General features: G+C 48.2%; 58 protein-coding genes (2 of these 58 only partly in view). 29 read left to right on the top strand and 29 right to left on the bottom strand.

All coding sequences use genetic code 11. From position 1 onward, the window contains the following. The 9 genes from nuoG to tpiA all read right to left on the bottom strand — a co-directional run. A protein-coding gene (gene nuoG / locus K4H25_RS07730) for an NADH-quinone oxidoreductase subunit NuoG (RefSeq protein WP_221022733.1) crosses the window boundary here: on the bottom strand, positions 1-799 show its 5' end (the start). Its footprint begins 1,526 nt before the window's first position; the window shows 799 of its 2,325 coding nt (coding positions 1-799); it begins with the start codon at positions 797-799; the stop codon falls past the left edge of the window. A 61-nt stretch (positions 800-860) separates the two neighbouring features. Further along, a complete protein-coding gene (gene nuoF / locus K4H25_RS07725) occupies positions 861-2,147 on the bottom strand; it encodes an NADH-quinone oxidoreductase subunit NuoF (protein WP_221022732.1) in 1,287 nt (428 codons plus the stop codon). Further along, positions 2,147-2,635, bottom strand: a complete 489-nt coding sequence (gene nuoE / locus K4H25_RS07720; RefSeq protein ID WP_221022731.1) for an NADH-quinone oxidoreductase subunit NuoE — start codon at positions 2,633-2,635, stop codon at positions 2,147-2,149. Before nuoE ends, nuoF begins: the two co-directional genes overlap by 1 nt. Beyond that, positions 2,635-3,891: an NADH-quinone oxidoreductase subunit D gene (locus K4H25_RS07715; protein WP_221022730.1), complete on the bottom strand. Its 1,257-nt coding sequence runs from the start codon at positions 3,889-3,891 to the stop codon at positions 2,635-2,637. The genes nuoE and K4H25_RS07715 overlap by 1 nt, the downstream gene beginning before the upstream one ends. Then, the gene (locus K4H25_RS07710) at positions 3,881-4,456 is read right to left on the bottom strand and encodes an NADH-quinone oxidoreductase subunit C (RefSeq protein WP_255588198.1); all 576 of its coding nucleotides are present in this window, start codon (positions 4,454-4,456) and stop codon (positions 3,881-3,883) included. Before K4H25_RS07710 ends, K4H25_RS07715 begins: the two co-directional genes overlap by 11 nt. 32 nt (positions 4,457-4,488) lie before the next feature. Beyond that, complete coding sequence (locus K4H25_RS07705) at positions 4,489-4,959, bottom strand: NuoB/complex I 20 kDa subunit family protein (RefSeq protein WP_173533763.1); 471 nt, start codon at positions 4,957-4,959, stop codon at positions 4,489-4,491. Between the two features lie 5 nt (positions 4,960-4,964). Further along, complete coding sequence (gene ndhC / locus K4H25_RS07700) at positions 4,965-5,333, bottom strand: NADH-quinone oxidoreductase subunit A (protein WP_221022728.1); 369 nt, start codon at positions 5,331-5,333, stop codon at positions 4,965-4,967. Positions 5,334-5,504: 171 nt separating this feature from the next. Continuing rightward, on the bottom strand, positions 5,505-5,822 hold the full coding sequence (secG, locus tag K4H25_RS07695; RefSeq protein WP_173533761.1) for a preprotein translocase subunit SecG: 318 nt from the start codon (positions 5,820-5,822) through the stop codon (positions 5,505-5,507). 36 nt (positions 5,823-5,858) lie between these two features. Further along, positions 5,859-6,569: a triose-phosphate isomerase gene (gene tpiA, locus K4H25_RS07690; RefSeq protein WP_173533760.1), complete on the bottom strand. Its 711-nt coding sequence runs from the start codon at positions 6,567-6,569 to the stop codon at positions 5,859-5,861. Between the two features lie 310 nt (positions 6,570-6,879). Here tpiA and pstS point away from each other — a divergent pair, with 310 nt between their 5' ends. The 5 genes from pstS (at position 6,880) to K4H25_RS07665 (ending at position 12,413) form a co-directional block, all read left to right on the top strand. Then, the gene (gene pstS, locus K4H25_RS07685; protein WP_255588149.1) at positions 6,880-7,920 is read left to right on the top strand and encodes a phosphate ABC transporter substrate-binding protein PstS; all 1,041 of its coding nucleotides are present in this window, start codon (positions 6,880-6,882) and stop codon (positions 7,918-7,920) included. Between the two features lie 110 nt (positions 7,921-8,030). Further along, complete coding sequence (gene pstC, locus K4H25_RS07680; protein ID WP_221022727.1) at positions 8,031-8,987, top strand: phosphate ABC transporter permease subunit PstC; 957 nt, start codon at positions 8,031-8,033, stop codon at positions 8,985-8,987. Between the two features lie 9 nt (positions 8,988-8,996). Continuing rightward, positions 8,997-9,848, top strand: a complete 852-nt coding sequence (gene pstA / locus K4H25_RS07675) for a phosphate ABC transporter permease PstA (protein ID WP_221022726.1) — start codon at positions 8,997-8,999, stop codon at positions 9,846-9,848. A 26-nt stretch (positions 9,849-9,874) separates the two neighbouring features. Then, a complete protein-coding gene (pstB, locus tag K4H25_RS07670; protein ID WP_221022725.1) occupies positions 9,875-10,642 on the top strand; it encodes a phosphate ABC transporter ATP-binding protein PstB in 768 nt (255 codons plus the stop codon). 190 nt (positions 10,643-10,832) lie between these two features. Beyond that, the gene (locus K4H25_RS07665; protein ID WP_221022724.1) at positions 10,833-12,413 is read left to right on the top strand and encodes a methyl-accepting chemotaxis protein; all 1,581 of its coding nucleotides are present in this window, start codon (positions 10,833-10,835) and stop codon (positions 12,411-12,413) included. On the opposite strand, the gene glmM is transcribed toward K4H25_RS07665, so the two are convergent. The 4 genes from glmM to K4H25_RS07645 form a co-directional block, all read right to left on the bottom strand. Continuing rightward, the gene (gene glmM, locus K4H25_RS07660) at positions 12,414-13,772 is read right to left on the bottom strand and encodes a phosphoglucosamine mutase (protein WP_221022723.1); all 1,359 of its coding nucleotides are present in this window, start codon (positions 13,770-13,772) and stop codon (positions 12,414-12,416) included. A gap of 26 nt (positions 13,773-13,798) precedes the next feature. Further along, on the bottom strand, positions 13,799-14,623 hold the full coding sequence (gene folP / locus K4H25_RS07655) for a dihydropteroate synthase (RefSeq protein ID WP_221022722.1): 825 nt from the start codon (positions 14,621-14,623) through the stop codon (positions 13,799-13,801). 71 nt (positions 14,624-14,694) lie between these two features. Then, complete coding sequence (gene ftsH, locus K4H25_RS07650) at positions 14,695-16,611, bottom strand: ATP-dependent zinc metalloprotease FtsH (RefSeq protein ID WP_173533752.1); 1,917 nt, start codon at positions 16,609-16,611, stop codon at positions 14,695-14,697. A gap of 53 nt (positions 16,612-16,664) precedes the next feature. Beyond that, positions 16,665-17,288, bottom strand: a complete 624-nt coding sequence (locus tag K4H25_RS07645; protein WP_173534696.1) for an RlmE family RNA methyltransferase — start codon at positions 17,286-17,288, stop codon at positions 16,665-16,667. Between the two features lie 41 nt (positions 17,289-17,329). On the opposite strand from K4H25_RS07645, the gene yhbY reads away from it, so the two are divergent. Further along, positions 17,330-17,650 carry a ribosome assembly RNA-binding protein YhbY gene (gene yhbY, locus K4H25_RS07640; RefSeq protein WP_221022721.1) on the top strand — a complete coding sequence of 107 codons (321 nt, stop codon included), beginning with the start codon at positions 17,330-17,332 and terminating at the stop codon, positions 17,648-17,650. A gap of 26 nt (positions 17,651-17,676) precedes the next feature. On the opposite strand, the gene K4H25_RS07635 is transcribed toward yhbY, so the two are convergent. From K4H25_RS07635 to K4H25_RS07615, 5 genes are all read right to left on the bottom strand, one after another. Then, positions 17,677-18,111: a DUF4149 domain-containing protein gene (locus tag K4H25_RS07635; RefSeq protein ID WP_221022720.1), complete on the bottom strand. Its 435-nt coding sequence runs from the start codon at positions 18,109-18,111 to the stop codon at positions 17,677-17,679. Between the two features lie 68 nt (positions 18,112-18,179). Then, positions 18,180-18,662 (bottom strand): transcription elongation factor GreA, encoded by a 483-nt coding sequence (gene greA, locus K4H25_RS07630; RefSeq protein WP_221022719.1) that lies wholly within the window; start codon positions 18,660-18,662, stop codon positions 18,180-18,182. A 99-nt stretch (positions 18,663-18,761) separates the two neighbouring features. Next, positions 18,762-21,983 (bottom strand): carbamoyl-phosphate synthase large subunit, encoded by a 3,222-nt coding sequence (gene carB, locus K4H25_RS07625; RefSeq protein ID WP_221022718.1) that lies wholly within the window; start codon positions 21,981-21,983, stop codon positions 18,762-18,764. A 126-nt stretch (positions 21,984-22,109) separates the two neighbouring features. Beyond that, positions 22,110-23,264 (bottom strand): glutamine-hydrolyzing carbamoyl-phosphate synthase small subunit, encoded by a 1,155-nt coding sequence (carA, locus tag K4H25_RS07620; RefSeq protein ID WP_255588148.1) that lies wholly within the window; start codon positions 23,262-23,264, stop codon positions 22,110-22,112. A gap of 158 nt (positions 23,265-23,422) precedes the next feature. Further along, the gene (locus K4H25_RS07615) at positions 23,423-23,908 is read right to left on the bottom strand and encodes a glutathione peroxidase (protein ID WP_221022716.1); all 486 of its coding nucleotides are present in this window, start codon (positions 23,906-23,908) and stop codon (positions 23,423-23,425) included. 82 nt (positions 23,909-23,990) lie between these two features. Between K4H25_RS07615 and K4H25_RS07610 the strand changes: the two genes are divergently transcribed. From K4H25_RS07610 to K4H25_RS07600, 3 genes are all read left to right on the top strand, one after another. Then, positions 23,991-24,998 carry an FIST N-terminal domain-containing protein gene (locus tag K4H25_RS07610; RefSeq protein ID WP_221022715.1) on the top strand — a complete coding sequence of 336 codons (1,008 nt, stop codon included), beginning with the start codon at positions 23,991-23,993 and terminating at the stop codon, positions 24,996-24,998. A 133-nt stretch (positions 24,999-25,131) separates the two neighbouring features. Beyond that, the gene (locus K4H25_RS07605; protein WP_221022714.1) at positions 25,132-25,566 is read left to right on the top strand and encodes a DUF1841 family protein; all 435 of its coding nucleotides are present in this window, start codon (positions 25,132-25,134) and stop codon (positions 25,564-25,566) included. A gap of 89 nt (positions 25,567-25,655) precedes the next feature. Continuing rightward, positions 25,656-26,285, top strand: a complete 630-nt coding sequence (locus K4H25_RS07600; protein WP_221022713.1) for a 3'-5' exonuclease — start codon at positions 25,656-25,658, stop codon at positions 26,283-26,285. Positions 26,286-26,352: 67 nt separating this feature from the next. Here the strand turns inward: K4H25_RS07600 and putP are convergent, their stop codons facing one another. The 3 genes from putP to K4H25_RS07585 form a co-directional block, all read right to left on the bottom strand. Further along, positions 26,353-27,846 carry a sodium/proline symporter PutP gene (putP, locus tag K4H25_RS07595; RefSeq protein WP_255588197.1) on the bottom strand — a complete coding sequence of 498 codons (1,494 nt, stop codon included), beginning with the start codon at positions 27,844-27,846 and terminating at the stop codon, positions 26,353-26,355. A 128-nt stretch (positions 27,847-27,974) separates the two neighbouring features. Continuing rightward, a complete protein-coding gene (locus K4H25_RS07590; protein WP_221022712.1) occupies positions 27,975-28,589 on the bottom strand; it encodes a DUF1294 domain-containing protein in 615 nt (204 codons plus the stop codon). A 140-nt stretch (positions 28,590-28,729) separates the two neighbouring features. Next, positions 28,730-28,945, bottom strand: a complete 216-nt coding sequence (locus K4H25_RS07585; protein WP_221022711.1) for a DUF1289 domain-containing protein — start codon at positions 28,943-28,945, stop codon at positions 28,730-28,732. Between the two features lie 149 nt (positions 28,946-29,094). On the opposite strand from K4H25_RS07585, the gene K4H25_RS07580 reads away from it, so the two are divergent. From K4H25_RS07580 to K4H25_RS07560, 5 genes are all read left to right on the top strand, one after another. Further along, entirely contained in the window at positions 29,095-29,943 is an 849-nt protein-coding gene (locus tag K4H25_RS07580; RefSeq protein WP_221022710.1) for a UDP-2,3-diacylglucosamine diphosphatase, read from the top strand. 30 nt (positions 29,944-29,973) lie between these two features. Further along, positions 29,974-31,032 (top strand): glycosyltransferase family 4 protein, encoded by a 1,059-nt coding sequence (locus K4H25_RS07575; RefSeq protein ID WP_221022709.1) that lies wholly within the window; start codon positions 29,974-29,976, stop codon positions 31,030-31,032. Then, positions 31,022-31,351 carry a hypothetical protein gene (locus K4H25_RS07570; RefSeq protein ID WP_221022708.1) on the top strand — a complete coding sequence of 110 codons (330 nt, stop codon included), beginning with the start codon at positions 31,022-31,024 and terminating at the stop codon, positions 31,349-31,351. The genes K4H25_RS07575 and K4H25_RS07570 overlap by 11 nt, the downstream gene beginning before the upstream one ends. Before the next feature lie 207 nt (positions 31,352-31,558). Next, positions 31,559-32,767, top strand: a complete 1,209-nt coding sequence (locus tag K4H25_RS07565) for a hypothetical protein (RefSeq protein WP_221022707.1) — start codon at positions 31,559-31,561, stop codon at positions 32,765-32,767. Next, complete coding sequence (locus K4H25_RS07560) at positions 32,754-34,517, top strand: ATP-binding protein (RefSeq protein ID WP_221022706.1); 1,764 nt, start codon at positions 32,754-32,756, stop codon at positions 34,515-34,517. The genes K4H25_RS07565 and K4H25_RS07560 overlap by 14 nt, the downstream gene beginning before the upstream one ends. 390 nt (positions 34,518-34,907) lie before the next feature. Here the strand turns inward: K4H25_RS07560 and K4H25_RS07555 are convergent, their stop codons facing one another. The 4 genes from K4H25_RS07555 to K4H25_RS07540 all read right to left on the bottom strand — a co-directional run bounded on the left by K4H25_RS07555 (position 34,908) and on the right by K4H25_RS07540 (position 40,069). After that, positions 34,908-35,333, bottom strand: a complete 426-nt coding sequence (locus tag K4H25_RS07555; RefSeq protein ID WP_173533739.1) for a DUF411 domain-containing protein — start codon at positions 35,331-35,333, stop codon at positions 34,908-34,910. A 157-nt stretch (positions 35,334-35,490) separates the two neighbouring features. Then, positions 35,491-36,993, bottom strand: coding sequence for a multicopper oxidase family protein (locus K4H25_RS07550; RefSeq protein WP_221022705.1), 1,503 nt, complete (start codon positions 36,991-36,993; stop codon positions 35,491-35,493). Positions 36,994-37,295: 302 nt separating this feature from the next. Next, on the bottom strand, positions 37,296-37,631 hold the full coding sequence (locus tag K4H25_RS07545; RefSeq protein WP_221022704.1) for a hypothetical protein: 336 nt from the start codon (positions 37,629-37,631) through the stop codon (positions 37,296-37,298). A gap of 92 nt (positions 37,632-37,723) precedes the next feature. Further along, positions 37,724-40,069 (bottom strand): extracellular solute-binding protein, encoded by a 2,346-nt coding sequence (locus tag K4H25_RS07540; RefSeq protein ID WP_221022703.1) that lies wholly within the window; start codon positions 40,067-40,069, stop codon positions 37,724-37,726. Positions 40,070-40,310: 241 nt separating this feature from the next. Between K4H25_RS07540 and K4H25_RS07535 the strand changes: the two genes are divergently transcribed. The 7 genes from K4H25_RS07535 to K4H25_RS07505 all read left to right on the top strand — a co-directional run bounded on the left by K4H25_RS07535 (position 40,311) and on the right by K4H25_RS07505 (position 46,113). After that, the gene (locus tag K4H25_RS07535) at positions 40,311-41,135 is read left to right on the top strand and encodes a M90 family metallopeptidase (RefSeq protein ID WP_221022702.1); all 825 of its coding nucleotides are present in this window, start codon (positions 40,311-40,313) and stop codon (positions 41,133-41,135) included. Continuing rightward, positions 41,132-41,911 carry a class I SAM-dependent methyltransferase gene (locus K4H25_RS07530; protein WP_221022701.1) on the top strand — a complete coding sequence of 260 codons (780 nt, stop codon included), beginning with the start codon at positions 41,132-41,134 and terminating at the stop codon, positions 41,909-41,911. The genes K4H25_RS07535 and K4H25_RS07530 overlap by 4 nt, the downstream gene beginning before the upstream one ends. Positions 41,912-42,174: 263 nt before the next feature. Next, a complete protein-coding gene (locus K4H25_RS07525; protein ID WP_221022700.1) occupies positions 42,175-42,621 on the top strand; it encodes a GNAT family N-acetyltransferase in 447 nt (148 codons plus the stop codon). A 25-nt stretch (positions 42,622-42,646) separates the two neighbouring features. After that, positions 42,647-43,090: a GFA family protein gene (locus tag K4H25_RS17120; protein WP_221022699.1), complete on the top strand. Its 444-nt coding sequence runs from the start codon at positions 42,647-42,649 to the stop codon at positions 43,088-43,090. A 52-nt stretch (positions 43,091-43,142) separates the two neighbouring features. Continuing rightward, positions 43,143-43,733 (top strand): TetR/AcrR family transcriptional regulator, encoded by a 591-nt coding sequence (locus tag K4H25_RS07515; protein WP_221022698.1) that lies wholly within the window; start codon positions 43,143-43,145, stop codon positions 43,731-43,733. A gap of 138 nt (positions 43,734-43,871) precedes the next feature. After that, the gene (locus K4H25_RS07510; RefSeq protein WP_221022697.1) at positions 43,872-45,029 is read left to right on the top strand and encodes an iron-containing alcohol dehydrogenase; all 1,158 of its coding nucleotides are present in this window, start codon (positions 43,872-43,874) and stop codon (positions 45,027-45,029) included. 64 nt (positions 45,030-45,093) lie between these two features. After that, the gene (locus K4H25_RS07505) at positions 45,094-46,113 is read left to right on the top strand and encodes an NADP-dependent oxidoreductase (RefSeq protein ID WP_221022696.1); all 1,020 of its coding nucleotides are present in this window, start codon (positions 45,094-45,096) and stop codon (positions 46,111-46,113) included. Positions 46,114-46,298: 185 nt separating this feature from the next. On the opposite strand, the gene K4H25_RS07500 is transcribed toward K4H25_RS07505, so the two are convergent. Continuing rightward, positions 46,299-47,924 carry a methyl-accepting chemotaxis protein gene (locus tag K4H25_RS07500; protein ID WP_221022695.1) on the bottom strand — a complete coding sequence of 542 codons (1,626 nt, stop codon included), beginning with the start codon at positions 47,922-47,924 and terminating at the stop codon, positions 46,299-46,301. A 190-nt stretch (positions 47,925-48,114) separates the two neighbouring features. On the opposite strand from K4H25_RS07500, the gene K4H25_RS07495 reads away from it, so the two are divergent. The 7 genes from K4H25_RS07495 (at position 48,115) to ppk2 (ending at position 55,589) form a co-directional block, all read left to right on the top strand. Next, the gene (locus K4H25_RS07495; protein ID WP_221022694.1) at positions 48,115-48,267 is read left to right on the top strand and encodes a hypothetical protein; all 153 of its coding nucleotides are present in this window, start codon (positions 48,115-48,117) and stop codon (positions 48,265-48,267) included. Between the two features lie 233 nt (positions 48,268-48,500). After that, entirely contained in the window at positions 48,501-49,061 is a 561-nt protein-coding gene (locus K4H25_RS07490; RefSeq protein WP_221022693.1) for an isochorismatase family protein, read from the top strand. A gap of 160 nt (positions 49,062-49,221) precedes the next feature. Then, positions 49,222-50,130, top strand: coding sequence for an EamA family transporter (locus K4H25_RS07485; RefSeq protein ID WP_221022692.1), 909 nt, complete (start codon positions 49,222-49,224; stop codon positions 50,128-50,130). Between the two features lie 169 nt (positions 50,131-50,299). After that, positions 50,300-51,241 (top strand): GlxA family transcriptional regulator, encoded by a 942-nt coding sequence (locus K4H25_RS07480; protein WP_221022691.1) that lies wholly within the window; start codon positions 50,300-50,302, stop codon positions 51,239-51,241. A 327-nt stretch (positions 51,242-51,568) separates the two neighbouring features. After that, on the top strand, positions 51,569-52,807 hold the full coding sequence (locus K4H25_RS07475; protein WP_255588145.1) for a dicarboxylate/amino acid:cation symporter: 1,239 nt from the start codon (positions 51,569-51,571) through the stop codon (positions 52,805-52,807). A gap of 209 nt (positions 52,808-53,016) precedes the next feature. After that, positions 53,017-54,762 carry a SulP family inorganic anion transporter gene (locus K4H25_RS07470; protein WP_221022690.1) on the top strand — a complete coding sequence of 582 codons (1,746 nt, stop codon included), beginning with the start codon at positions 53,017-53,019 and terminating at the stop codon, positions 54,760-54,762. Continuing rightward, the gene (gene ppk2 / locus K4H25_RS07465) at positions 54,759-55,589 is read left to right on the top strand and encodes a polyphosphate kinase 2 (RefSeq protein WP_221022689.1); all 831 of its coding nucleotides are present in this window, start codon (positions 54,759-54,761) and stop codon (positions 55,587-55,589) included. Before K4H25_RS07470 ends, ppk2 begins: the two co-directional genes overlap by 4 nt. 111 nt (positions 55,590-55,700) lie before the next feature. Here the strand turns inward: ppk2 and K4H25_RS07460 are convergent, their stop codons facing one another. The 3 genes from K4H25_RS07460 to K4H25_RS07450 form a co-directional block, all read right to left on the bottom strand. Next, positions 55,701-55,910, bottom strand: coding sequence for a hypothetical protein (locus tag K4H25_RS07460; RefSeq protein WP_221022688.1), 210 nt, complete (start codon positions 55,908-55,910; stop codon positions 55,701-55,703). Between the two features lie 367 nt (positions 55,911-56,277). Next, complete coding sequence (locus K4H25_RS07455) at positions 56,278-56,736, bottom strand: LEA/WHy family protein (RefSeq protein WP_221022687.1); 459 nt, start codon at positions 56,734-56,736, stop codon at positions 56,278-56,280. Further along, positions 56,733-57,155 (bottom strand): acyl-CoA thioesterase, encoded by a 423-nt coding sequence (locus tag K4H25_RS07450; RefSeq protein ID WP_221022686.1) that lies wholly within the window; start codon positions 57,153-57,155, stop codon positions 56,733-56,735. Before K4H25_RS07450 ends, K4H25_RS07455 begins: the two co-directional genes overlap by 4 nt. Before the next feature lie 223 nt (positions 57,156-57,378). Here K4H25_RS07450 and K4H25_RS07445 point away from each other — a divergent pair, with 223 nt between their 5' ends. Further along, on the top strand, positions 57,379-57,671 hold the 5' portion of the coding sequence (locus tag K4H25_RS07445; protein ID WP_221022685.1) for an AsmA family protein. It continues 2,032 nt past the right edge of the window; only the first 293 of its 2,325 coding nucleotides appear in the window; its start codon is at positions 57,379-57,381; its stop codon lies beyond the right edge, outside the window.

Below are 57,671 nucleotides of genomic sequence, written 5' to 3'. Positions count from 1 at the left end.
AAGCTTCGTATGAATAGCGATCGCGATCTGATAGCCAGCATTCATTGATTGCTTCATTTTCCAACGGCAATACACGCATTACTTTGTTGTTCTTAACTTGTACGACCAAGTTAGAACCCAAACCATCGTGTGCACTCACCGATTTACGGCGAGACAATTCCCACGTGCGCGCGGTGTAACGGAATGGCTTGCTAGTTAAAGCGCCAACCGGACACAAATCGATCACGTTGCCAGAAATCTCTGAATTCACCGTTTTGCCAATAAATGGCATTACTTCGGTAAATTCTCCGCGATTGGCCATGCCTAATTCTTGGAAGCCGGCGATTTCTTCAGTAAAACGAACGCAACGGCTGCAATGAATACAGCGCGTCATATCCGTTGAAATCAAAGGTCCAAGATCTTTATTGGCAACGACACGCTTTTCCTCTGCGTATTCAGAGCCTGTTTGGCCATAGCCAACAGCCAGATCTTGTAACTGACATTCGCCACCTTGATCACAAATTGGACAATCCAATGGGTGATTAATCAGCAAAAATTCCATTACCCCTTTCTGTGCGGTAACCGCTTGATCAGAATGGGTCCAAACTTTCATGCCATCAGTAACAGGTGTTGCACAGGCCGGCAAAGGCTTGGGTGCTTTTTCAACCTGGACTAGACACATACGGCAGCTTGCGGCAATTGAGAGTTTCTTGTGATAGCAAAAATGTGGAATGTGCACACCAATCGAATTGGCTGCGTCCATCACAGTGCTACCACCAGGGACTGTCAATTTTTTACCGTCGATTTCGATTTCCAACATGCTCGACTCGATTCAAAGGCAATAATTCAAAAGAAAATTCGACTAATAACAGACGACCCAATTACAAAGGCTTGGATGACTGAGATTGATTAATCAAATCCTCGAATTCATGGCGGAAGTGTTTCAACATTCCACGCACAGGGAAAACTGCAGCATCACCTAACGCACAAATTGTGCGGCCAGCGATGTTATCACCAACACGCGATAGCAAATCGAGGTCTTCCATACGACCTTCGCCATGCGCGATACGATGTACCACACGATACAACCAGCCAGTACCTTCACGGCAAGGCGTGCATTGACCACATGATTCTTCATGATAGAAATACGACAAGCGCTCTAATGCACTTACCATACTGACGGTTTCATCCATCACGATCACTGCACCAGACCCCAACATTGAGCCGGCCTTAGCGATAGAATCGTAATCCATCGTACATTGCATCATGATTTCAGCAGGTAATACTGGCGCTGAAGATCCACCAGGAATCACAGCTTTCAGTTTTTTACCATCACGCATACCGCCGCACATTTCTAATAATTCAGAAAAAGGAGTACCAAGCGGGATTTCGTAATTACCCGGACGGTTAACATGACCAGAAACCGAGAATAATTTAGTGCCACCGTTATTAGGTTTACCTAGCTCAAGGAATTTCTGGCCGCCTTCGCGGATAATGTACGGTACCGAGGCAAACGTTTCGGTATTATTAATCGTTGTTGGCTTGCCGTATAAACCATAAGAAGCAGGGAACGGCGGTTTAAATCGCGGCTGGCCTTTTTTGCCTTCCAATGATTCAAGCAATGCAGTTTCTTCACCACAGATATAGGCGCCATAACCATGATGCGCATGCAGCTGAAAACTAAAATCAGAGCCTAAAATGTTATCGCCTAAAAAACCCGCAGCACGTGCTTGCTCAAGTGCGATTTCAAAACGCTCATAGGCTTCAAAGATTTCGCCATGGATATAGTTATACCCAACAGAAATACCCATAGCGTAAGCACCAATAATCATGCCTTCAATCAAAGCATGTGGGTTATACACTTGAATATCGAGATCTTTAAAGGTACCAGGTTCGCCTTCATCGGTATTGCATACCAAATATTTTTGACCTGGAAAACTGCGCGGCATGAAAGACCACTTCAGCCCAGTAGGGAAACCTGCACCACCACGGCCGCGCAAGCCTGAAGTCTTCATTTCTGCAATGACTTCATCTTGAGTGATTTTGTCATTAATGATTTTTTTCAACGCTGCATAACCGCCACGCTTCACATATTCGTCAAGGTGCCAGCAATTTGGATCTTCAAATTCGACGCCCTCGAACACGACGCCTTTTACATAGACGGTCATTATTCGAGCTCCGCCAGTTTTTTATCAATGGCTTCTGGCGTCATGTGATTACACATGCTGTGGTTATTCACCAACATTACAGGTGCATAACCACAGGCTCCCATGCACTCACCTTCTTTTAAAGTGAATTTACCATCGGCAGTTGTTTCATTAAAACCAATACCCAACTTTTGTTTCAAATATTCAGCTGTGGTATAGCCACCAGACAAAGCGCAGGGTAGATTGGTACAAACCGTAAGTTTGTACTTACCAACCGGCTTCATGTCGTACATATTATAAAAAGTCGCGACTTCATAAGCGGCGAGCGGTGCAATATTTAAATAGATTGCAATCGCTTCAACCAACTCATTAGATAAAGAACGCTTTTCAACCTGAGCAATTCGCAAAGCGCCCATCACCGCAGAACGAGATTGTTCTGCTGGATATTTAGCAACTTCACGGTCAATTTGCCTAATTGAATCTACGGAAAGAAGATTGTGTAAAGACATTAGCGATCAATCTCCCCAAATACGATATCTTGCGTACCAATAATTGCAACAACGTCTGAAATCATATGTCCTCGTGACATTTCGTCTAAACCAGACAAATGCACGTAACCAGGCGCTCTGATTTTCATTCGATATGGTTTATTTGCACCATCGGAAACCATGTAAATACCAAACTCACCTTTTGGATGTTCAATTGCGGCATACGCCTCACCTTCAGGCACATGCATACCTTCAGTGAACAATTTAAAGTGGTGAATCAAGTCTTCCATATTCGACTTCATTCCTTCACGAGAAGGCGGCGCCACTTTATGGTTAGTCGTGATGACCGGACCTGGATTTTCTTTTAACCATTGCACGCATTGCTTAATAATGCGGTTTGATTGACGCATTTCTTCAACACGCACCAAATAACGATCGTAGCAATCACCGTTTTTGCCGACAGGGATGTCAAAATCCATCTTGTCGTACACTTCATACGGTTGCTTTTTACGCAAATCCCATTCAACGCCAGAACCACGTAACATCGCACCAGTAAAGCCCAACGCCAATGCTCGCTCAGGCGATACCACACCAATACCCACAGTACGTTGCTTCCAGATACGATTATCTGTTAGCAGAGTTTCATACTCATCGACATATTTTGGGAATCGATTGGTGAAATCTTCGATAAAGTCGAGCAAGCTGCCTTCGCGATTAGAATTTAAACGCTTAATTGCCGCTGCATTACGGATTTTCGAAGCTTGATATTTTGGCATTTCATCCGGCAAGTCGCGATAGACGCCGCCCGGACGATAATATGCAGCATGCATCCGAGCACCAGAAACGGCCTCGTAGCAGTCCATCAAATCTTCACGCTCACGGAAAGCGTAAAGGAAAATAGTCATTGCGCCACAGTCAATACCATGTGCACCAATCCACAACAGATGATTCAAAATCCGCGTAATTTCGTCGAACATAACGCGAATATATTGAGCTCGAATTGGCACATCTAAATTGAGCAGCTTCTCAATTGCCATACAGTAGGCATGCTCATTGGACATCATTGACACATAATCAAGACGATCCATATAAGGCAAAGACTGAATGTAGGTTTTACTTTCGGCTAATTTTTCAGTACCACGATGCAAGAGACCAATGTGCGGATCAGCACGCTCGACTACTTCGCCATCCAACTCCAGCACCAAACGCAATACACCATGCGCTGCCGGATGTTGTGGACCAAAATTTAATGTGTAATTACGGATTTCAGCAGCCACCGTAGTTCTCCTCGCGGATAATGCGCGGTGTTATTTCACGCGGCTCGATGGTTACAGCCTGATAGATCACACGTGCCTGTTCAGCGTCATAACGCATTTCAACAAAGCCAGACAGTGGAAAATCTTTACGGAAGGGGTGCCCAACAAAACCATAATCTGTCAACAAACGTCGTAGATCTGGGTGGCCTTGATAAATAATCCCGTATAAGTCGAATGATTCGCGCTCAAACCAATTAATTGCTGGCCAAACCTCAACCACGGAATTAACGACTGGAAAGGCATCATCAATACAGAATACTCTTACACGTAAGCGCACATTGTATTTGTACGACAGCAAATGGTAGACCGTCGCAAAGCGAGCGCCCTCCCATACTCCATCTTTATACGTACTATAATCAATACCACAGGCATCAATTAATTGCTCAAATTGCAACTGTGGATCATCACGCAGCAATAAAGCCACTTCAGACCACAAGCTTGCCGGCACTTCTAGCGTCACTTCATCCAGCGCGGTTTTCAGCGAAGCAATTTTTGCCTCACCCAAAACAGCACGCAGACTACCCATGAGCGTTTCTAACTTATTCGCCACAGTTCACCTCACGAGCGCGCAATGGTATTGGTACGCTTAATCTTGTTTTGCAGCTGAATAATGCCGTACAAGAGCGCTTCAGCTGTCGGAGGACAGCCAGGAACATAAACATCGACCGGTACAATGCGATCACAACCACGCACAACAGAATATGAGTAGTGATAATAACCACCCCCATTGGCGCAGGACCCCATCGAAATCACCCAGCGCGGCTCTGGCATTTGATCGTAAACTTTACGTAAAGCAGGCGCCATTTTGTTGCACAAGGTTCCTGCCACAATCATTAAGTCTGATTGGCGTGGCGACGGACGAAATACAACACCAAAGCGATCCAAGTCATAACGTGCAGCGCCCGCGTGCATCATTTCGACAGCACAGCAGGCCAAACCAAATGTCATTGGCCACAAAGAACCCGTACGAGCGCTGTTGATGACCATATCCACTGTTGTGGTAACAAACCCTTTTTCTTGCGATTCCATTTGTCTCACTCCCACTCTAGAGCGCCCTTCATCCATTCGTAGACGAAGCCGACCACCAGAATGGCCAAGAAAATCATCATCGACAAAAAGCCGAACATTCCCAATTCTTTAAGCACAACGGCCCAAGGAACTAAAAATGCAACTTCCAAATCAAACAAGATAAACAAAATCGCCACCAAATAATACCGCACATCAAACTGCATGCGCGCGTCTTCGAATGCTTCAAAACCACATTCGTAAGGTGAGTTTTTTGCCGTATCTGGCCGAGCCGTTCCCAAAACCTTACTCACCCCGTAGCCCAGCACCAGTGGAATAACACCCACGAGTAAACCAACCAACAGAAAAAGCAGGATGGGGAAATAGTTTTGCAGCATGAAAATCCCCAGTTCAGAGTATTACAAAAAGGCTAGACAGCTTATTGTTATTTTTATTACATAGAAACGCTGGGATTCCCCAGCGTATTTGAAGCACTAAGTCAGCAAACTAACAACATCATAGCTGCCAAACTTAGTATATACCGACAAACCACATGCAATGGCATGGATTTAGTCAGGAATTTTTTGCCCTTCAACTTGAGATGCGACTGCAGCTGGCTGTACTGTCGACATAATTGAGGCAGTTTGTTTTGGTGCGGTCAATAAAACCAAGGCCATCGACGTAACAAAAAAAACTGTTGCACAAATGCCAGTACTGCGACTTAAAAAGTTAGCTGAGCCACTCGAACCGAACACACTACCGGCCGATCCGCTACCAAATGCAGCCCCCATATCCGCACCTTTGCCATGCTGCATCAACACCAACACAATGACAGCGATAGCAGAAATCACATTTACGGTAAGCACTAAACTGGTAATAAAGTCCATTATTTTCTCATTTCAAGAGCGACGTGAATTGTACCATCAGCGCGCCGCTTTGCAAATCTCTACAAATTCGAAGGCGGAGAGTGCTGCACCCCCCACCAACACCCCATCGACATGCTGCACAGCCAAAATTGACTCTGCATTATTCGACTTCACACTGCCGCCATAGAGAACTTTAACTCGTTCATCTAATTGATTTTTAATCAATGCATGCATCGGCGAAATCTGCTCACTGGAGGCAACCATGCCACTACCTACAGCCCAAGAAGGCTCGTATGCCACAGCATACAATCCAACTGGTAAATTTTGTAATACCTGTAACTGAGCCGCAACAACTTCTTCTGCGCGACCTTCACGTCGCTGCTCTGCGGACTCACCCACACAGTAAATCCCAAACAAGCCGGCATCTAGAGCAGCGCGCATTTTAACACCAGCTTGCTCTGTCGTCTCACCAAATAATCGCCGACGCTCAGAATGACCAACAATCACCATCTCACACCCGATATCAGCGAGCATCCCCGACGACACCTCACCCGTATATGCCCCGATGTGATACTGGCTAACGTCTTGAGCGCCACACTGCACATGGGTATTGTGAAGAATCTGCCTTGCCAACATCACATACGGATATGGGACACAGACCCCCACATTGGCCTGTAGCTTAGCCTGGGCAATCTCCCCCAAAACCGATTTAACCTGACCAATACTGCCATGCAGCTTCCAATTACCCACCACCAGTTGCTTTGCCATATTTACTTTATCCCTATCAACAGTAGAAATGGTAACGTTCCCAGCCAATCAACGTCAAACGCTAAAGCCCAAACCCGCAAACATAACCAAGACATGCATGCATATAATTCCTAAACCCAAGGATTTAAATAATGCACCCCATCCCCTACATACACTCAGCTTCCCTGCAAAACCCAAGCCCCTTAAATATCAAATTCTTCGCAATACTTCAGCACATGGATTTTTGTAATAATTCGGAAACAATAAACGATTACGATGCGGCTTGTTCAATACATACACACTCAGACAAACCCAAGGGATTTAACTGATTATGACTCTAGTTCACAAAATGCTCGTTACCGCTGGTTTAACTGCTGGCCTTTTTAGCCAAGTCATTGCTGCAGACATTACCGGTGCAGGTGCAACCTTTCCGTACCCGCTCTATGCGAAATGGGCCGAGATGTATAAAGCCAAAACCGGCAACGGCATGAACTACCAATCTATCGGCTCAGGCGGTGGCATCAAACAAATTCAAGCAAAAACGGTTGATTTTGGTGCGACAGACATGCCACTCAAACCAGCTGACCTAGATAAAGACGGCTTAATTCAATTCCCGACCGTACTGGGTGGCGTTGTACCTGTTGTGAACATTCCAGGGATTGCACCTGGCCAATTAAAGCTATCGGCGACCTTGCTAAGCGACATTTACCTCGGCAAAGTTAAAAAATGGAATGACCCTGCTGTAGCAGCACTCAATCCTGGCGTCGCCTTGCCAGCACAGAACATTACAGTTGTACGCCGTTCCGACGGTTCTGGCACAACCTTCCTGTTCACAAACTATCTATCGCAAGTTTCGCCAGAGTGGAAACAAAAAGTTGGCTCAAATAGTTCAGTACAATGGCCAGCAGGTGTGGGCGGCAAAGGCAATGAAGGTGTAGCCAATTACGTTCAACGTATTAAAGGCGCTATCGGTTACGTTGAGTTTGTTTACGCCAAGCAAAACAAACTCTCACATACACAGCTATCGAATAGCTCTGGTGCATTTGTTCAGCCGTCAGAAGAGACATTTAAAGCGGCTGCAGCCAGCGCCGACTGGAAAAACGCACCGGGTATGTTCCTGGTAACCACCAATGCACCTGGCAAAGATGCATGGCCTATTGCTAGCCCTACGTTCATTTTGATGCACAAAAAACAAGACAAACCAACCCAAGGCGTAGAAGTACTTAAATTCTTCGATTGGGCTTATGGCGCAGACGCAGACAAAGTTTCTCTTGAACTGGATTACATCCCAATGCCAGACAATGTGGTTGCAATGATCAAGTCCAACTGGAAAACACAATTGAGCGACGGAAAAAATCCAATCTGGAAATAATTTCCCCGATTGAATTGCGCAGAGATACAATTCGCGCGCAGAAAACAAGCACACTCAATTAAGTAGTGTGCTTGTTAGTTTCTAAGTTTTGGAGGACCGGAGAATTACTGATGTCTAATATGTCGCAACGGATGAAAATACAACGACTGCAAGATGCATTCTTTGTCAACAGCACCCGTTTCTTTGCTTTCTTTGTGCTTGCTCTATTGAGCGGCATTATTATTTCTTTGCTCTATGGCGCCCTACCTAGCATCAAAGCTTTCGGCCTTGGCTTTATTTCTTCAAGTGATTGGAACCCTGTTACCGATCAATTTGGCGCTTGGCCATCGATTCGTGGCACATTAATTTCCTCAGCAATTGCCTTGGTTGTTGCAGTACCGATCAGCTTTGGTATTGCAATTTTCCTGACTGAACTCTCACCCGTTTGGCTACGCCGTCCGCTTGGCATTTGTATTGAATTGCTCGCAGGTGTGCCATCGATTATTTACGGCATGTGGGGTCTGTTTGTATTTGCACCATTGTTTGCCGACCATGTCCAACCCTGGATCACCGAAGTCACCGCAGGCGTTCCTATTTTAGGCCCTTTATTTGACGGCCCGCCAATGGGCATCGGTATGTTTACCGGCGGCTTAATTTTATCAATTATGGTCATCCCTTTTGTCACCTCGGTCATGCGTGACGTTTTTGAAGTGGTACCACCACTGCTCAAAGAATCAGCATATGGTCTTGGCGGCACGACTTGGGAAGTCGTGTGGAATATCGTCGTTCCCTACACCAAAACTGGGATTATTGGCGGCATTATGCTCGGCCTAGGCCGTGCACTGGGCGAAACAATGGCGATTACGTTTGTGATTGGTAATTCAATGAATGACATGAATTCACTGTTCGACCCTGCCACGACCATTTCAGCCACACTGGCCAATGAATTCACCGAAGCACATGGCGAGCTTTACACCTCATCACTGATTGAACTGGGCCTCTTGCTCTTCTTCATTACCTTTGTCGTTTTGGTCCTTTCTAAACTGCTCCTCATGCGTCTAAACCGCAATGAAGGCTCTCATTCTTAAGGATCGGTCATGAATAATTTAAATCCTAGCCTTTACCTACGTCGTCGCCTCGTTAACAACGTCAGCCTAATCCTTTCAATGATTGCCATGGCCTTTGGCTTGTTTTGGCTGTTTTGGATTATGTACACGCTGTTTTCTAACGGGATTGCAGGCTTAACATTGCAAACATTCACCGAAACAACCCCAGCGCCTGGCAGTCAAGGTGGTTTGGCGAATGCGATTTTGGGTAGTTTGCAGATGTCTGCAGTGGGCGTGTTGATTGGTACGCCCATCGGCATTTTGGCTGGTACCTATCTGGCCGAATTTGGTAACAAAGGCTGGTTAGCCCCAACAACTCGTTTTATCAACGATATCTTGCTATCTGCGCCATCGATTGTTATTGGCCTGTTTGTATTTGAAATTTACGTCACGCAAGTGGGGCATTTCTCAGGTTGGGCCGGCTCATTTGCTTTGGCCATCTTGGTGATACCAGTGGTGCTAAGAACCACAGAGAACATGCTGCTCTTAGTACCGACCGCCATGCGCGAAGCGGCCTACGCCCTTGGTGCACCACAATGGAAAATGGTGTTGTTTGTTACATTAAAAGCAGCAAAATCAGGTGTAGCTACAGGTATCTTGCTGGCAATCGCTCGCATTTTAGGCGAAACCGCCCCGCTGTTATTTACCGCGCTAAATAACCAGTTCTACTCAAACATGAATCAACCCATGGCGAACTTGCCGGTGGTTATTTTCCAATTTGCGATGAGTCCTTACGCAGAATGGCATCAATTAGCTTGGGCTGGCGCACTCTTAATTGGCCTATTTGTTCTCGGCATGAATATCATTGCCCGCGTCATTCTTCGCCAACCCAAACAACACTAATTTAGACTTTGAACGGACAATCATTCATGAGCACTCAACATAAAGCTGGCTTGACAGTCAAAAACTTAAATTTTTACTACGGCAACTTTCACGCACTTAAAAACATCAATTTGGAAATTTTAGCCGGAAAAGTCACCGCATTTATTGGCCCTTCTGGCTGCGGCAAGTCGACGTTGTTACGCACCTTCAATCGGATGTATGACCTTTATCCAAAATTACGTGCCGAAGGTGAAATCATCCTCAACGGGCAAAACATTTTAGAGTCTAGCGTTGACTTGAATATGCTGCGCGCCAAAGTTGGTATGGTTTTTCAAAAACCAACCCCATTTCCGATGTCGATTTATGACAATGTAGCATTCGGCGTTAAGCTCTATGAAACACTGAGCAAATCAGAAATGGATGATCGCATTGAATGGGCGCTCACTAAAGCCGCGCTGTGGAACGAAGTTAAAGACAAGCTTAAGCAGTCCGGCCTAGGTCTGTCTGGCGGCCAGCAGCAACGTCTTTGCATCGCCCGCGCCGTTGCCGTAAAACCTGAGATCCTCTTGCTCGACGAACCAACATCGGCACTCGATCCAATCTCAACCGCGCACGTTGAAGAGCTGATTCATGAGCTCAAAAAAGACTATACCATCGCCATTGTGACCCACAATATGCAACAAGCTGCACGGATTTCTGATTACACGGCGTATATGTATTTGGGTGAAATGATCGAAATGGGCGAAACAGATACGATCTTTACCGCACCAAAAGTAAAAGCAACTGAAGACTACATTACAGGCAAGTTTGGTTAAGCCATACTAAATTGTATATCTACAAAAAGGCCGCTTTAGCGGTCTTTTTGTTTAGTATACGAATAAAAGTCAATATATACATAGGCTGCAATCCAATACCCACACGACAAAGCAATGCATTTGTCATTTTATCGTAACACAATCAACTTATGCTACGGCCCCTCAAGTCAGAATACCAAAGCCCGTACACATGAAGATTGCCACACAACTTAAATATGTTAGCGCCATCACCTTGGCCGCACTTCTCACTGCGGCGCTATTTTGCAGCTGGAAACTCCATACTCTTAGATTGCATTTTTTAGAAAACCAACAAAAACAAACCAGCATTGCTCAGCTTGCACAAATGAAATCAAGCATGCTCACGCTGTCACGACTCGAGGTTATGGCGCCCGATGCGACGCAACAATTGCAGCAAGCCGAACAGCAAATTCACACCCTACAACAAGCATTAACCCCTACCCTCACACCGACTCAGCGACAACCTTTACAGCAAGCACTCAGCCAAAATTGGCAGCGCTATTTAACACAATTTCACAGCGCGATTAAAATCGCCGAAACCAACCCCGAAGATGCCATCACCATTCCAGAGCAACTTTACCGGAATAATTTGTCCCCACTACTTGAACAAATCAGCCAATTAATGCGCCAAATTGTGAATGATGCACAGCACAGCGAAACCAGCATCCAGCAAGACATTCAGCAACTCATTTGGGGCGTACTCACTCCAATTGCTTGTGCAGGGCTGATTATTATTATTTCTCAACTCGGCTTTGCCAAACGTTTGCAGCATTCTTTATATCAAATGGAATCAATTGCAAAGCGATTACGCTCGGGGGAAATCACATTACGCATGCCTGAAAGTCGCGACGAACTTGGCGAATTGGGTCTCGCTATCAACCAGTTTTTACAGCAACTTCAACAAGTCCTCACGCAAGCGAGTATTGCCGCGACAGCGACCCGAGCCGATACTCACCGAATTAGCGACTTATCGAATGCCGTTAGTCAAAATACGCATGATCAATCGCTACAGTTAGATGATATCCGGCACGCCAGCGCAACACTCAGCAGTGCAATCGCCCATGTTGGCGCTCTGGCTGCACAAGCAGCAAGTATCGCCCAATCTTCATACGCAGCTACGAGCAATGCGGATCAAGCAGGGCAAATCACACTAAAAAACCTCTCGGCCTTATCATCGCATTTTGCACAAGTTGAGGCTGAAATGCAGACACTGGCGCATTCCTTTAGTGAAATAGTGACCGCCAGCGCCACGATCAAAGACATTGCCGATCAAACTAATTTATTGGCACTCAATGCCGCCATTGAAGCCGCACGTGCTGGTGAATCTGGTAGAGGTTTTGCTGTGGTTGCCGATGAAGTGCGTAAATTAGCGCAACACACCACGACCTCCACTCGCAACATCCAAGACATCCTCAAAAAAACACAATCTAATACCAGCGTAACGAGCCATGCAATTAGTGCAGCAAGTTTATGTTTGGGGCAATTTAGTGACCATGGCCAGACGGTGTCACGCTCTTTATCGCAGATTCGTAGCGAAAGCGAAGGCGTCGCCAATATGATGGAGTCGATAGCCGTCGCTGTCGATCAACAAACAGCAGCGGCGCAGGCCATTGCTGAACAGGTGAGCACCATCAGCACTGGGCTGAATCACACACACAATGATAGTCAGGCAATCAAACAGGAAATGGCAGAACTGGCAGATGTGGCCAATGAACTCGAGCGATCAATGGCCACATTTCAAACTACGAAGTAATTACTCTTGCGCTTCAGCCTGAACAACTGCAGCGATTTTATCGGCCCATTCCCGCGCCATAGCAGGGTCGATATGCTCAACCATCACACGCACCACCGGCTCTGTGCCTGATGGGCGCAGCAATACGCGTCCATCATTACCCATTGCCGCTTCAGCAACAGCAACAGCCTCAGCAATACTTTCGGAAGCGTGGCAATCAAAACCTTTCGCAATGCGAACGTTTTTCAGCACCTGCTTAGATAGCGACAAATCTTTGCAAAAACCCGCCAAGGTTTGATTGCTTTCTTGTAGCGCCTGCAAAATCTGCAAGGCAGAAACAATCCCATCGCCCGTTGAATGCTTATCTAAACACAATAAATGCCCAGATCCTTCGCCACCGACCAGCCAATTATTCAGTTTCAATTGCTCCATCACGTAGCGATCACCGACTTTCGCCCGAACAAAGCCAATCCCTTTGGCTTTCAGCGCATTTTCAACGCCCAAATTCGTCATCAAGGTACCCACAACGCCAGCACCCAAAGTACCTTTTTGCTGACGATGGCTTGCTAACACATAGAGCAATTGATCGCCATCGACGATGGTGCCATCGCGATCGACCATAATCAGTCGGTCGCCATCACCATCAAGCGCAATACCGAAATGCGCACCTTCAGACAATACTTTAAGGCGCAATGTTTCTGGATGTGTTGCACCAACCTCATCATTGATATTAAAACCATCTGGTTTCACGCCAATGCTGATCACTTCGGCGCCCAGCTCATGAAACACATGCGGCGCGATGTGATACGTAGCGCCATGTGCGCAATCAACTACCAACTTCAAGCCACGTAAATCGAGCTCGTTAGGGAAGGTTGATTTACAAAATTCGATATAACGGCCAGCAGCATCGTCAATCCGCTTAGATTTACCAATTTGTTTTGATTGCACGCAGTGCTGGATTTCTTCGATTGCAGCTTCAATAGCGAGTTCAACATCATCAGGGAGTTTCTCTCCTGATGCGCTAAAGAATTTAATCCCATTATCGTGATAAGGATTATGTGACGCAGAAATAACCACCCCTGCCGACAAACGCAGCGCTCGCGTCAAATAAGCAATACCCGGTGTTGGCAAAGGCCCAGTTAAGTACACATCAACGCCTGCCGCATTAAAGCCGGCTTGCAAAGCAGCCTCAAGCATATAACCAGAAACGCGCGTATCTTTTCCGATCAATACGGCGGCATGCTCACCGTTTTTACGTGTACTATTTGCAGCAAATACCTTGCCTGCCGCAAAACCAAGTTTCATCGCAAAATCAGGCGTAATCGGATATTCACCCACTAAGCCTCGCACCCCATCTGTACCAAAAAATTTACGCGCCATAATGTCCTACCTATTTTGTAATAAGATTATTTTAATGCTTTCCACAACTTTAAAGCATCCGCCGTTTCCCTTACGTCATGCACACGCACAATGGCAGCTCCTTTTTGCACCGCAAGTAATGCCGCAACGATACTCGCCTGCACACGACCTGAAACTGCATAGCCCGTAATTTCACCCAACATTTTTTTCCGCGAAACCCCCACCAGCAAAGGCAGAGATAATTGCTCACACAATAAATCTAGCGACTGAAACAGCGCCACATTATGCGCCAAGGTTTTGCCAAAACCAAAACCAGGATCGAACACGATACGCTCGGCAGCAATACCAGCACTCATCGCCAATGCAATTCTCTGCTGCAAATAATGCCCCACTTCAGCAACAACGTCTTCATATGCTGGCGCATTTTGCATGGTTTGCGGCTCACCTTGCTTGTGCATTAAACAGACGCCAACCTGGCTTGCAGCCAATACGTCCATCGCCCCACTACCCTCTAGGGCACTAATATCATTCACCAAATCTACGCCAGCATCAATTGCAGCTCGCATCACCTCGGGCTTACGGGTGTCAATTGACAAGGGGACATTCAAGCTACTCAGCGCCTGTAGTACTGGAATCACTCGGCGAATTTCTTCTTCAACAGGCACCAACGCGGCACCTGGTCGCGTTGATTCTCCACCAATATCTAATATATCAGCACCATCTTTTAATAATCGCTCAGCATGAGCCACTGCATGGACTAAGGTATCGTATTGCCCACCATCAACAAATGAATCGGGGGTCACATTCACAATACCCATCACCCAAGGACGATCCAAGGCCAACTTAAACCGCCCACAGGAAAAATATTTCATCGGCACTCCTAATCAACAAAAAAAGGCGGCCAAGGCCGCCTTTTAAAATCAAACAATAAATCTATGCAGCATTAAGCTTCAGTTGCTGGTGTAGTCGTTACTTCTTGACCACCTTGGGTGGCATCGCCGCCCGTTACTGCGACTGTTACACGTGGTGGTGGCAAGCTTTTAGGTGGACGCGGCTCACGACCGGCCATAATATCCAACACTTGCTCACGATCAATCGTTTCCCACTCCATCAAAGCATTGGTCATTGCTTCAACTTTATCGCGGTTTTCTTCAAGAATTTTCTCTGCGACTGCGTATTGTTCATCAATAATTCGGCGAATCTCTGCATCGACTTGCTGCATCGTTGCTTCTGACATATTTTTATGCGTCGTCACTGAGCGGCCTAAAAATACTTCGCCTTCATTATCGCCATAAACCATTGGGCCTAATTTTTCAGTCATCCCGTAGCGAGTCACCATATCACGCGCCATACCGGTAGCACGCTCAAAGTCATTAGACGCACCCGTCGAAATACGATGAATAAATAAGTCTTCCGCAACACGACCACCAAACAAAATCGCTAAACGATTGAGCATTTGATCTTTATACAGCGAAAAACTATCGCGCTCAGGCAATTGCCAAGTCAAACCTAAAGCCCGACCGCGCGGCATAATGGTCACTTTATGTACTGGATCAGTACCAGGCAGCATTTCAGCAACAACCGCATGACCTGATTCGTGATACGCCGTTGCACGACGATCTTCTTCAGTCATGACCATGCTACGACGCTCTGGACCCATGTAAATTTTGTCTTTTGCTGACTCAAAATCAGCCATATCAACTAAACGCTTGGCGCGTCGTGCCGCAAACAGTGCGGCTTCATTGACTAAGTTAGCCAAATCAGCGCCCGACATGCCAGGTGTACCGCGAGCAATAATCGATGCATCAACATCATTAGCGATCGGCACTTTACGCATATGAACCGCAAGAATCTGTTCACGACCACGAATATCTGGCAAAGATACGGTAACTTGTCGGTCAAAACGACCTGGACGCAATAAAGCAGGATCAAGTACATCAGGACGATTGGTTGCTGCAATCACGATAATGCCTGAATTGCCTTCAAAGCCATCCATTTCAACCAGCATTTGGTTCAATGTTTGCTCGCGCTCATCATTACCGCCGCCCATACCCGCACCGCGCTGACGACCTACCGCATCAATTTCATCGATAAAGATGATACACGGCGCATTTTTCTTGGCATTTTCGAACATATCGCGAACGCGTGCGGCACCAACACCGACAAACATCTCAACGAAATCAGAACCCGAAATCGAGAAAAACGGCACCTTTGCTTCGCCAGCAATCGCTTTAGCCAGCAAGGTTTTACCGGTACCCGGCGAGCCTACGAGCAAGATCCCGCAAGGCATACGGCCACCTAAACTTTGATACTTGCTTGGATCACGCAAATAATCAACAATTTCAGAGACTTCTTCTTTGGCTTCATCACAACCGGCAACATCTGCAAAAGTCACCGAATTATTGTTTTCATCGAGCATTTTGGCTTTTGATTTACCAAAACTAAAAGCACCGCCTTTACCGCCGCCTTGCATCTTATTCATAAAGAAGATCCAAACGCCAATCAGCAACAACATCGGCGCCCAATTGACGAGCAAACTCATCAATAGACCTTGCTCTTCTTCGGCCTTGGCAGAAAACTTCACATTATATTTAATGAGCGTATCAACTAAACGGTAATCAAATGGCGCCAAGGTGGAATAACCCGCCCCATCGGCTTTTTTACCGCGAATCAATTGACCACGTAAAGGATTACCTTCGATTTCAGCACTGGCAATACGGCCTTGCTCAACATCCGTCATAAACTGCGAATACGGTATTTGAGTCGAGCCATCTTGATGCTTAGAAAATTGATTAAATACCGTCATCAGCACTAAGCCAACGACGAGCCAAATGGCGATATTCTTGCCGAGATTATTCAAGGCTTTGCTCCTGAGTTTCCCAAAACGAGGGATGATGAAAACATTTTACCTGTTTAGGACTTTTTTTGTTTACCCAATAAATAGACTTCGGGACTACGATCACGTGAAGCCTTTGGTTTTCGAGTCACAACCGACGCAAAAGTTTCACGCATCGCACTCATATACTCGGTAAATCCATAACCTTGAAACACTTTAACCAATAAATGACCGCCGGGCTTCAATTGTTCACGTGCAAATTCCAAAGCCAGCTCGCACAAATACATACTACGAGCCTGATCCGTATCGGCATTACCCGTTATATTGGGGGCAATATCACAAATGACAAGGTCTAACTGGCGGCCATTTAGCAAAGCACTAAATTCCGCCAAAACTTCATCTTCACGAAAATCGCCTTGCACAAATTCCACGCCACGAATCGGGTCCATTTCTAAAATATCTAGCGCAAAAACACGCCCATGCGGCCCTACTTTTTTGGCCGCAACTTGACACCAACTGCCGGGGGCAGCACCCAAGTCGGCCACCCAAATCCCGGGTTTAAGTAATTTATCTTTCTCATCAATTTCGATGAGCTTATAAGCAGCACGTGCACGATAGCCATCTTTTTTGGCCATCTGCACATAGTGGTCATTAACATGCTCTTGTAGCCATACATTACTGGAATTAGAACGAGCCATCAGGTAAACTATCCGGTTATTTCAAGGTTTTTAAGGTTAATCTCATGCTACAACTCACTGCAGATCAATGCCGACATTTGCGTAGCTTAGCGCACCATCTCAATCCGGTCGTGATGATTGGTAGCTCAGGCTTGACCGACGCTGTGATGCGCGAAATTGCGATCAATTTAGATGCGCACGAACTAATCAAGGTTCGCGTACTGGGCGACGATCGCGAAGCGCGGGTTCAGTTTATGGAAAAAATCTGTGCTGATCTTGGTGCTTGCCCAGTTCAACACTTAGGCAAACTGCTGCTTATTTTCCGCCCAAGCAACACTGACAAACCAAAGATCTTACTGCCTAAGCCAAAAAAGGTAGCAAAATAAAACAGGGGCGGCTTAGCCGCCCTTTTTTAATGCTCGCTAGACCATATATAGACTAGGCCAAAAATGCTCTGCATTAAATAAATCAAACTTGAAATCGTATGCCACTGCGCCAAACCACCACCAAACATACCCTCTGCGGCATTACTAACCACGGGTTTTAATTCGGCGATTAAAGGGAAAATGGCAAATTGATTAATCAGTGTACACAGCAACATACTCAAAATCAGCCACAAGCGCAGACTTTTAAATGCGCTTAGGCCATTAAACCAAATCTGCCAGACCGCCAAAAACAATCCTGCGACGATCCCGATCCAGCCAATCACATAAAACAATTTCCCTGCCACCATGCCGGCAACAGCTTTATCTAAACTCGTGAATAAGGCGGGCGCAACGACCATGCCGATAATCCACATCCCACCAATCCAAAGGGTGGTCAGTACATTCTTTAGTCCATTAGCCATGACGTATATGAATGGCGCATCGGTGTGCAAAAAGCCTCACACATATACCCACCCTATCTCCGCGTAGTTTAGATGTATTTTACCGCTAAAATTTCATACTCACGAATCCCGCCCGGCGCCATCACTTCAGCCACATCTTCGGCATATTTACCAATCAAAGCACGCGCAATCGGGCTTGATACTGAGATTTTACCGGCTTTAATATCCGCTTCATCATCACCAACAATCTGGTAAGTCACTTCAGCTTCGGTATCTAAATCTTGCAACAAAATTGTTGCACCAAACACAATGCGGCCTTCTGCGGTTTCTTCCAAATCTTTTGGATTGATAATTTGTCCATTAGACAACTTAGCTTCTAACTCAGCAATACGCCCTTCGACAAAGCCTTGCTTTTCTTTGGCCGCATCATACTCAGCATTTTCTGACAAATCGCCATGCGAGCGCGCTTCAGCAATCGCAGCAATCACAGTCGGACGCTCTACACTTTTTAAGTGCGCCAACTCAACTTTAAGCCTTTCAGCACCAACCACTGTGAGTGGGACCTTAACCATACTTTTTCTCCACTTAGTAATGACATCGCCACCACCAATAAAAACAAGAGCCGCCATCCCAATCTGGAACGGCGGCTTCACTTGAAGTGCAATACGTTATCAGTTATTTAACTGCAGATGCAAGTCTTGTAAACTATAAACGTTCAATTCTTTCATATCACGAATCCCCACGCAGGCTGCTTTTGCGCCAGCAATGGTCGTGAATACCGGCAACTTAGCTTTCAGCGCTTCATGACGAATCGAGTAACTATCTTGAATCGCTTGGCGACGCTCATCGACGGTATTAAAAATCATACCCACTTGACCATTGACGATCATATCAACGACATGCGGACGACCTTCAGTCACTTTGTTTACCGCAGTCACCGCCACACCAGCAGCGGCAATCGCAGCAGCAGTGCCCTTAGTAGCCAGCAATTTAAAGCCCAGTTTGGCCAAAATTGTTGCGCATTCAATCGCTGCAGGTTTATCCCCTTCGCGCACCGAAATAAACACACTACCTTGTGTCGGCAATACCACACCAGCGGCTAATTGCGATTTCACAAATGCCTCAGCAAAAGTCGTACCCACCCCCATCACTTCGCCGGTTGACTTCATTTCTGGGCCCAGAATTGAATCCACACCCGGGAATTTTGCGAATGGGAACACCGCTTCTTTCACTGAATAATACGGAGGAATCACCTCTACCGTCACACCTTGCGACACCAAAGATTGGCCTACCATACAACGCGCAGCCACTTTAGCTAAGGCCACGCTAGTGGCTTTAGATACGTACGGTACGGTACGTGAAGCACGTGGATTCACTTCCAGCACAAAGACCTTGGCATCATCGCCCTTGCCTTGAATCGCAAACTGCACATTCATCAAACCAACAACGTTCAAGCCTTTGGCCATCAACACCGTTTGGCGACGTAATTCGTCTTGCAACTCTTTGCTGAGTGAATACGGTGGCAATGAACATGCCGAGTCACCCGAGTGAACACCCGCTTGCTCAATATGCTCCATAATGCCGCCGATGATGACATCAGTACCATCAGAAATCGCATCCACATCCACTTCAATCGCATCGTTCAAGAAACGATCTAGCAATACTGGAGAATCATTCGATACTTTTACCGCTTCGCGCATATAGCGCTCAAGGTCTTTATCCGAATGTACGATTTCCATCGCACGGCCACCCAATACATACGATGGACGCACCACCAATGGATAGCCCAACTCACGTGCCAAATGCAAAGCATCTTGCTCAGTGCGTGCTGTCGCGTTAGGCGGTTGACGCAATTGCAAGTCTTGCAATAATTTTTGGAAACGCTCGCGATCTTCCGCGGCGTCGATCATGTCTGGGCTAGTACCAACAATTGGCACACCGTTAGCTTCTAAAGCACGTGCCAATTTCAATGGTGTTTGACCACCGTACTGCACAATCACGCCAAATGGTTTTTCAACCGCAACGATTTCAAGCACGTCCTCGAGCGTCAATGGCTCGAAATACAAACGATCTGACGTATCGTAATCAGTTGAAACCGTTTCTGGGTTGCAATTGACCATAATGGTTTCGTAACCATCTTCGCGCAAAGCCAGTGCAGCGTGAACGCAGCAATAGTCAAACTCGATACCTTGACCAATGCGGTTCGGGCCACCGCCCAAAATCATTACTTTCTTTTTGTCCGTCGGCGCTGCTTCGCATTCTTCTTCGTAAGTCGAATACATATACGCCGTATCGCTCGCAAACTCAGCTGCGCAGGTATCTACACGCTTATACACTGGACGAATACCAAATGCATGGCGTGCTTTACGCACCGCATTTTGATCGCAACCGAGCAAAGTACCCAAACGACGGTCCGAGAAACCTTTGCGTTTCAATTTACGGAATTCAAGCTTAGTGACACTTTCGACTGCACGGCCACGCAAGGCGGCTTCATCGTTCAGGATGTCTTGAATTTGCACCAAGAACCATGGGTCGATCTTCGAAATATTGTGAACTTCGTCCAAGCTCAAGCCAACGCGGAAAGCGTCCGCCACATACCACAAACGCTCTGGACCTGGCGTGGCAATTTCTGACTCGATCTTCGCGCGATCAGTACAAATTTCGTCAAAGCCCGACATGCCAGTTTCAAGACCACGCAAGGCTTTTTGCAATGATTCTTGTTGGGTGCGGCCAATGGCCATCACTTCACCCACCGACTTCATTTGTGTCGTTAAGCGATCATTGGCTTGCGGGAATTTCTCGAACGCGAAACGTGGGATTTTAGTCACAACGTAATCGATCGAAGGCTCAAACGACGCTGGCGTTTTACCGCCAGTAATTTCGTTTTTAAGCTCGTCCAGCGTATAACCCACGGCCAATTTAGCGGCAACTTTAGCAATCGGGAAGCCCGTTGCTTTTGACGCCAACGCGCTTGAGCGCGAAACACGTGGATTCATTTCAATCACGATCAAACGGCCATCGGCAGGATTAACCGAGAATTGCACGTTCGAGCCGCCCGTATCCACACCGATTTCACGCAATACCGCAATCGATGCATTACGCATGATTTGGTACTCTTTGTCGGTCAGCGTTTGTGCTGGCGCAACCGTGATCGAGTCACCGGTATGCACACCCATTGGGTCTAAGTTTTCAATCGAGCAGATGATGATGCAGTTGTCGTTCTTATCACGAACCACTTCCATCTCATACTCTTTCCAGCCCAAGAGCGATTCTTCAATCAGCAATTCTTTGGTTGGCGAGAGATCAAGACCGCGAGTACAGATCTCGATAAATTCTTGCATATTGTAGGCAATACCACCGCCCGAGCCACCCATTGTGAACGATGGACGAATAATCGTCGGAAAGCCCACTTGCGCCTGCACCGCCAATGATTCTTCTAAGCTATGCGCAATACCTGAACGCGCTGAACCCAGACCAATCTTATCCATCGCCACTTTAAATTTTTGACGATCTTCGGCTTTATCGATGGCTTCTGGGGTTGCACCGATTAATTCAACGTTGTATTTGTCGAGCACGCCGTGGTGCCACAAATCGAGCGCACAATTGAGTGCGGTTTGGCCACCCATCGTCGGCAAGATCGCATCTGGACGCTCTTTTTCGATGATTTTTTCTACAACTTGCCACGTAATTGGCTCGATGTAAGTCACATCCGCCATATTCGGGTCGGTCATGATGGTGGCAGGATTGCTGTTCACCAAAATGACTTTGTAACCCTCTTCGCGCAGCGCTTTACAAGCTTGCGCGCCAGAGTAGTCAAATTCACACGCTTGGCCGATCACAATCGGGCCCGCGCCAATAATCAATATGCTTTTAAGGTCGGTACGTTTTGGCATTGTGCTGTCAGGTTTGCGCGTTAAAAGGTGGTTTTCACCTCAACTTTTAATCGCGCAACACCTAGCTCCTTTAATAACTACGTGGATTAATCAGTTTGATTGAGCATACTTAATCGGCAACGCCACTTAAGCCTTACGCTCTGCCATTTGCGCAATAAACTTATCAAACAAGTACGCCACATCGTGTGGACCTGGGCTGGCTTCTGGGTGGCCTTGGAATGAGAATGCCGGCGTATCGGTCAATTCAATCCCTTGCACTGTGCCGTCAAACAATGAACGATGCGTCACGCGAACGTTGGCCGGCAAACTGGTTTCATCCACTTGAAAGCCATGATTCTGACTGGTAATCATCACATGCTTGCTATCCAAATCTTGCACTGGATGGTTGGCACCGTGGTGACCGAATTTCATTTTGCTGGTTTTACCGCCAGCGGCCAAACCGAGCAATTGATGACCCAAGCAAATACCAAAAATCGGTAATTTTTTGGCCAACAAGGCTTGAATCGCGTTGATGGCGTAATCACATGGCTCAGGATCGCCAGGGCCGTTCGACAAGAACACGCCGTCTGGATTAAGCGCCAACACGTCAGCAGCTGGAGTTTGCGCTGGCACCACGGTCAATTTGCAACCGCGTTCAGCCAACATGCGCAGAATATTGTGCTTCACACCGTAGTCGTAAGCGACCACGTGAAAACGTGGATTCGATTGCACGGTATAACCAACGCCTAATTTCCATTCGGCAGTCGACCATTCAAAGGCTTTCTCGCACGTAACGACTTTGGCCAAATCTTGACCGGCCATCGAGCCAAACGATTTGGCTTTAGCAACAGCAGCAGCTTCGTCGATATTTTCACCAGTCACGATGCAACCAGGCTGAGCGCCTTTCTCACGCAAAATACGGGTTAATTTACGGGTATCGATATCGGCAATAGCCACGACGTTGTTTTGCTTGAGATACTCCCCCAAGCTCATTGTCGCGCGAAAGTTAGAATGCAACAGAGGCAGATCGCGAATAATCAAGCCTTCGGCAAAAACTGAACGGCTTTCAGCGTCTTCTGGGTTAACACCGTAATTACCAATGTGCGGGTAAGTTAGCGTAACAATCTGTTTGGTATAAGAAGGGTCAGTTAAGATTTCTTGATAACCCGTCATTGAGGTATTAAATACCACCTCACCAAGGGTTTCACCATCAGAACCAATAGAAATACCATGAAAAATAGTGCCATCGGCAAGGGCCAAAATGGCAGGGCTAGCGGCTGGCGTGGGAACTGTCGTAGACACGGGGCGGCTCCAGGGCATTGCGCCCAATAAGTCAAAATCGGTGGCGTAGGCGTAGAAAAACGGGGTAAGGTTGCCCCACCCCGTTTCACACATACAAAATTGGCCGAATTCTACCCTAAAAGCCCTTTCCCATCAATGCTAATCAATTCGCCGCACGCTTATTTACCGAGCAAGCTTTCAACTTGCGCCACCAAAGCGCTGACTTTTTGATACGGCGCAAATCGGCCCACCACCCGCCCTTCACGATCAACTAAAAACTTGGTGAAATTCCAATGAATCCGCCCCAAGTGCAAAAACCCAGCCTGCTGCTGCTTTAAGTAAGTAAAGAGCGGCTCAGCCCGAGGCCCATTCACCTCAACCTTGGCAAACATCGGAAAATCAACCGCAAAGCGCAATTGGCAAAACTGCGCAATTTCCGCCGAACTACCGGGCTCTTGCCCGCCAAACTGATTACACGGAAAGCCCAACACCTGCAAACCGCGCTCGCGATACTGCTGATAGAGCTGCTGCAAATCGGCATATTGCGGCGTAAACCCACAGGCACTAGCCACATTCACAATCAGCAACACCTGACCACGAAAATCCGCCATCGGCTGCACTTGACCTGACAATGTTGTGACAGAAAAATCATAAATACTTTGCATGGCTTACTCGTTTATTCTTATTGCGTGTATTGTCGCTGGATTTAAACTCAGCCTCACCTCATATCGCCCTTAAGGACGACCTATGCACATCGCTAGCGGCTACGCCCACGGCCCACGACCCACGCCGCAAGTCGCCATTGCCGCCGTCAGCGCGGCCATGGCACGCGGCGGACTCAGTCAAGCTGGCTCAATTTATCTGTTTTTATCGATGCACTTTCAGCACGATATCAGCAATTGCTTACGGGCGGTCACGCAAGTCACTGGCAGTTTTGATATTTTTGGCGCCAGCGCCGCTGGTGTATTTAGCGATCAAGACTGGTCGCTCGACGCCCCCGCTGCTGCTGCGCTGGTGCTACCCGCACAAATGCATCTCCCGAGCAGTACGGATTATTTTTCGCTGGCCGCACCCAACGCCATCAACTCGCAATGGCTCAATCAAGGTGACCGGCGCTTTGGCGGCATTGCTGGAGACGCCACCGGCCAAGGCGCTTACGCCATCTGGCAACAAGGCCGCCCGCATACGGGATTTATCCAAACCCCGCTCACCCCTCGCGACATCATCGTCTCGCAAGGTTTTCAAGCACTTAGCCCGTTTTACACCATCACCGCCAGCAACGGCATTATGCTCGACAGCCTTGAGCACCAACCCGCTTACCACACACTCAAACCTTGGCTAAACGACCATCCTTTACACCACTTAATGGCAGGCCTGAACGACGGCACCGCCACGACATGGATTCCGGTAATTGGGGTAGATGAGCGCAAGCAATCGGTCATGCTCGCCCAAGCTGCTCCACCTTCGATGCAATTGTGTTGGGGGCATTTTGACAGCCAATCGGCCAGTCATGATCTAGGACTACAACTGATGCGCCGCCTTGCCGGTAAACCGCAACCCAAATGGGCATTAGTCATCTCAGGACACCGCCGAGTCATTGCCGGCAATGGCTTACACGAGCCCGATTGGTCGGCAATTCGCAGCGCCTTACCGGGCGTTCCCTTTGCTGGATTTTACGGCAATGGCCAGATTGTACCGCTCGCCAAAAGCAATCAAATCGTTGACAATAGCGTGGTCATTGCTCTTTTTGACTAAACCAGCCTGCAAAACCCAAGCCACCCTGCAAAGCAATTGACCCAGGCCGATGGGCCACAAGCGACAAACCACCGGTTAAGCCTTGTCGCCACGCCTGCTTTGCGATGGCCAACCAAAGACCCAGATCGACGCTATGTTATTTAACCCCAGCCGCGACGAAGCGCGCCGTTTTTTTATTCAAACCTGGCAAAAACACCTACAAAACCAAACGCTCGCCGACTTAGAAGCGGTGCTGGTTGATGTATTGATGGCGCACCCGGAATACCACACTTATTTAAGCATCGATTATCTTGATCACGATTGGCCGCCCGAGCATGGCGACACCAACCCCTTCTTGCACCTGAGTTTGCATCTGGCGCTAGCCGAGCAACTCTCAATCGATCAACCGGCGGGCGTGCGCCAACTGTACCAACAATTGCATCAGCAGCAAGGCGACGCGCACAAAGCGCTACACATCATGCTCGACTGTCTAGCTGAAATGATCTGGCAAGCGCAGCGCAATCAAACGCAGCCCGACCCCGCGATTTACCTAGCCGGCATTCGCCGTCACTTGGGTTTATTCCAATAAGTAGGTATATCCCTGCAAATAGCTAAAATCAAAATTCGCAGACATATACCTACTCAACACAAATTTGATTAGCAACGACTAAGGACTTCATGCTCAATACCCCACTCGTGGTTTTAGACTTTGAAACCACCGGCCTATCGCCTGCGATGGGCGCACGCATTACTGAAGTGGCCGCGCTGCGCGTCGTCAACGGCAAGGTGGTGGATAAACTGGTAACACTAGTCAATTGCGGCGTGCGTATTCCACGCGAGATTACCCAAATCACCGGCATCACGCAGACCATGGTGAACACCGCACCTAAAGCCAGCGAGGTCGTTCCGGCGCTAATTGACTTTATCGGCAGCGATGCGCTGGCGGCACATAACGCCAGCTTTGACCAAAAATTTCTGCTGGCCGAAAGCCAACACCTTGGCCTTACGCCGCGCCATTCACACCTAGTTTGCTCGCTCTTGCTGTCACGCCGAGTATTGCCGCAAATGCACAGCCACAAACTGGGCGAACTGGCCAAGGCGCTCAATATTCGCTTTAACGGCAACGCGCACAGGGCCGAAGCCGACGCCGAAGTCACCGTTGCGCTCATCACGCACCTATTAAAAACCCTGCGTCATCAACATGGCTGCCAGCACATCGACACTGCACTCCTTGTGCAAATCAATAAACAAGTCGCTGCCAAAGTGCCATTATTTCTAAAAAACCGTGCATCCAACACCAATCATTAAGCACCAGCACAACCATCAAGCACAAAAAAAGCGGCCTGCTGGCCGCTTTTTAAAACCATCTTAATCTCTAAGCACCATCACGACTTTGCCGCATAATGGCATTCACCGCAGCAAAACCCGCACGTATTTCTGCCGAAACCGGCTGACCTAGTTTACTCACCAACACCACCGCCAAGGTCGACAACACAAAGCCCGGAACAATTTCATACAAACCAAACCAAGCGTATTGCTTCCAAATCAAAACAGTAAGCGCGCCAACGACAATCCCAGCCAAAGCGCCATTACGCGTCATACCTTGCCACAATAAGGACAAAATAATCACTGGCCCAAATGCCGCGCCAAAACCAGCCCAAGCATAACTCACCATTTTTAACACTTGGCTATTTGGATTAGACGCCAAACCAATCGCCACCAAGGAAATAAGCAGCACCATGGCGCGGCCAAACCACACCAATTCATTTTGCGAAGCTTGTTTGCGTAAAAAGCTCTTATAAATGTCTTCGGTCAAGGCGCTCGAACAGACCAATAGTTGGCACGACAAAGTACTCATCACCGCCGCCAAGATCGACGCCAAAAACAAACCTGCCAACCATGGATTAAATAATTGCTTGGCCAACTCAATAAACACCGTTTCTGGTTGCGCATTCACGCCTGCAGCCATTGTTGGGTGTTGCGCAAAATAAGCAAAACCAAAAAACCCCACGCCAACCGCACCCAATAAACACAAAAACATCCACGTCATACTGATACGGCGCGCTTGTGGAATCACGTCCACCGACTCTGCTGCCATAAATCGCACCAAAATATGCGGCTGGCCAAAGTAACCTAAGCCCCAAGCCAGCAAAGAAATCAGCGCCACCGCATCCAAAGAGCCCCAAACATCCAAATGCTTAGGACTCAGCATCGCAATATGCTCCACACCCGCCGTAAAACCACCGCTCGAATAAATCACCATCATTGGCACTAAAATCAAGGCAGTAATCATTAACGAGGCTTGAATCGTATCGGTCCAACTCACGGCCAAAAAGCCACCAATCAACACATACGAAATCGTCGCCGCCGCACCAACCCACAAGGCAGTCTCGTACGACAATCCAAACATATTTTCAAACAATCGCGCGCCGGCCACGACGCCAGAAGCGCAATACAGCGTAAAAAACACCAAAATCACCACTGCCGTCACAATCCGCAGCATATGGCTTTTATCTTCAAAGCGATTGCTCAGATAGTCAGGCAAAGTCAATGCATTACCGCATTGCTCGGTATAGGCTCGCAGCCTAGCGGCAACAAAGCGCCAATTCAAATACGCTCCAATCAGCAAGCCCACAGCGATCCAAGCTTCAGACAAACCCACCAAAAAAATGGCCCCAGGCAAACCCATTAACAGCCAGCCACTCATGTCTGACGCGCCAGCAGACAACGCCGTCACAAAGCTACCTAAACTACGGCCACCTAAAATGTAATCGGATAAATTATTGGTTGCACGATATCCCAACCAACCAATCGCCAGCATGCCCACCAAATAAACCGTAAATGTCACCAAAGTTGGTGTATTTGCAATAATCAAAACGAACTCCCCTTTTACGCATGTACTAAAAATCAGACCAAACCACCCACTTCACATCGCCGCCCCCGGCCTTTAAAGTGATGTTATTTAACTGCCCTGCTGCTACGGCTTTTACATCCGCATTAAAACCAATGCGCCACACTCGAAATCATCAACTCTCCCAAACCAACGAGGTTAATCAACATACTTAAACAAAACATCACCCGAAAAATGCCTTTTTGGGTTTTGTGTCGATACACTTGCTGCGCAGCCCATGCGCCAGGCCAGCCGCCCAGTGTCGCAATAAAATGCAGCACCGCTTCAGGAATGCGCCAAGCGCCACGGGTGGCCTGCTTTTTATCCAAGGCATACAGCGCAAAACTCGCTGCGCTCATCACCACAAACAACGCCAACAACACCCAACGCAGCGGCGACAACAACACCAATAACAAGGTGATCGGCAGCAAACCCATCGCCAAATAATCTACCCAATCAAAGCGCGCAGCCTTCACTTCTGCTGATTTAGCCTCACGCCGAGCTTGGTTTTTTGCCAACTGCTCAGCACTGCTGGCAGCCATTTGCGCGCGCGAGCGGCCTTGCTTATCTTTACCCACGGTAAAAAATATCGTATCGCCAATGCGCGGCTGATGAATGCCGCCGCGCTTGAGGGTGCTGATATGCACAAAATATCGCTCGCCATTGGCGATCTCAATAAAGCCAAAATCTTTCTTCCATTGTCGTAACTTGCCGTTTTGCATCCTTCATCCCTTTGCTGTTTTTGGCGCTAACGCCTTTTTAATTGTATGCCGCTACCCAACTTGAACACGCCTAGGGCCAACTGACAACGCTCAACTCGCTCTAGCGTATTGATTTCGAACCTGAGCGTCGCAAAAAAACGTCACTTACCGCGCAACTGCCAAGGTGGCACCTGCCCCTTATCGGCCCAATATTGCTCTAAACGCTGCCAGATCGGCTCTTTTTCAGCGTCGCTGAGCATCACCCAATGCGCCACTTCGAGCATGGTGCGCTGACAACCTTGGCAAACATCATCGCCCATTCCCGTTGAGCATACCGCGACACACGGCGTATCTGGGCGCTCTTTTGCCTGATTCATTACAGTCTCTTTCTTGAAAATTAATTAAAAACTCAAAAACAAATAGCTCGCTTGAAAATAAAACGTCTTATTAGCTTCATTTTTCCGTCGCACTATTGTCATATTTGATCCGCATGATGGCTCACGAACCCTCAGCGGAGTGCATACCGATGGCATCTGAACTGCGTTTTCGTAGCATCTGGATTTCCGACCTGCATTTGGGCACCGCAGGCTGCCAAGCCGATTATCTCTTAGATTTCTTAAAGCACACCGAATCGGAGCAATTATATCTAGTCGGCGACATTATTGACGGCTGGGCAATGCAGCGCAGCTGGTATTGGCAACAAAGCCACAATGATGTGATTCAAAAAATCCTGCGTAAAGCGCGTAAAGGCACCCAAGTCACCTACATCCCCGGCAACCACGACGCCGGTGCACGGCAATTTATCGGCCTGTTATTTGGCGATATCCGCATTGAAAACGAAGTTATTCACACCATGGCCAACGGCAAGCGCTTTTTGGTGATTCATGGCGATCAATTTGATGGCGTTATTCAATGCGCGCGCTGGCTGGCCATGGTGGGCGATCATGCTTACGAAATCACCCTCAAGCTCAATCGCTGGTTCAATCATTTGCGTGCGCGCTTGGGTTTTAGCTACTGGTCTTTATCGCAATACCTGAAACACAAAGTCAAAAAAGCAGTGCATTTTGTTGATGACTTTGAGCACGCACTGGCCAATGAAGCCAAAAAACGCGGCCTAGATGGCGTGATTTGCGGGCATATCCATCATGCCGAAATTCGCACCATCGACGGCATTGAATATTGCAACGATGGCGACTGGGTTGAAAGCCTGAGTGCCTTAGTCGAAATGCCCAATGGCGAACTCAAAATTATCTACTGGCAAAAAAAATACGCCCAAGCGCACGCCGAAATCAGCAAATTATATGCAAACAACACCGATCACCCTTTCATCACCGCACGCCCAAGCGCCAACACCAATCCAACCACGTCTCACTAACCCCACTTTTACTCAATAAGGAAGCAAAGCATGAAGATTTTAATCGTCACCGACGCTTGGGAGCCGCAAGTGAATGGCGTGGTTCGCACGCTCAAACAAACCACCGCTGAGCTCAAAAAAATGGGCCACACCGTCGAGCTACTCACGCCGCTGGAATTTAAAACCATTCCTTGCCCGACTTACCCCGATATTCGCCTGTCGATTTTACCGGGCAGCAAAGTCAAGCAACGCATTCGCGACTTTGCCCCCGACGCGATTCATATCGCCACCGAAGGCCCGCTGGGCATGGCCGCTCGCGCCTACAGCTTAAAGCATCAACTGCCCTACACCACGGCGTATCACTCGCGCTTTCCGGAATACGTACAGCTGCGTTTTGGCATTCCATTGAGCGTCACCTACGCTTGGCTACGCCGTTTTCATAATGCCGCGCAAGCGGTGATGGCCCCCACGCAAGTAGTGGTGAAAGACCTCACCGAGCGCGGCATTAAAAACGTCGTCATGTGGTCGCGTGGTGTCGATTTAGAGGTATTCAAACCCGGTCGGCGCGACAAACTGCACTCTCGCACGCCGATTTTTGTTTACGTTGGCCGCGTTGCCGTAGAAAAAAATGTCGAAGCCTTTTTAGAATTAGACTTACCCGGCAGCAAATGGGTGGTCGGCGATGGCCCTGCCGCTGCAGGACTTAAATCCAAATTTGGCGAGCAAAAAAACATTCATTGGTTAGGCGTACTCAATCAAGCTGAATTGGCCGAAGTGTATAGCAGCGCCGATGTGTTTGTGTTCCCAAGCAAAACCGATACTTTTGGCTTGGTATTGCTCGAAGCCATGGCCTGCGGTTGCCCTGTAGCGGCATACCCCGTAACAGGACCAATTGACGTAATTGGTAGCGATGGCCCGGGTGCTTTAAACGAAAATCTACACGAAGCCTGCCTTGCTGCGCTGCGCATTGATCGCAATGAAGTGCGCCGCTTTGCCGAGCGCTATTCATGGGCCGCCGCCAGCCGCCAGTTTTTATCGCACCTGCATCCATTTACGCCAACGGCGCAAGAAGAGCTGCGCCTGATTGAACAAGGGGCGATTGGCGAATAAAGCGCCAGCACAGCACACAAAAGCCCTCGCTCATGACGAGGGCTTTTTGCGCCAACTGAGCCGACCCACCGCCTTGACGCTTATTTTTTCTCCGTTTATGGCCAACGACCGTGACGCAAACGCCGCTCCCTCGACGGGCGACTCAGCACCAATCTCTGCAAATCAGCACAACGCCAAATCAATAAAGCGCAAACAAACTTACTATTTTGTTATTTGCAGCGACAAATTACGTTATATTGCTGTCCAACCTTGTAAAACCCTAAGCACAACCCGCAAGCCATCGGACAGCGGCACGCGCCTCACACCCACCAACCACTGACAACAACTCCCGAGTCGCGACCACGCATTTACTACATGCTGGCGATGATGGTCATCGACCAAGACATGGACTGAAAAGTCGGTGTGATTTCACATGCACAGGAAATGACAGAACGGATTGAGCTGAAGATTTTGATGCAGAAGACGGCGGGTGGGGAGTTACATAGTAACTTATTAATAAGTCATATTTTCTTAAAAGAGAGGCTATATGGGGCGCACTGCAGATTATGCAATTCAAGGGTTTTTGTACCAGTTCAACAAAACATTACTCGAAATATTAAAATCCACGGATGACTCGATCATTACAGTTGAAGGAATTGTTGAAGATATTGATGTTGTAGAGAATGGCATCACTAAGGCAATTCAATGTAAATACCATGAAGCTGCGACTTCATTTAATGCAAGTACATTATACAAACCATTACTGCAAATGATGCATCATTTTCATCTAAATTCAACCAGTACAATTAATTACATTCTTTTCGCCCACTTCCCTAGCCTTAAGCAAGAAGATTTCATCGTTGATAAAAAAACCCTTGAAGATGCTCTGAAATCCAAAAACAAAGAATTTAATAAATATGTAATAGCACTTAATGGAAAAGTTGATATTGATAATTTCTTGCTAAGGTTTGAAGCCAAGATTGGCCCCTCGTTTGATAAGTTAGTTGATGAGGTTCACTCATATTTTATTAATGAAGGCATAAGCTCCACTGATGCTGAAACGCTCTATTATCCCAACGCAATTAATTTTATTGCTGAGTTAAGTAGGTGCCACGACGTTGAAAACAGAAAGACAACAAAAAACAGTCTTTTAACAAATCTCAGTAAAATTAAAGTTACAGCCATTTCGCATTGGACGCTATCGCTTAGAACAAGAAAAATCTTACTAGAGTCACGAAAAAAGCAACTTAAACCCAACCTTTCAAGAAATGATCGACTTAGGTATTTTTTACTGCACGCAAACAAACTAGATGAATTTGAAAATAACATTGTAATTTTTATTTGCGATTATTTATCCAAATATCATTTCAAAGATGCACACAGAAAAGTTCCTGTTTTTTGTATTGATGCAGAAGAATCAGTACTGCTCGATATTGAGCGACGTCTATTTCACCGTGGATTTATTGCAAACACAGGGCTTATAGCGAATGAAATGGATGAAAACCACTTTTTCAGAGAGCCAATGTCAAACAAGGAAAGAGATAGCAACATCAAGAGAGAGTTTAGTCTTCGTCTGCTAAGCTATCGAAAAAATATATTTTTATTTAACAAACGAAAACCACAAGATTTTTTTGTTATTGGGGAAGTAGTAAATACACTTGAATTAGATCTTAAAGATGTCAACCTTGAAGAGTTAGGTTCAAAGTCTTTTAATGAAATAAACTATATGCTAGGGCTTGCAGATGTCTACGAATAAAATTGGAAAAGTGCTTTCTTGCTCTCCAGAGTCAATTACTATTATCATAGAAGAGCTTGCTTTATTTGAAGAGAACAAAGATAAACTTCAAGTTGGTAGACTTCTAAAAATCGCACAAGGCAATCACGACTTCACAATTGCAACTATCAGAAATATAAAAGGCATTACTTCACCTTCAGATAGTGGGATTGTATGGCAATTTCAAATTGAATGCCAAGCGATTGGAACCCTTGTTGATAATCTAAAATTTGACAGGGGTAGTTTACTACTTCCCGTTCCTACAGAATATGCATATATTGCAGATCAAATAACACTTGATATCCTTTTCTCTGCCGATGATGAGCATAGCTTTTCATTGGGTTATTTATCTATGAATAAAAAAATCCCCTTTAAAGTGGATGGAAATAGATTATTCAGTAAGCACATTGCAATAGTTGGTTCAACAGGCTCAGGAAAATCATGCACTGTTGCAAGAATTCTGCAAGATGTAGTGGGCATTTCTGATGGGGTGAATTTAAATAAAGTCAACAACTCGCACGTAGTAATTTTTGACATACATGACGAATACTCTGCAGCTTTTAATTTAGGCGAAGTAAAACCATTTTCATTAAATAGACTTGATGTTGAAACGTTAAATCTACCGTATTGGTTAATGAACTCTGAAGAACTAGAAAGCATATTTATTGAGAGTAATGAATCAAACTCTCACAATCAAGTAAGCCAATTCAAAAATGCCGTTATACTTAACAAAGAAAAACACAACCCAAGTCTTAAAGATGTAACTTATGATACTCCAGTTTATTTTTCAATAAAAGAGGTGTATTTCTTTATTGAAAACATGAACAGAGAAGTTGTTGGAAAACTTGACGGAGAGGACAAACCAAAACTCTTGGATGGTACGTTAATACTCGAAAGAAAAAATCATTACTTCAAAGAAATTTGTACATTCGTCCCATCTTCTACAGCAAATGCAACAAAAGCGTCCAATGGCCCATTCTACGGAGAGTTCAATCGATTCACTTCTCGTCTTGAAGCAAAGCTAACAGACCGTCGTCTTAATTTTTTATTAGAACCATTAAAAGAAAATGGTAAAGAATACACAACAGAAGACTTTGAATGTTTAATGAAACAATTCATAGGCTATATCAACAAATCTAATGTCACCATTATTGATTTAAGCGGTATACCTTTTGAGGTGTTGAGTATTACTGTTAGTTTAGTTTCTAGATTAATTTTTGATTTTTGCTTTCATTATACAAAGCTTATGCACGGCAATGGTAAACTTAATGACATACCGGTTATGCTTGTTTGTGAAGAAGCACATAATTACATTCCTCGAAACAATGATGCTGCATTTCGAGCGGCAAGGAAGTCATTAGAGCGAATTGCAAAAGAAGGTCGAAAGTATGGATTGAGCTTGATGGTAGTTAGCCAACGACCTTCCGAAGTTTCGGAAACTATTTTTGCACAATGCAGTAATTTTATATCCCTGCGTTTAACTAACGATGCAGACCAAAATTATGTACGCCGGCTCTTCCCTGACAATTCAAATGATATCACTGAAATTTTGCCAAATTTAACTCCGGGGGAATGCGTTGTTGTTGGCGATGCCGTGTTATTACCTGCAGTCATTACAATGCAACGTCCAAATCCTGAGCCACACTCTCAAAGCGTAAAAGTACAAGATGAATGGCAAGAACCTTGGCGTGAAATTTCATTTTTGGAGACATTAGAACGTTGGAGAGGATGATTCACCACGGTACGGCGTAAGACGTAATCGCCGCAGGCATTACGCCGCATGGCTTACGCATCATTCGGCGTATTGCCGCTCCGCGTCGAATACGCCCTACAATATTGATGTATTTAATTGCAGCCCTTTATCCAAAAAGGGCTGCGTAGCAATACGTCAATATGATGTATTTGAGCGTTTGGCTGGAGCTTAAAACCGTCGACATTCAAGCGATGAGTTCACTACAGAAAAGCTTTTTGACGCAGAGACGCAAAGACGCAGAGGAAAATCAATTCAGAACTCAAACCCCAACAAACCACGATTTAATCGGTGGTTTGCTGATGGTTTAGGTAAACCCAATTTTGCGTTGGTTTACTCCGCGCCTCTGCGCCTCTGCGTCGGCTTTTCGATTTAAAACTTACCGTAAGGCTTTAAACTGCCGTCTTTGCCAATGATTTCGACCGCAATGGTGCCGACTTTATAGTCACCCATGCCCGGTGATGTGGCGGGCATGCCCGACACTGTAATGCCTTTGGCGTTGGGTTTTTCTTTGAGCAATTTACGAATCGCATTGGCTGGCACATGGCCTTCAATCGCATAGCCTTGCATCACAATCGTGTGGCAACTTTGCGCAATATCGGTGCCGTATTGCTGCTTCACGCTTTGCATGTCTTGACGCACTACTTCTTTAATATCAAAGCCAGCGTTACGCAAATATTTCGCGTGTTCACCGCAGCAGCCGCAATACGGGTCTTTATACATGGTGCCTGCTGGCAAAGCGGCTAGCGCCAAGGTGGGGGCAAATAAAACTGCACTCAAAATTGCTTTTAAAGACATGGTATTTCCTTGGTTTTTTATGGTTCACAGCCTTGGCGCAAGCTCTGGCAACGCGCCAAGGCGGTGAATTAATCTATTGATTTAAGTCACTGGGCAAAAGTTTTTGCGCAAGGCGAAGCAACGCTGCACGGGAACTTTTTCCGGCCTACTTATTGAATTATTTAATCAGCACCTGCGCCATCATGCCCTGCCCTTCATGCTCCAAAATATGGCAGTGGTACATGCGCAGGCCTTTATCGTGCTGCACCATTTTGAGCCGGACTTTTTCGTACGGACGTAAATTAATGGTGTCTTGCAAAGCGCGATACGGTGCATCTTGGCGTTTGCCATTTAGCTCGCTGTCGAGCAGCATAAATTGCGTGCCATGAATATGAAACGGATGATCCATGTGCGAGTTATTAAACACTTCCCACACTTCAACGTCGCTTACTTTGCTGACTAAATCATTGCGATTCATATCGTAGCTTTTGCCGTTGATCAAAAACGCCATGCTATGCACGCCATTTTCCATGCTCATGGTTTCGCTAAACTCGACTTTTTTCATCGCCACAGCGCGGCCAAAATCAGCGATTTTTCGTAAAGTCGCGGGCACTTTGGGCGTTGGGCCAGCAGTCAATTGCAACGTCGCCAAAACGCGCTCAACTTCGGGCGCCACTTTGCTCATTTTTTCGCGGTTATACACCAAGGCTTTGAGTGTGGTTTTGGCGCTGCTGCCGTCACCGACAATCAATTCAGCGCGCTGGCCGGGCACTAACAGCAATTCTTCCACTACTCGTGGTTTTTCGAGCAAACCACCGTCGCTACCGACCACGGTGATTTTTTGCCCCGGAATCGCCAAGCGCAAATAGCGCGCACTGCAAGCATTCCACACCCGCACCCGCTGACGGCCAGCAACCGTTATCACTGGCTCACGCTGGCCATTAACCAGCGCAAACTGCCCTTCACGGCCATTCATCCAATCGTTGGCGGTGTTGTCTGGAATCGACGCATCGGCCGCCAATTTAAGGTCAGAAACCACCCAATGCTGCTCGGCAAAACCCGCCAAAGGATCGGTTTTACTACGCACAATAAATAAACCGGCCAAACCGCGATACACCTGCTCAGGCGTGTCGCCATGCGGGTGCGGGTGATACCAATACGTACCGGCGCAGTCTTTTGGCAATTTAAAGCGATACACATGTTCACCACCCGCAGGCACCGCGTCATGTGGATTGCCGTCTTGCTCTGGCGGCACCGGCATGCCGTGCCAATGAATCGTTGACGCTTGCGATAGCTGATTCACAAAGCGAATTTCAACTTCGTCGCCTTCAAACGCTTCAATCAAGGGGCCGGGCACTTGGCCGTTATACAACCACATGGTGGTTTTTTTACCAGGCACTAACTCAACCTCATGCGCGGCAGCCGTTAGCGTGGCGGCCATTTTATTGGCGCTGCTGCTGTTTAAAACTTTTAATGCCTGTAATGGCTGGCCCGCAGGCAAGGCCGACTCGGGCAATAAGGGCATATCGGCCACGGTTTTTAGCGGCTGCGGCATGGCGGCTGCGCCACCATGACCTTCATGACCATGATGCGCGGAGTGATCCATACCAGCCCAAGCCGTTGGCAAGCACAGCAAAGCACCGCTGGCAGTAGAGCTAAATAAAAACTGACGTCGATTCATAAACCACCTCTAAAACTCAGACTGAGCCAACATCGGCTCAATTCACAATAGACTGGGGTATTGCCATGCAATTAATTATTTATAAAGCATTGATAGCAATACCAATTGAATTTACTGATCTGCATGCGGGATTGATGCGGCGCGCGGCGGCTTAGAGTACTAAGCGGGATTACGCACGCCAAACATGCGCTACGCGTAGCCGAAAAACTCAAACCCATTTAAATCAGCAAATACGAATGACAACTGCAGCGCTACCCACCTTTATTCAGAGTAATAAAGCGAGGACAGCGCCTAAGTCGCGCCTAAGCGCGCAGTAGAGGAGGAGGAAGTAACGGTGGCCGATTTAAACCGACCTGCATGATGACGTCATGACTATTTTGAATCGTTCCGGCCGACGCTAGCTGCGCTTGCGGCAGTAGCATCGGCAATGCCGCAGCGCAGGCGCCGCAATGACTCATTTTGGCATTACTCGCCGCATGATCATGCTGGCCTTGCTGGCATTCTGTTTTTGCGAGCTGTTCAATCACCGCGTTATGGCACAGCACGGCGCCAGCCAACGGCAACTGCTTGGCCGCCGCCACATTCAGTGACAGCACCAGCGAGATCAATAGCAAAAAGAAAAACCGGAACTTAAGCATTCTTCGATCTTACACTGCGCCCTGATTTGACGGCAAGACTCAGGCCGACAAATCAGAGCGAACTCACAACTATTACCGCCTACGCCAACAAGTTACGCTGAACGCCGTGTTGCATCGTGCAAGCGCCGCGCCGCATCTTGCGGGCTCATACCGCTGTTTTTCCAGAATGCATCCACCGCATCAAACAAGGCGCTACGCACACTGTCTTGCACCGCCATATTGTGCGCCCATGACGGCAGCAACACTTGCTTAGTCGCGGCGCTGGCAAACTCGCGCGCCGACTGTTTAGCGTAATCGTCAAAGCGATTCATATTCACGTCAATTCGAGCAGGGATATTGCCTTTATACAAATTGAACACTTCTTGCCCTGCGCTACTCATCAACAGCGACACAAAATCTTGCTGCGCAGCGGCCAAACGCGGATCACTTTGTTTGAACATTAATAAAGTATCGGCTGCAAAGCTGTACTCGCCGTTTTGCGTTGGCGCTGCCATACACAGATAATCAATACCTTGCACCTTACCCGCTTGAGCAAATTCGCCCTTGGCCCAATCACCCATTAATTGCATCGCCGCCCGGCCATTAATCACATCGGCCGTAGCTAAATTCCACTCGCGCCCAGCCGCATCGGGCGTGCAATACGGTTTTAATTTACGCAAAGCTTCAAGACAGCGAATCATCACTGGCCCTGTCAATGCTGCCGAATCGAGCTGGCAAAACGCCGAGTGATAAAACGACGCGCCACCCAAACCACAAGTAATCGCCTCAAACAAAGTGGCAATTTGCCATGCCTGCTCACCGACAGCCAGCATCGGCGTACCCAATTGGCGCAGTTTTTCGGCCACCACAAAAAACTCATCCCAAGTTTTGGGTGGCTGCACGCCAGCGCGCTTGAACACACTGGCATTCATCCACATCACATTCACCCGCGCCACACCCAAAGGCACCGCCACATACTGGCCATTGGCCTGCATCATTTTATCCAGTACCGCAGGTAAAATTCGGCGCCAATCTTGCTGCTTCGCTACATCGTTCAAATTGGCCAAGCCGCCTTCTTTGGCCCAGTTTTGAATCTTCACCCCGCCAATGGCGGCCGCGGTTGGCGGATTGCCAGTGGCGATGCGCGATTTAATCGCCGCAGTAGAATGATCCCCCGCCACATCCGCCCAATGATGGCCTTGCTGATTGAGTAGCGCCTTGATTTCCGATACCGCGCGCGCTTCGCTCGATGCGGCCCAACTATGGAACACCTCAATATCGGCCAGCTTAAATTGTCCAACCGATTTCAACAACCGCTTAGCGCGTTCATCCAAATGCTTTAAGGTGTTGCTAGCTTGCTGCAACGCCGAATCGGTGGCTTGTGTCATCACATCGAGCCGCTCGGCCGAGCTGGCCAAGGTATGCGTAGCAGAAGATTGCTCTTGCGTTGATTCGGCAATTTGCCGCACTGCCGTCACCACGCTGCCCATATGCTCACGAATACCTAACATATGCCCGCGCGCGTCTTCGGCCATGGTGACACTGTGCGCCACGCGATTGGCGGTCAGCGCCATATTACCCACCGCGCTTTGCGTTTCACGGCCCACTGATTCGATTTTATGCGCGATTTCTACCGTGGCATTACTGGTGCGCTCGGCCAATTTACGCACTTCATCAGCCACCACCGCAAAGCCACGCCCCATATCTCCGGCGCGCGCCGCTTCAATCGCGGCGTTAAGCGCCAATAAATTAGTTTGATCGGCAATATCTTTAATCACGCCCACAATGCCGCTAATTTCTTGCGAGCTAGCCCCCAAGCCATCCATCGTTTGCGTTAACGCCGCAACAGCCTCTGACACTTTGCCGACTTCTTCGGAGACGCGCAGCACCGAATCGGCACTGTCGCTGGACAACTGCTGCGTTTGCTCAACTACATGATCCATATCGCGGGCATGATCGGCGATATGATTAATGCTAACGGTGATTTGCTCCACGGTCGCAGCCGAAGAAGCGGCATGATCCGATTGCGTTCGGGTGTCTTTGCCCATTTGCGCCGTCACCGCAGTAAGCTCGGACAAACCCAAAGCCAGCCCCTCCATTTCGCGCTGCACATCGCGTAGCGTGCGCTGCACTTTATCGGTGGACGCGTTATACGCCTTGGCTAATTGCGCCACTTCAGCGTCACCCTTTTCAGATACCCGCGCACTAAAATCAGCACTATCGCTGGCATGTTGGCGCATTAAATCGCTTATTTGCCCCAAAGGCGCAAACAAGCGTTGCAGACCAAAAAACAATACTGCCAATAAAGCCAACCCACCCAGCACCATGATTAAGGTCACAGAAAAAAACAATGCATTGACCGCAGCATCTTTACTTTGCCCGACTAGCCACAACAAACCCAACATCACCAAACCGTAAACCACAGCAACAGCGGCAATGACATGATTGCGATTTAACATCGTGCAAACTCCCCTAAAACATGGCTTATATCAATCTAATCGGCACATTACAGCGTGCTCCGTAGCGGATTTGTCAGCAAATCTCATTAGTTGTTGATAATACAAGCACTTTTCTTACACACACAGCAGTCATTTATGACTGTTGCATTTCAATAAACACCAATACCACCGACAAACTAGAACGATTAACTTGAATTGCGCTCAGCGAGACCCATTTGTTGATGACGATCCAAGGAAAATCATGCTCAACTACTTTCGTCGTAAACGCCGTGATCATTGGCTCGCCCAGCACCCGATTGACGATGCATTGTGGTTGCCCGCCACCACCATGCCGGTGCTAAAAAACCTCAGCGCGAGTGAATTAGCGCGCCTGCGTGAACTTGCCGCATGGTTTTTACACACCAAATCGATCCAAGCCAGCGAAGGGATTGAATTTTCTGACCCGATGCGGGTGATTTTGGCGGCGCAAGCCGTACTGCCGATTTTAAATCTGGGTTTTGAAGCGTATGACGATTGGCAGGAAATCATTATTTATCCGCGCCCGTTTTACGCCAGCCACCGCCACGTTGACGCCATTGGCGTCGTTCACGAAGGCGAGCAATTGCTCGCTGGCCAAGCGCGCGGTGATGGTCCGGTGCTGTTTTCATGGAACGACGTGATGGATGGGCCGCATTTAGACGGCTGGAATGTGGTGATTCATGAATTAGCGCATAAGCTCGACATGAAAAACGGTGGCTACGCCAATGGCTATCCAGCCCTACATGCCGGAATGAGCGAAGCGGCATGGCAGAGTGCGTTTACCGCCGCCTTTGCCGACTTAAGCGCCAAAGCGGATGCCCATGCCGACGCTGGCGAGCACTCGGACATTGATCTGTATGCCGCCACTAATCCAGCCGAATGCTTTGCGGTACTGAGCGAAGTATTTTTTGAAGCGCCGCAAATCCTACAAGCGCACTACCCCGATGTTTACACGCAAATGGTGTTGTTTTATAAACAAGACACCGCACAAAGGCTGAGCCCCAGCCCTTACCGCCCAATCTCCCAATACAGTGAACCCAGCGCATGATCGGCCTACGCCACACCGCCCCAATTGACATCACCCATCAAGCTCAACAACTGGGTATTGCCCTGTGGGATACTATTCCTGAAGGCGCTACACATATACTGCAATGGAATACCGACCGGCTAGAGCTACTGTCTATGCATGACAAGGCCATTGTTTGCGTTGACTTTGTCAAAGGCGCGGCAGCGCATCGCCGCCAATTTGGCGGAGGCCGTGGGCAACCCGTTGCCAAAGCCGTCGGCATCAAAGGCGAATATATCCCACGTATTTTGGACGCCACCGCCGGCCTTGGCGGCGACGCCTATGTGCTCGCGAGTTTAGGCTGCACCATGACGCTGATCGAGCGCACGCCGATTGCGTATTTACTGCTGAGCGACGGCCTAAAACGCGCCGCAGCGGATGCCCAAACCGCTGATATCGCCGCCAGAATGACGCTGCATTTTGGTGATGGCCGTGAATGGCTAACTGAGCGCGCGCAAGGCTTAGGGCCACTGGCTGCGCAAGAGTTTGACGTGGTGTATTTAGACCCGATGTTTCCGGAACCGGGCAAACGCGCTAAATCCAAAAAAAGCATGGCCGCTTTTCAAACGCTGATCGGAGGCGACGAAGACGCCGATGCACTCTTAGCACCAGCGCGCCTGATCGCCAAAAAACGCATCATCGTCAAACGCCCCCGCCTCGCCCCACTGATGGCCGGCGCTCGACCCGATTTTGTATTTGATGGCGAAAGCACCAGGTTTGATGGCTATCTGCCAACGGGTGGCATTCAAAAAGAATAATAACTGACGTATTACCCGCCAAGCCTTTACCAGCAAGACTCACCCGCCAATACATCAACAAAAACGTAGGGCGTATTCGCCGCGCAGCGGCAATACGCCAGCCCCTCATTCGGCGTAATGCCTTTGGCGATTACGCCCTACTTGATTGCAATTAGGCTTGCCGCAAGCATTTTCCCAACAAGCTACAATCTAAACTTCACCAACGACCACCACGCCAACTAAGATATCTTCCCCATATTCCCCATACGATTTTGGTGATCAAGATGTCGCACACGCAGCTGCAATTTTCGAATCAATTGCATGATATTGATTGGCCCAAAGTGACTAGCTGGTTGAGCAAATGTTATTGGTCGCTCGGCATTAGTCAGCAATATGTTGAACAAGCCGCAACAGCATCAACCGTCGTAATCGGTGCATTTATTGCTGGGCAACAAGTTGCCTATGCAAGAGTTGTTAGCGATACGGTGAGGTTTGCTTACTTAGCGGATGTTTATGTTGATGAACAACATCGACATCAAGGCATTGCCCGCACCATGACCGCCCAATTACTTCAGCACCCCAAATTGCAGCATGTAGTGAGCACCTACCTTTTTACCAATGATGCGCATGGCGTATATCAAGAGTTAGGTTTTGTTTCCTACCCTAATCCTGAAAAATTTATGGTAAGAACCAATCCGCAAGCGCTTGATTTTCGTCACTCAAATACCTAAATATTCTGCCAGCCTAAGGTGAACAATGCCTAATTACCACCAAATTGGATCAACACAAATACAAACTACGCATCGAGCCTCCTGTCATTGCGGCAGCGTAGTACTTGAGATTAAGCTTCCAAATGGCGTAGAGAATCCTCGTTATTGTGATTGCTCGGTATGCAGACGTCGATCTGCTGTTACTTCTTCAGTACCTCTGAAACACCTGCGCATCATTCAAGGCGAAGAACATTTAACGCTCTACCAATTCAATACTCGGATTGCTAAACACTATTTTTGCAAAATTTGCGGCATCTATACTCATCACCAACGCCGATCAGACCCAAATGTTTATGCATACAATGTTGGTTGCCTAGAGAAAGTAAATCCATTTGATCTTGGGACACTCCCAATCTCGGATGGAATAAACCATATTTCGGATAGAACACAAAACAGCCAAGCAAGCGACTTTGACTGTTTCAATCAATAAGCAAAAAACAAAACCACTAGACGACCGGTCTAGTCTAATGTAGGATGCGCTCATGACTTCTGAACACATCGACGTACGTCAGCATATTTTGGATACCGCCAAGCCGATTATTCTCGGCAAGGGGTTTTCGGCTGTCGGTTTGACTGAGATTTTAAGCGCCGCCGCTGTGCCCAAAGGCTCGTTTTACCATTACTTCAAATCTAAAGAAGCGTTTGGTGAAGCCTTACTGGAGGATTATTTTGCTAATTACTGCCAGCGCTTGGATGAGATTTTTAATGCCCAAGGCTCAAACGCGGGCGAGCGAATGTTGGCGTACTGGGGTAGTTGGTTAGAAACCCAAAGTTGCGACGACCGCGACGGGCAATGCCTCACGGTCAAATTGGCCGCCGAAGTCTCGGATTTATCTGAAAGCATGCGCGGTAGTTTAGTGCGTGGCACACAGCAATTATTAGCCCGTATTGCTCAGTGCCTCAATGAGGGCGAGCTGGATGGCTCAATACCCCACTTTGCGAGTACTGAGCAAACGGCACTGCATTTATACGAAATTTGGCTGGGCGCGACTTTACTCACCAAAATTCGCCGCGACCGCAGCGCGCTTGAGGGCGCAATGCAAAGTACGCGAGATATTTTAAGCTTGCGTTAATGACGCACTGTTTTCCCCCTCGCGGCAGCCGAATTTGCCGCTGGGTAATTTAGTTACCGCAAGACTTTAAGATAAATCGCAGCTGCGATTTATTTTTTAATTACCAACTAGACGACTGGTCTAATAAAGGCTTTAACCATGACTAATTTTGAATTTTTTAATCCAACTAAAATCGTTTTTGGCACCGACACCATCGCCCAACTCGAGCAACTGGTTCCTGCCAACGCCCGCGTGATGATTTTGCTCGGCGGCGAAAGCGCACGCAAAAATGGCACACTCGCTGAAGTCAAAGCCGCGCTGGGCGCACGTGAAGTGCACGAATTTAATGGCATTGAACCTAATCCATCTTACGAAACACTAATGCAAGCGGTAGAGATAATTCGCGCCGAAAAACTCGACTTTTTACTCGCAGTCGGCGGCGGCTCAGTGATTGATGGCACTAAATTTATCGCCGCAGCGGTGCCTTTTGTGGGCGAACCGTGGGATATTTTGACGCACTTTGGCGGCAACATCCAAAGCGCCCTGCCTTTTGGCACGGTGTTAACGCTACCGGCCACCGGCTCAGAAATGAATCATGGCGCAGTGATTACGCAAAAAGCCACGCAAACCAAATTGCCATTTATGAATCCTTTGGTGTTCCCGCAGTTTTCGATCTTGGATCCAAGCAAAACCTTTACTTTGCCAGAGCGCCAAATCGCCAATGGCGTGGTCGATGCCTTTGTTCACACCATTGAGCAATACCTCACTTACCCAGCCAATGGCATGGTGCAAGATCGCTATGCCGAAGGCCTTTTACAAATCTTGATTGAAATCGGCCCTAAAGTATTAACCAGCCCACAAGACTACGATTTACGCGCCAATTTAATGTGGGCAGCCACCCAAGCGCTCAATGGTTTAATCGGCGCGGGTGTGCCGCAAGATTGGTCAACGCATATGATCGGCCACGAACTCACGGCATTATTTGATATCGATCACGCCCGCACATTGGCGATCGTCTTGCCGGCCAGTTTGATGCTGCGTAGCGAAAGCAAACGCGAAAAACTATTGCAATACGCCGACCGTGTTTGGCATCTACACCACGGCAGTGACGACGAGCGCATCGCCGCAGCGATTGAAAAAACCCGTGATTTCTTTGAAGCCATGGGCATCAAAACCAAATTAGCCGATTACGACTTAGGCCCAGCCGCCATCGACGCCGTCATTAAGCAACTCGAAGCCCACGGCATGACGCAATTGGGTGAACGCCAAGATGTAACACTTGAAGTCAGTCGCGACATTTTAACTGCCGCACTATAAACAAAGCCTTAGCACCGGGCCATGTCCAAATCGACTGGCCCGTTTCAACCTTAAAGGATGCGCAATGAGCAGCAATCGCCAAATCGTTTTAAATTCCCGCCCCGTGGGCGCGCCAACGCCAGCTGATTTTCGCCTCATCGAATCGGCGATACCAACGCCAGCGGCGGGCGAAATCCTGCTTCGCACCACGTATCTGTCGCTAGACCCCTATATGCGTGGCCGGATGAGCGATGCCCCCTCTTACGCGCCACCAGTTGCGCTTAACGACGTGATGGTCGGCGGCACGATTGCCCGCGTGGAAGCCTCTAACCATCCGCAATTTAAAGTCGGCGATGTGGTGCTTAGCTATAGCGGCTGGCAAGACTACGCGATTTCTAACGGCGAAGGCGTGAATATCTTACCGGCTGATATGGCGCAACCTTCGATGGCGCTCGGCGTATTAGGTATGCCCGGTTTTACCGCCTATATGGGTTTACTCGATATTGGCCAACCTAAAGCGGGCGACACCGTGGTGGTAGCGGCGGCAAGCGGCGCAGTCGGCGCGATTGTCGGCCAAATCGCCAAGCTAAACGGCTGCCGCGTGATCGGCATTGCTGGCGGCAAAGATAAATGTGACTACGTCACCAATGAGTTGGGTTTTGATGTTTGCATCGATCGCAAAGACGCCGATTTTGCCGCGCAATTGGCCGCAGCCTGCCCGTCTGGGATTGATGTGTATTTTGAAAGCGTTGGCGGCGCAGTGTTTGACGCCGTTTTGCCACTACTGAATGTCGGCGCGCGAATCCCAGTTTGTGGCTTGATCGCGCATTACAACGACCAGCAATTACCCGCAGGGCCAGATCGACTCGGCTTATTGATGGGTACGCTATTAAAAAAACGCATTAAGATGCAAGGCTTTATTATTTTTGATGATTACGGCCATCGTTACGGCGAATTCTTTAGCGCGATGAGTCAATGGCTAAGTGAAGGCAAAATCAAATTTAAAGAAGACGTCGTGCAAGGCCTAGAAAACGCCCCCGAAGCCTTTATGGGCCTACTTGAAGGCAAAAATTTCGGCAAACTCGTCGTTCGCGTCGAACAATAATCCGTCCAAAGCCAGCGATGGCTGCGGCAATAAAAACCCGCCCGACTGCGCTAAGCACATCGAGCGGGTTTTTATTTTGCGTTGATGCTGTGCCGCAGGCACTTAAAACCATCAACACGAAAGCTGAAAAACGCCATTTTATTAAGGTATATTTCTCTGCTTCTTGTCCTTATTGGCTCACAAAGCTATACCCTAAATTGCTCAACGCGGCCGTTGAGTTCCAGCACCAGCGCTTTAAGCTGGCGAACTGAATTGGCGGCGCTGCCGACTTCGCGCACATTGTTTTCTGCCATGCTCGAAATGTCCTCCACATTGCGCGCGATATGCTGAGTGGCGCGGCTTTGCTCTTGTGTGGCGCATGAGATTTCACCCACCAATGGCCCCACTTGCGCCGAATGTAGATCTAATTGCTCAACCAACTGATCGGCTTGCTGCGCCAATTGCGCGCCCTGCCTTGCGCGCTGACTCACGCCTTCGATATTACCGACCACACTTTGCGTTTCTTGCTGAATAATTTGGATGGTTTCGGTAATTTGCTGCGTCGATTGCCCTGTTCGCTCGGCCAGTTTACGTACCTCATCAGCAACCACCGCAAAACCTCGCCCCATTTCTCCTGCGCGCGCCGCTTCAATGGCGGCATTCAGCGCCAATAAATTGGTTTGATCGGCGATTTCGCGAATCACACCAACAATCTCTGAAATCTGCAAAGAGCGTTGCCCCATGCTGTGCACCGCGCCAGCCGAAGAATCAATATCATTGGCAATTTGATGCATTTCTTCGGCAGCGGCTTTCACCGCTTGCCGCCCGTGGCCTGCCAGTTCACGTAATTCTCGTGTTACATCGGCGGTGCCACACACATTGGCCGCCACTTGATCAATGCTGGTACTAATTTGCTCTATGGCCACCGTCGCCGAGGCGGCAGCGCGATGTTGCGCTACCGAGCCTTGCTCAACGGCTTGCGAAGAGTTCACCAGCTCATCGGTGGTTTGCGACACTTGCTGCGTGGCGCTAGAAACGCGCATTAATAACTGCTGCAAGCTGGCAATTAAAGCATTAAAGGTATCGGCGATTTCAGCCAGATCACGATTGCCGCTGATTTTTACCCGCTGTGTTAAATTGCCACTGGCGGCAATTTGCTGCATCGCTACCCGTAAAGTATCTAATGGCGAGGTAATACTATGAGCAATCCACAGCGAGGCCAATAATAATACACTGGCCACCAGCACTAAAGCCCCGCCCAAAAATAAAGCCCGCTGCTTAAAAATCGCATCCAAATCGTCAATATAAATTCCCGATGAAATCACCCAGCCCCAAGGCTGAAACAGTTTTGCAGTCGCGATTTTTTCTACTGGGATATCTTGACCAGGCTTAGGCCATAGATAGCGCACAAATTGCGCATTGCCATTTTGCGCGGCCTTGACTAATTCGACGACGATCGGCACACCATTTTTGTCTTTTAACCCCGATAAATCCTTGCCGGTGAGCTCAGGCTTAATCGGATGCTGCACCATACGATATTGCGGATCATAAATACTGAAATAATTGTCTTTGTCATAGCGCAGGTTTTTTAACGCCGCTTTGGCTTGGGCTTGCGCAGCTTCTTTTGACAAGCTGCCGTTTTTTTCTAGCTGCCCATAATGCTCGATCACGCTATGACCCAATTCAATCAGGCTTAAAGTCTTTGCCTCCCGATCTTCGAGCATGGATTGTCGGCTCGATAATAGCATTGCCAGCCCAATACCCAGTAAGCCCAGCAATGCCAAACTCGTTAGCAACCATAATTTATGTTTAATTCTTAAAGCGACACCCATTGCATTCACCCCATCACATCAGACCAGCTTCACCATAGCTGACTTAATATGAAATTTTGGTGAATTTTATTTGTATAAATTGCTATGCGGCGCACCCACAATTCGCTGAACTAAGTATTTGGTTCTACCGCAGGAACTTCACCCAATGCGCTCGCTCTATTTGATGCGAATAACATAAATGGAATAAATCATGAGCACCGCTGAAATCGTACTATTTGGCATGGGCGCCGCCTGCTTAATTTCCTTGTGCCAAATGCTGCTGGCAGCACGGCAAGACCGTGTGGAATTGATTTTTATGGGCACCTGCAGCGGATTACTACTGGTTGGTGGCGTCGCTGTTTAATACACGGCTTTATCGCTGAGCTAAGGCTGCAGCGATAAAGCCCCCTTCATTAGCACCACGCTAAGCTGCGATCACCGCGCAAGTTGCATCTCTCCCCCAAATCAAGCCGCACCACATCCTGTCCTGTTTTGTCCCCTATCTTGTCGTTTCTTGCGCTCACCTTGGCGAACCCCTTGTTTTACACTGCTTCTGTCACCGTCAAAATCAGCTAACAAATCGCTAAAGGGTAAAAAATGTCCAGATCCGCACTGCTTGTCATTGATGTCCAACAATCCTTTTTACAAGCGCCTTACTTTAACGCCAGCGATATGCCGCTATATCAAGCCAAGCAGATCGAGCTCATTACGGCTTGTCAGCGTCAGCACATTCCGGTCATTCGAATTTTTCACGTTGAAAAAACCGGTCATTTTTCAAAAGCATCCGGCTGGGTCAAACCGATGGATTTTTTACCGCCTCACCACGGGCTTGAATTTGAAAAAACAGTTCACAATGCGCTACTCGGTTCTGGTCTACACGAATATCTACAGCAACAAGGCATCCAGCATTTAATCATCAGCGGCATCCGCACCGAGCAATGCTGCGAAACGACTGCGCGAGTGGGGTCTGATTTAGGCTACTCGATTGATTTTGTCACCGAGGCGACGTTGACCTTTGCCATGCAACACGCCAATGGGCAAAGCTTTAGCGCCAAGGAAATCAAAACGCATACCGAGCTAGTCTTAAGCGGCCGATTTGCACGAATTTGCAGCATTGAGCAACTTATCGCCAGCTGGCCGGCGCTCGCTCATGCCTAAAAGCCAACATCGATGGTGCTAGTAAATCTAAAGATGGGGTATAGGCGGCTGAGATTGGGATAATTTACGTTACAGCGCAATACGTCAAAATTGGCTGACGATTTAAATTAAACTGGCGCTGACTACTCTGCAATCAGTATGCCCTACAAGGAAATCCACCATGCCGGCTCGTGACCTACTGCTCGCTCTCGTTGTTGTTTTAACGTGGGGCTTTAATTTTGTTGTCATTAAATGGGGCTTGGTGGGTTTACCGCCGCTATTGTTGGCCAGCTTACGTTTTGCCGCAACGGTATTTCCTGCGGTGTTTTTCTTACGTCGCCCTAATCTGCCGTGGCGCTATCTCATCGTCTACGGCCTGACGTGGGGATTGTGTCAGCTAGGGTTTTTATTCTCGGCCATGGCCAACGGCATGCCGGCCGGTTTGGCATCCGTGGTGTTGCAATCGCAAGCCTTCTTTACGCTGATTTTTGCTGCCGTGTTTTTAAAAGAATCTTTCAAGCACAGCCAACTCATCGGCCTATTGATCGCGGGTATTGGCTTGTGGCTCATTGGCAGCAGCCACGGCCAAAGCATGACTTTGCTCGGCTTTATCATGACGCTACTTGGCGCTGCGGGTTGGGCGATGGGCAATGTGATTTTAAAACAGTGCACACAGCAAGGTCTGCAATTTGATGTGTTGGCCTTTATGGTTTGGGCATCGATTGCGCCGTTGATTGGCTTTGTTGGTTTAAGTTTATGGCTAGAAGGCCCGCAAGAAATCGCCACTGCCTTGCAGCATTTCTCAATGCAATCGTTGTTGGCGGTGCTGTATCAAGCGATTTTTGCCGCCCTACTCGGAATGAGTTTGTGGAATTTACTGCTTAAACGCCATCCAACCAACCTCGTTGCACCCTTTAGTTTACTCGTGCCTTGGGTGGGCTTAAGCGCCGCCGCACTGCTACTGAACGAGCAATTACTGCCACAGCAATGGTGGGGTGCGCTGTTATTAATGACTGGCTTAGTGATTAATATTTTTGGCGGACAGATTCGTCAGCTGTGGCGAGCACGTAAACTGGCGGCGCAAAACTAGCACGCAAGGCACGCTGGGTATTTGACGCTACGGTGCTGGTGCACGGCATTCATCGCCCGCGTCGCGGCAACCCAAAATCAACGCGTCAATCCCGCGCCAGCTTAATTCATGCATAATTTATGTCTGCGTCAGTATTTTTACTCATGGCGCTGACTCTATAGGGCCTTGCATGCTTGATTTATATTTTGTGTTAACCCCGCAATTTATGTTGTTGGATTTAGCTGGCCCAGCGGAAGCGTTTCAAATCGCGGCGCTGCATGGCGCAAATTATCGTCTCAATCTGGTGTCGCCTTTAACTGAACTCACCAGCTCAGTCGGGCTCAAGCAACACCAGCTCGCACCACTACCAACGCCGATTCCAGCCGGAGCGACGGTGATTTTAATTGGCGCACAAAATTCTCTCGTCAACCTCAAAAACACCGAAGCCAAACAAGTGGTTACTTGGCTACGTCAGCATTTTGATGCCCAGCAGCATCAACTGGCCTGCGTGTGTTCAGGCACCATGCTGGCGGCAGAAGCGGGTTTACTCGATGGTCGACAATGCACCACCCACCATGAAATCATTGATCGCCTACGCCAAACCGCCCCATTAGCCCACGTGCATGACGATCGTTTATTTGTGCAAGACGGCCCAGTAGCGACCAGCGCGGGGATTTGCTCAGGGATTGATTTGGCGCTGCATTTAATTGAGCAAGATGCTGGCCCCTTGATTGCCCAAAGTGTCGCGCGCGAAATGGTGGTTTGGCTGCGCCGTAGCGGCCAAGATCCACAGCTTTCGCCTTGGCTGGCGCATCGCAATCATTTGCACCCGATGGTGCATAAAGCGCAAGACTTAATCAGCCGCCAAGTCACTGAGCGCTTAACGCTCACCGAGATTGCCGCGCACGTACACACCAGTAGCCGCAATTTAGCGCGCTTATTTTTGCAGCACTGCGGCATTACGCCGCATCAATATCAACTGGATATTCGCATTGCTACTGCTAGGCAATTATTGCAGCAACCGCAGTTATCCATTGAGCGAATTGCCGAGCAAGCTGGGTTTGCCTCAACGCGTGATTTTCGCCGCGTTTGGCAACAGCAAACCGGTAAACTGCCCAGCGAAAGCCGTTAAGCGCTGGCATATCCCCTGCTACGACAAACCCTGTCAACTACCTCTTTATTGATACGTCTGCGCCGCAATCGCCCGTCATCACACCAGCGTCGGCATCGCGGCTAAATCTTGCTGGCCTATGCCAAATCGCATTTATAAAAAACTAGCCGTATTTCCATCAAGCCGTTGATAATCAACACATCAAGCGAAATACCCCTATATAAATCCCAATAAATTTGCGGTGTGTTGGCTCACAAAATGAATGTTAATAATTCACAAAACCGTGTCAGCTATTGTTTTACAGGGGCAAAATAAGCAATGCTCGCGACAATTGCTTAGGAGAAAGAATTGTTATCACAAAAAAAATCATGGCCGATGTGGCTAAAAATTATGCTGGCGCTCGTCCTTGGTGTTATCGCGGGTTTGGTCGGTGGTGAGTGGATTAAGCAACTAAAACCGATTGGCGACATCTTTTTAGCCCTGCTGAAAATGACCGTGGTACCCGTTATTTTTGTGTCTTTAGTGTGCGGCATTACCGCACTGAAAGACTTAAGCAAGATGGGGCGCGTTGCGGCAAAAACCTTAATGATTTACGCGGTGACCATGGGCATTGCGGCGGCCATTGCGATGCTATTGTCGATGACCTTTGGCATTGGCTCGGGCATGAGCGCCATGCTGCATGGCGTGACTGCGCCAGAAATGCAAAAAACCTCTTTGCTCGACACCATGATGGGGATTTTTCCTGACAATCCATTTAAAGCCTTTGCCGAAGGCCAAGTGCTACCGATTATTGTGTTTGCCATCTTTTTTGGGATTGCCATCAATAAAGCCGGTACTGCGGGTGAGCCGGTGCAACGCTTATTTGTTTCGCTCAATGAAGTGGTGTTTAAGCTAATTTTGATGGTGCTCTCTTTCGCGCCTTACGGTGTGTTTGCGCTGATCGCCTATGTTACCGCCGACAATGGCTTTAGCGTCTTAGGCGAATTAGCCTCACTGGTTGGCGTGATTTACCTATCGTGTATGTTAATGCTGGTGGTGGTTTTTCCACTGTTACTGCGCATTTTTGTACTGCCAGCGTGGCCTTTTCTTCGCAAAATGCTGCCAGTGCAGCTATTTGCGTATTCAACTGCATCGAGCAATGCCACTTTGCCGCTCAATATGGAAACCTGTGAGCACCAATTGGGTGTGCATAATTCGATTGCCTCATTTGTATTGCCCTTGGGCGCAACAGTGAATATGAATGGTTTGGCGACGTATTTGGGCGCAGTGGCAATTTTTGCTGCCAACGCCGTCGGCATTGAATTGACCTTACTGCAAATGGTCACGGTGATTGTCACCACTGTATTAGCGGCAATTGGTGCGGCGGGCGTACCGGGCACGGGCTTGATCGTGATGAGTTTGGTGCTCACCTCGGTGGGTTTACCACTCGAAGTTGTGGCCGCGATTGCCGCAGTGGATCGCATTATCGACATGATGAATACCGCGACCAACGTTTCTGGTGACTCGCTGGCTGCCGTATTGGTGGCGCGCGCTGAAGGTGAGTTGGATCTCGCGACTTATCGTAGTTTAAATAACGACACCGAATAATCATTCAATTAGGCCCTTGCTTGGGCCGCCCCCCCCCATCAAGTCCAATTGGATTTGATGGGGATAATCCCCGCAGCACACTCTCCGCCTTAATCTTTAGTTACACACAACACCGACCAATCCACCCAAAAACTTACACAAAATATCAAGCAGGGCCACTTGCGTGTAAAATCATGCCTTCACTCCGCTGATTTTGGATTACGTCATTCATGCTGGCTCCTCATTTTGTTTCTCGCTGGCTCGCGCAAACCATGCCCGGCATCACCTTGCTACGGCATTACCCTAGGGCATGGTGGGCGTATGATTGGCGCGCAGGGATTTCTGTCGCCGCAGTGGCGATCCCTGTTGGCGTCGCCTACGCCCAACTCGCCGGAATGAGCCCGGTTGCTGGTTTATACGCCAGTATTTTACCGCTGCTGGCGTATGCGCTATTTGGCTCATCACGCCAACTGATCGTGGGGCCAGACGCAGCAACCTGCGCAATGATTTTTTCAACATTGGCTCCAATTGCCGCAGGGGACGCTGCGCTCTATGTGTCTTTGTCGGTGAGTTTGGCCTTGCTCACAGGTTTGTTTTGCCTGATTGCCAGTCGTTTGCGTTTGGGCTTTTTAGCGGACTTTTTGTCTCCACCGATTTTAGCCGGCTTTTTAAATGGCGTCGCCATCAGCATTGTTGTTGGCCAGCTGGGTAAAGTCTTGGGTTTTAACTTTAGCGACAACGGTTTAATCGAGCGACTCATTGAATTGCCATTCAAAATACTCGAAGCACACCCCATCACAGCTGCAATCGGCCTGGGTACGTTACTGATTCAACAGCTGGCGCGCCGCTTATTACCGAGCTTGCCATCGGCCTTAGTGGCGATGGTGATGGCCGGTTTAATCGTTTTTGTTTTCCGCTTGGATCAACACGGCGTGAGCGTCATCGGCGCTTTACCCGCCGGTTTACCCACAGTGCATTGGCCGGTACTGCCTTATTCGCAACTGGGGGAGCTGCTTGGTGCCGCCGCCGGTTTGGCCTTAATTAGCTTTAGCAGTGCCATGCTCACGGCGCGCAGCTTTGCCGCCAAAAACCGCTATGACATCGACGCCGATCGTGAATTTACTGCGCTGGGCATGGCCAATATTGCTGCTGGTTTTTCCCAGGGCTTTGCCATTAGCGGCGCGGACTCCAGAACCGCAGTCAATGACGCCATGGGTGGCAAAAGCCAAATGGTTAGCATAGTGGCCGCACTCACCATTGCGATTGCCATGCTGCTCCTCACGCCCGCTTTGTATTTTGTGCCGATTGCGGCGCTGGGTGCGGTGTTGATTACGGCGTCTTTAGGGCTGATGAATTTTGCCAGCATTCAACACTTTCGCTTACTTGGGCGTGGCGAATGGCTGATTGCCATTGTGACCTTAATCGGCGTGGCCTGTGTGGGCGTGATGCAAGGCATGCTGTTTGCCGTGTTGCTATCCACATTACGGCTGTTAATTCATCTTGCCCGCCCGCACGAAGCGCGGCTGGGGGTGTATCCCACCGGGCAATCGTTTCATGATTTAAAGCATCACCCCGATGCGCAAGAAATTGCCGGTTTATTGGTCTATCGGTTTGAGTCACCGCTTAATTTTTTTAATGCTAATTTTTTCCGTCAGCGCGTATTGTCCTTAGTCGACGGCAGCGCAAGCCCAGTGAAATGGGTGGTCATTGATGTGACAACGATTTCACAAATTGATGCCGCCGGAGAGCAAGCCATGTGGCAATTGCAGCAAGCACTGGCCGAGCGCGAAATCCGCCTAGCTTTAGCGGGGCGCAAACGGCAAATTGAACGCCGCGCGCAAATGCAAGGCCAGCTTGAGCGCGTTAAGCGAGACTTTTTATTGTTTTCTACACTCAAACGAGCGCGTATTGCTTATGAAAACGACTTGCAAGCGCAACATGATTTAAATCATCGACCCGAGGGAGCTGCAGCATGAGTAAAAAAAATCCAAGTCCTAAAACTCAAACCGCTGATGAAGTACTCAGCCACAAGCCGGCGTTATCAGAAAAAACCTATCAGGCCGAACTGCGCAAACTGCATATTGAGCTAGTCAAGATGCAACGCTGGGTACAAGAGCGCGGGCTCAAAGTGTGCATCGTTTTTGAAGGCCGCGATGGTGCTGGCAAAGGCGGCACGATTAAAGCGCTCACCGAGCGCGTCAGTCCACGCACCTTTCGCGTGGTGGCACTACCCGCGCCCACCGATAGAGAAAAAACTCAGATGTATTTGCAGCGCTACGTGGCGCATCTACCTGCCGCAGGAGAAGTCGTTGTTTTTGATCGCAGCTGGTATAACCGCGCCGGTGTTGAACGGGTAATGGGATTTTGTACGCCAGAGCAAACCGAGGCGTTTTTGCATGGCGCACCGCAGTTTGAAAAAGCCATGATTGATTCTGGGATTATCTTGCTCAAATACTGGCTTGAAGTCACCCCCGAAGAGCAAGAACGGCGCTTACGTGATCGCATCGACGACGGCCGCAAAACATGGAAGCTCTCGCCAATGGACATTTTGTCGTTTAACCGTTGGGACGACTACACTACCGCCCGCGACGAGATGTTTAAATACACCGACACCGAATTTTCACCGTGGTTTATTGCCCATTCTGAGGACAAAAAACGCGTTCGACTCAATGTGCTCAGCCATATTCTGGCGCATGTGCCGTATGAAGACTTACCACAAGAAAAAGTGAAGCTGCCAAAAAGAAAAATCAAAGTCAGCAGCAATACCGAACATCCACTGCGCATCGTCCCGGAAAAATTCTAATCCAATAAAAACACCCCGTATTGAGTCGCCCTATCGGCGGTTCACGGGGTATTGATTTCAATTAGCCGATTTCAATCACAATCGATGCTGGGTATCACCGACCAATCGCGATTAGGTTTTTTTGCGCTTAAGTTTTTCTAGCTCGGCCTTGGCAAGATGCCGCTCGGCTGCCGCTTGCCGCTCTTTAAGCGCCTTGGCTTTTTTCCACGCATTTAAAGCTAAAATCCGCTCGGCCTCGGTGTTGTCATCCTCAATCTGCCCCGCCGCCTGATGATCTTGCTTTAAGCGCTTGGCCTCTTGTTTCGCTTGATTGATTCCCATTTGTCACTCCAATGAAAGCGGTATATGAATGCAGACTATTATTGATATAGCCCAGATTGAAATACCCAACAAGATAAGGCTTTGTTCAGATTTGATGTTGATGGCTGGTATCACAAGTGCTTGAGCAGATCGACTTCAACCCCTTCCCCCTCGACGGGGGAAGGTTGGGATGGGTGTGTTGAGCTTAAAATATACGCCGCAGTATCACCCTCACCCTAACCCTCTCCCATCAAGGGAGAGGGAATGCCGCGAAGCTTTAATCACCATCAACACGTAATCTGAACATTGCCCAAGATAAGGCCGCAACAGATGACTGTGAATACGATGCCGTGCGCGTTGGGTCGGCACTAAAATCAACAATCAACCCTTATTTCGCTGCTGCCCCTAGGCTGGACAACTCGCCTTGCCGATTAAAGCTAATGCCACCGGGCACTAAAGGAACAAATAACTGCCCAGAAACCGTATACGCCAGTGATTTACTTTGAATGGCTTTAATTTGCTTCCAAATATTGCTCAGATTGGTCGTTACATTCACTTTAACTACCGCCTCACCCAAGCGCGGCAATGTTACTTTTTGATTGGAGACGCCGGTTGCAAAGGGCTGGCCATTCACATCGAGCTTCATCTTCAAACCATCAATCGGCAAAGCCATATCGTTTGGATTGGTCACGCGCAATGACACCACAAATTTTTGCTCCAACAAGCCCAAATCCAGCACTTCTAAACCGGCTAGATTCACTTGTGGTTTTTCAAAATTAACAATGCCGCTACACGCACTTAGCAAACTCAAGACCAAAACACCGACTACTCGCTGCAACCACGTCATACCAATTCACTCGTTGCCAATAAAATCTGATTAAACCGCTCAAACAACTCGCCTTCGATCAATAGCGCGCCTCTTTGCTCTGGGTGAATCACCGCAAAGCTAATGTCAGCCTCAGCAACGACCTTGCCATTGTCTTTACGCACGATGCGCTGATGGATTTTGCCTTCGCGTGGTAATAATTCAACCAAGCGCGTTTCGATCAGCAACTGATCGCCCATTGTTGCGGCGCGGATATAGCGAATATCGACGCGGCTGACCACTAAGGCCATTTTTTGCGCCATAAACCACGATAAATCGCCATACTCTTCCATCAAGCCCCAGCGCGCTTCTTCTAAAAATTCTAAATAACGCGCGTTATTGACGTGCCCATACAAATCCAAATGAAACCCATGCACTTTGATGGGGGTGAGATGCGCCATAACCAACACTCCTAGTAGGAATTTAAATCGTTCATTGGTAAAAAATTACGTCCTCGCTAAATCAGAGGAAATCTTGCCATTAATCGCTATTTTGCACGGTATCTAGATAAAAAACAGTTATCTAGAACATGCTATGTACTATTATTTTTGCCGCAGTGCTTTTGTTTGCGCCGGTTCTTGTGGATAATCGCCCAATCTTCGTTTTACTCCTTCATTTGACGACATGGATTGGCGCCATTCTCGCTCTTTGCGAATCAGTTTTTTGCTCGTCCTTACACTTACGGCCTTGCTGGGTATTTTGCCGTACTTTTTATCGTCAGACCTCGTTCGCGATCAATTGATATCAGCAGTCCAGCGAGATACCGAGCGTAAGCTCGATATTCGTGGCAGCGCCCATATGGTGCTGCTACCGAGCCCGGCTGTGCTCATTAAAAACGCCACACTCACTGAAGCCAAGCAAGACACGGTTTTTGCCCATGCTGACGCCATCAAGGTGGTATTTCGTTTATGGCCTTT

Origin of the sequence: Deefgea piscis, assembly GCF_019665785.1 — a bacterium.
In the GTDB taxonomy this organism is placed as follows: Bacteria; Pseudomonadota; Gammaproteobacteria; order Burkholderiales; family Chitinibacteraceae; genus Deefgea.
This window is presented reverse-complemented; position numbering and strand designations above follow the sequence as displayed.

Excerpts from the sequence above, each read along its gene's own strand:
- K4H25_RS07525 (WP_221022700.1), top strand. The coding sequence starts at position 42,175 with ATGTCGCACACGCAGCTGCAATTTTCGAATCAATTGCATGATATTGAT.
- K4H25_RS07500 (WP_221022695.1), bottom strand. The coding sequence starts at position 47,924 with ATGGGTGTCGCTTTAAGAATTAAACATAAATTATGGTTGCTAACGAGT.
- greA (WP_221022719.1), bottom strand. The coding sequence starts at position 18,662 with ATGGTTAAGGTCCCACTCACAGTGGTTGGTGCTGAAAGGCTTAAAGTT.
- K4H25_RS07490 (WP_221022693.1), top strand. The coding sequence starts at position 48,501 with ATGTCCAGATCCGCACTGCTTGTCATTGATGTCCAACAATCCTTTTTA.
- K4H25_RS07550 (WP_221022705.1), bottom strand. The coding sequence starts at position 36,993 with ATGAATCGACGTCAGTTTTTATTTAGCTCTACTGCCAGCGGTGCTTTG.
- K4H25_RS07535 (WP_221022702.1), top strand. The coding sequence starts at position 40,311 with ATGCTCAACTACTTTCGTCGTAAACGCCGTGATCATTGGCTCGCCCAG.
- K4H25_RS07665 (WP_221022724.1), top strand. The coding sequence starts at position 10,833 with ATGAAGATTGCCACACAACTTAAATATGTTAGCGCCATCACCTTGGCC.
- K4H25_RS07495 (WP_221022694.1), top strand. The coding sequence starts at position 48,115 with ATGAGCACCGCTGAAATCGTACTATTTGGCATGGGCGCCGCCTGCTTA.
- K4H25_RS17120 (WP_221022699.1), top strand. The coding sequence starts at position 42,647 with ATGCCTAATTACCACCAAATTGGATCAACACAAATACAAACTACGCAT.
- K4H25_RS07555 (WP_173533739.1), bottom strand. The coding sequence starts at position 35,333 with ATGTCTTTAAAAGCAATTTTGAGTGCAGTTTTATTTGCCCCCACCTTG.
- K4H25_RS07470 (WP_221022690.1), top strand. The coding sequence starts at position 53,017 with ATGCTGGCTCCTCATTTTGTTTCTCGCTGGCTCGCGCAAACCATGCCC.
- K4H25_RS07560 (WP_221022706.1), top strand. The coding sequence starts at position 32,754 with ATGTCTACGAATAAAATTGGAAAAGTGCTTTCTTGCTCTCCAGAGTCA.
- pstA (WP_221022726.1), top strand. The coding sequence starts at position 8,997 with ATGAATAATTTAAATCCTAGCCTTTACCTACGTCGTCGCCTCGTTAAC.
- pstB (WP_221022725.1), top strand. The coding sequence starts at position 9,875 with ATGAGCACTCAACATAAAGCTGGCTTGACAGTCAAAAACTTAAATTTT.
- secG (WP_173533761.1), bottom strand. The coding sequence starts at position 5,822 with ATGGACTTTATTACCAGTTTAGTGCTTACCGTAAATGTGATTTCTGCT.
- K4H25_RS07610 (WP_221022715.1), top strand. The coding sequence starts at position 23,991 with ATGCACATCGCTAGCGGCTACGCCCACGGCCCACGACCCACGCCGCAA.
- K4H25_RS07600 (WP_221022713.1), top strand. The coding sequence starts at position 25,656 with ATGCTCAATACCCCACTCGTGGTTTTAGACTTTGAAACCACCGGCCTA.
- K4H25_RS07565 (WP_221022707.1), top strand. The coding sequence starts at position 31,559 with ATGGGGCGCACTGCAGATTATGCAATTCAAGGGTTTTTGTACCAGTTC.
- nuoE (WP_221022731.1), bottom strand. The coding sequence starts at position 2,635 with ATGTCTTTACACAATCTTCTTTCCGTAGATTCAATTAGGCAAATTGAC.
- yhbY (WP_221022721.1), top strand. The coding sequence starts at position 17,330 with ATGCTACAACTCACTGCAGATCAATGCCGACATTTGCGTAGCTTAGCG.
- K4H25_RS07480 (WP_221022691.1), top strand. The coding sequence starts at position 50,300 with ATGCTTGATTTATATTTTGTGTTAACCCCGCAATTTATGTTGTTGGAT.
- K4H25_RS07455 (WP_221022687.1), bottom strand. The coding sequence starts at position 56,736 with ATGACGTGGTTGCAGCGAGTAGTCGGTGTTTTGGTCTTGAGTTTGCTA.
- K4H25_RS07450 (WP_221022686.1), bottom strand. The coding sequence starts at position 57,155 with ATGGCGCATCTCACCCCCATCAAAGTGCATGGGTTTCATTTGGATTTG.
- K4H25_RS07485 (WP_221022692.1), top strand. The coding sequence starts at position 49,222 with ATGCCGGCTCGTGACCTACTGCTCGCTCTCGTTGTTGTTTTAACGTGG.
- pstC (WP_221022727.1), top strand. The coding sequence starts at position 8,031 with ATGTCTAATATGTCGCAACGGATGAAAATACAACGACTGCAAGATGCA.
- carB (WP_221022718.1), bottom strand. The coding sequence starts at position 21,983 with ATGCCAAAACGTACCGACCTTAAAAGCATATTGATTATTGGCGCGGGC.
- tpiA (WP_173533760.1), bottom strand. The coding sequence starts at position 6,569 with ATGGCAAAGCAACTGGTGGTGGGTAATTGGAAGCTGCATGGCAGTATT.
- K4H25_RS07590 (WP_221022712.1), bottom strand. The coding sequence starts at position 28,589 with ATGCAAAACGGCAAGTTACGACAATGGAAGAAAGATTTTGGCTTTATT.
- K4H25_RS07580 (WP_221022710.1), top strand. The coding sequence starts at position 29,095 with ATGGCATCTGAACTGCGTTTTCGTAGCATCTGGATTTCCGACCTGCAT.
- ndhC (WP_221022728.1), bottom strand. The coding sequence starts at position 5,333 with ATGCTGCAAAACTATTTCCCCATCCTGCTTTTTCTGTTGGTTGGTTTA.
- nuoF (WP_221022732.1), bottom strand. The coding sequence starts at position 2,147 with ATGACCGTCTATGTAAAAGGCGTCGTGTTCGAGGGCGTCGAATTTGAA.
- K4H25_RS07545 (WP_221022704.1), bottom strand. The coding sequence starts at position 37,631 with ATGCTTAAGTTCCGGTTTTTCTTTTTGCTATTGATCTCGCTGGTGCTG.
- K4H25_RS07515 (WP_221022698.1), top strand. The coding sequence starts at position 43,143 with ATGACTTCTGAACACATCGACGTACGTCAGCATATTTTGGATACCGCC.
- K4H25_RS07615 (WP_221022716.1), bottom strand. The coding sequence starts at position 23,908 with ATGCAAAGTATTTATGATTTTTCTGTCACAACATTGTCAGGTCAAGTG.
- K4H25_RS07635 (WP_221022720.1), bottom strand. The coding sequence starts at position 18,111 with ATGGCTAATGGACTAAAGAATGTACTGACCACCCTTTGGATTGGTGGG.
- K4H25_RS07530 (WP_221022701.1), top strand. The coding sequence starts at position 41,132 with ATGATCGGCCTACGCCACACCGCCCCAATTGACATCACCCATCAAGCT.
- K4H25_RS07505 (WP_221022696.1), top strand. The coding sequence starts at position 45,094 with ATGAGCAGCAATCGCCAAATCGTTTTAAATTCCCGCCCCGTGGGCGCG.
- K4H25_RS07710 (WP_255588198.1), bottom strand. The coding sequence starts at position 4,456 with ATGGGTAGTCTGCGTGCTGTTTTGGGTGAGGCAAAAATTGCTTCGCTG.
- K4H25_RS07605 (WP_221022714.1), top strand. The coding sequence starts at position 25,132 with ATGTTATTTAACCCCAGCCGCGACGAAGCGCGCCGTTTTTTTATTCAA.
- K4H25_RS07585 (WP_221022711.1), bottom strand. The coding sequence starts at position 28,945 with ATGAATCAGGCAAAAGAGCGCCCAGATACGCCGTGTGTCGCGGTATGC.
- folP (WP_221022722.1), bottom strand. The coding sequence starts at position 14,623 with ATGAAATATTTTTCCTGTGGGCGGTTTAAGTTGGCCTTGGATCGTCCT.
- pstS (WP_255588149.1), top strand. The coding sequence starts at position 6,880 with ATGACTCTAGTTCACAAAATGCTCGTTACCGCTGGTTTAACTGCTGGC.
- K4H25_RS07575 (WP_221022709.1), top strand. The coding sequence starts at position 29,974 with ATGAAGATTTTAATCGTCACCGACGCTTGGGAGCCGCAAGTGAATGGC.
- K4H25_RS07705 (WP_173533763.1), bottom strand. The coding sequence starts at position 4,959 with ATGGAATCGCAAGAAAAAGGGTTTGTTACCACAACAGTGGATATGGTC.
- glmM (WP_221022723.1), bottom strand. The coding sequence starts at position 13,772 with ATGGCGCGTAAATTTTTTGGTACAGATGGGGTGCGAGGCTTAGTGGGT.
- K4H25_RS07510 (WP_221022697.1), top strand. The coding sequence starts at position 43,872 with ATGACTAATTTTGAATTTTTTAATCCAACTAAAATCGTTTTTGGCACC.
- K4H25_RS07460 (WP_221022688.1), bottom strand. The coding sequence starts at position 55,910 with ATGGGAATCAATCAAGCGAAACAAGAGGCCAAGCGCTTAAAGCAAGAT.
- ppk2 (WP_221022689.1), top strand. The coding sequence starts at position 54,759 with ATGAGTAAAAAAAATCCAAGTCCTAAAACTCAAACCGCTGATGAAGTA.
- K4H25_RS07540 (WP_221022703.1), bottom strand. The coding sequence starts at position 40,069 with ATGTTAAATCGCAATCATGTCATTGCCGCTGTTGCTGTGGTTTACGGT.